Here is a 43,048-nt window from a genome sequence, read left to right as displayed (position 1 = left end):
GCGCCCCCACTTCCCACCCCCCACCTCCGCTCTCAAGCCGGGCGGCGGTCCCGGGGCAGGTGGCTAACCAAGAATTCCATCTGGTCGGCAAGGATATTGCGGTTAGAAAGAATGAGGTGCTCGACCCAGCTGGGCCGGTAAGGCACGGCCAACAGCGGCATGTGCGCCTGCTGCGGGGTGCGGTTGCTCTTGCGCAGGTTGCAGGCCAGGCAGGCGCTGACCACGTTCTCCCACTCGTCGGCGCCCTTCTTGGAGAGGGGCACCACGTGGTCGCGGGTGAGTTCGTGGCGGGTGTACTGGTGGCCGCAGTACAGGCAGATGTGCCGGTCGCGGGCGAAGAGGGCGGTGTTGGTGAGGGCCGGCGCCGGGTCGATGGCGTGGTCGCGGCAATGGCCGGTGCTGGCCACGATGGGGTGCAGCTGCAGGCTGCTGCGCTCGCCCGAGGCCCGGCTGATGCCGCCGCGGACGGTGACGCAGGGGTCGCCCAGGGTCCAGGCCACCACCCCCCTTACGTAGAGGCAGACGGCGTCCTGCCAGCTGATCCAGTCGAGGATCCGGCCGGAAGCATCGAGCGAGAGGACCCGCGTGGCGTGCAGGGCAGCCACCTTGGGCAGATCCTCCTGGAGTACTTCCATCGTCATCTAGTCTCGTCCTTCACCTTCGCGAAAGAGCGTTCCAGCAAGCCGAACTCCGTCCTGGCCCGAGCATAGCCCATAATTACGACAGAAAAGCACACGCCGGTATGGATCTTGCGGGGCTTTTCCCGGCCCCCGCCGCTGATATAGTGGGGGTTCGATTGCAAGCCCGCAGGGTTTGGAAGGGGGGCCGGGGTGGCTTCCCAGGCCTGGCGGGTACACGAGGGAAAGAAAGTGGCAGAAGTGCTTTTCTACGAGCGTCCGGTTGCGCTCAACCGTACCGCCCACCGCGACCTTCGCCTGAAGGCCGTCAACAACATCAATTTCGCGGCGAAGGTCCACTCCGTGCCGCTCACCGGCGTGGAGTTCGCCCCGGCCGCGCGTGATTTCCCCATCCTCTTCGCTGGCAACAGCATGGAAGACGCGGGCCCGATGGCCCTCCTCGGCCTGCGCCAGGGCGAGAACCTGCTCATCGGCGAGAGCGGCTTCTGGGAGCAGGGCCTGTACATCCCGGCCTTCGTCCGCCGTTACCCGTTCGTGCTGGCCGAGAAGCCGGCCGGCGCCGAGGGCGACGATTTCACCGTGTTCCTCGACGAGGCCTACGAGGGCTTCAACGAGACCGAGGGCGAGCGCCTCTTCAACGAAGACGGCACCGACGCCCCGGCCCTCACCAACGCGGTGAACTTCCTGGGCGAGTTCCAGGACCACGTGGCCCGCACGCAGTGGTTCATGGGCAAGCTGCGCGAGCACGACCTGCTCGAGCCGCGCACCATCACCCTGCAGAAGGAAGGCCGCGGCATCAACCTCAACGGCCTCTTCGTCATCAACGAAGAAAAGCTGCGCAAGCTCGACGAGAAGGTCGCCGGTGAGTTCCTGCGCGAAGGCGCCTTCGGCTGGATCTACGCCCACCTGGTGTCGCTGGCGAACATCGACCGCATGGCCGCCCGCCTCGACGCGCGCGAGAAGGGCGAAGACGGCGCGAAGCCCAACGCCTGATCGCCTGCCAAAGGCGCTGTCGAAGAAAAGGCCGCCCACGGGGCGGCCTTTTTTGTTCATGTAGGAGCCCACCCTGTGGGCGACAGCTTATCGCGAAGCGCTGTCGCCCACAGGGTGGGCTCCTACATGGGTTATTAGCGAACGGGCCGCGCCATGCGCACCAGGTCGGTATCGAAGCCGTGCTTCGCATACAGCTCCCGCGCCCGCTCGTTGCCGGGGAACACCGCCAGGGTGACGAACTGGCAGCGGTGGTCCTTCGCCCAGCCGTAGGCGTGGTCGAGCAGCACCTTGCCCACGCCGGAACCCTCGTAGCGCTCGTGCACCGCGATATCCGAGATATGGCAGTTGTCGCGGTGGGTGAAGAAATCCTTGGTCTTCTGCAGGTGGATGAAACCCACCGCGTCGCCCTCGTCGTTCTCGGCGATGAAGATGTAGCTGTTGGATGGCTGCTCGTCGAGGTGGCGCACCAGGTCGGCCTCGATGCCTTTCAGGCAATCGGTCTTGGTGCGGCCATTGGGCAGCGGGAAGTGGATGAACCGGTGGACCAGGCCAAGGATGAAATCATCGTCGTCGCTCTCGGCGAGACGAATGAGAAACGCTGGATCGCTCATCGGGTCGGGAACCGTGGTTGGCGTAGGAGGTCCGGGCACCTTCTGTTCTACACCCGAACCGGGACCGGGAAAAGTCCCCGCACCCGCCTGTAGGAGCTCACCCCTGTGAGCGACCGCTTTTCGCGAGCCCTTGGGGACTGGCGCGAGGAGCTGTCGCCCACAGGGTGGGCTCCTACGGTTACAGAACTTCGGGCAGCGTTTCCACGCCGGCCTCGATCGCCGCCTTGTGCAGGTGGATGCGCGGCAGCACGCGGGCGTAGTAGAAGTTGGCCGTGTCGCGCTTGGCCTGCTTGCCCTCCCCGGTGAGCAGGCGCGAGCCCTCGGCCGCGGCCACGCTGCGGGCCAGGAAGTAGGCCAGGGTGATGTAGCCGGCGTAGTAGAGGTAATCCACGGCCGCCGCGCCCAGTTCTTCCGGGTTGGCCTGGGCCTTCGCGGCGATGGCCTGCGTGAGTTCGCCCCACGCCTTGGCGGCGGTGGCCAGCGGCAGGATGTAGGCCTTCACCGCGTCGTTGGCCGCGTTGGCCTGGCAGAACGCGGCCACCTCGCCCAGGAACAGCTTCAGGCCCGCGCCCTGCAGCTGCATGATCTTGCGGCCGAGCAGGTCGAGCGCCTGGATCTGGGTGGTGCCCTCGTACAGTGTGATGATGCGGGCATCGCGGACGAACTGCTCCATGCCGTGCTCGGCGATGAAGCCGTGGCCGCCGAAGATCTGCAGGGCTTCCTTGGTGCACTCCTGCGCCGCCTCGGTGAGCAGGCCCTTGGCGATGGGGATGAGGAAGGAAAGCAGTTCGCCGGCTTGCTTGCGCTCGGCCGCGTCGGGGCTGCGCGCCTCGATGTCGCTCTGCAGCGCCGCATAGGCGGCGAGCACGCGGCCGCCCTCGACGAACGCGCGCTGGGTGAGCAGCATGCGGCGCACATCGGGGTGCACGGTGAGCGGGTCGGCGGGCTTTTCCGGCAGTTTCGCGCCTGAAAGCGCACGCATCTGCAGGCGCTCGCGCGCGTAGTTCAGGCTGTTCTGCAGGGCGCGCTCGCTGACGGCCAGGCCCTGGATGCCCACGGCAAGGCGCGCCGCGTTCATCATGGTGAACATGGCCATGAGGCCCTTGTGCGCGGGGCCGATGAGCCAGCCCTGGGCGCCGTCGAAGTTCATGACGCAGGTGGCCGAGCCCTTGATGCCCATCTTGTGCTCGATGGCGCCGGCGGCCGCGCCGTTGCGCTCGCCCAGCGAGCCGTCGGCACCCACCTTGAACTTGGGCACCACCAGCATCGAGATGCCGCGGCTGCCGGCGGGCGCATCGGGCAGGCGGGCCAGCACCAGGTGCACGATGTTCTCGGCGAAATCGTGCTCGCCCGCGCTGATGAAGATCTTGGTGCCGGTGACGCTGTAGCTGCCGTCGCCGTTCGGTTCGGCGCGAGTCTTCAGCAGGCCGAGGTCGGAACCGGCCTGCGGCTCGGTGAGGCACATGGTGCCTGTCCAGCGGCCTTCGACGAGCGGCTTCAGGAAGGTCTCCTGCTGCCAGGCGTCGCCGTGGTGTTCCAGCGCATCGGTGGCGCCGTGCGAGAGCAGCGGGTAGATGCCCCAGGCCAGGTTGGCCGAGTCGATCATCTCCTTCACCAGCGCACCGAGCACGGCGGGCAGCGCCTGGCCGCCCCACTTCTCGTCGGCGGTAAGGCCGGCCCAGCCACCCTCGGCGTACTGGCGGTAGGCCTCCTTGAAGCCCTTCGGCGTGGTGACCGAGGCGGTGGCCTTGTCATACACACAGCCCTCGGCGTCGCCGGAGGCGTTGAGCGGGGCCAGCACCTGCTCGTTGAAGCGGGCGGCCTCGTCGAGCACGGCGTCGAACAGCTCGCGGGTGTGCGCCTCGCCACCCTCGAGGCGGCCGAGCACGGCGTCGGCGCCGAGCACGTCGTAGAGCGCGAAGCGCATGTCGTTGAGCGGGGCTTTGTAGATCGTCATCGGGGATCCTGGCGAATACGGCTGGGCGGGGTTCAGGGCGAGCGGTAGGTGTCGGGGATGCCGGGCACGGGCGACAACCAGCTCTTGCCATGCACCGGGAAGGTGCGCGGCTTGTCTTCTTTTTCGGGCGTGGCCGTGACGCGGCCCTCGATGCCGTAGGGCAGGGCGCCGCCGCTGCCCTTGGCGGCGAGCGCGGCCAGGGCCTTCGCCATCTCGGGCGTGGGCAGGATATCGACGGTGGCCACGTCGGCCGCGAACGAGGGGATGTCCTGGCCGATGTTGGCGTCGAGCAGCACGCCGCCCAGGTCGCCCACCTGCAAGGTGCCCTGCAGGCGGTCGAACGACATGCCGCCGTAGCTGTTGTTGCGCACGCGCAGCGTCACGTGCCATGGGCCACCCGGTTTGGCGGTGACCTCCTGCAGGCTCACGGCCGGCGGGAACACGCTTTTCTTGGTGGGGCCGCACGCGGCGAGGAGGGCGAGGCACGCAAGCGTGGCCACGCGGACGATCGGTAGGCGTCGCATCAAGGTCATTCCCTGGTCACCGGGCTTCGAACACTTGTTCGATGGTAGCGCCGGGCGGGGCGCCTGCGCGAGACGGCGTTTGAAACGCGGTTCCCAAGCGCGGCCGTAGCAGGCATCATCCGGCATTGCCTTCCATGACGACTATTTGCCCATGACCCGACGCATCGTCGCGCGCCGCTCCCCCATCCACGGCAATGGCGTGTTCGCCACCGCACCCATCAAGGCAGGCGACGACGTCGTCGAATACAAGGGCGACCGCATCACCCACGCCCAGGCCGACAAGCGCTATGGCGATGGCGGCGAGACGGGCCACACCTTCCTGTTCACCCTCAACGACAGCTGGATCGTCGACGGCAACAGCCACGGCAACACGGCGCGCTGGATCAACCACGGCTGCGACCCGAACTGCCAGGCGGTGATCATCGAGGATGTGCCGGGCAAGGATTCGAAGAGCGACAAAGTGATGATCGAGGCCATCCGCGACATCGCCCCGGGCGAAGAACTCACCTACGACTACGGCATCACGCTCGACATGCCGCACACTGCCCGCCTGAAGAAGATCTGGGCCTGCCGCTGCGGCTCGCCCAAGTGCATCGGCACCATGCTGAAGCCCAAGCGCAAGGCGGCCTGAGGGCCGGTCTTCACGTTTGCATAGGGGCGCCCACACCTGCGCGACGCGCCCCTGATGCCCCGCTGCCGATCCTGCAGGCTCATTCCCCGCAGGAGACACCCATGGCAAACCAGCCGCTTGAAGGCCGCCGCATCGCGGTCCTCGCCACCGACGGTTTCGAACAATCCGAACTGACCGAACCCAAGCGCCTGCTCGAAGAAGCCGGCGCAAGGGTCGATGTGATCTCGCCGGGCGACGCGAAGCAGATCAAGGGGTGGGACAAGAAAGACTGGGGCAAGTCCGTGCCCGTCGATGTCGCGCTCGACAAGGCCGACGCCAGCCAGTACGACGCGCTGGTGCTGCCCGGTGGCGTCATCAACCCCGATCACCTGCGCACCGATGAGAAAGCCATCGGCCTGGTGAAGACGTTCGGCGAGGCCGGCAAGCCGGTGGCTGCGATCTGCCATGGCCCGTGGACGCTGATCAACGCCGGGCTGGTGAAGGGCAAGAAGGTCACCTCGTGGCCGTCGCTGAAAACCGACCTTGGCAACGCCGGCGCGCACTGGGAAGACAGCCAGGTGGTGAAGGACGGCAACCTCATCACGAGCCGCAAGCCCGACGACATCCCGGCGTTCACCGAAACGCTGATCAAGGCCCTCGCGGCATAACGATGGATGTAGGAGCCCACCCTGTGGGCGACAGCGTCTCGCGAAACACAACATGCCGCGAAACGCTGTCGCCCACAGGGTGGGCTCCTACCCATGCGATCGCCGTCCCCATCCGACCGTCAGTCGTCTTCCACCTTCGGCTTCCACATCTCAGCCAGCTTTTTCTGCACGCCGGGCGGCACGGGGTCGTAGTGGCTGAATTCCATCGCGTAGCGCCCCTGGCCACCGGTCATCGCCTTGAGCTGGGCGGGGAATTCCGCCAGTTCCGCCAGCGGCACGCGCGCCCGGATCATCGTCTCGCCGCCGCGTAGCGAATCGGTGCCCATGATCTGGGCACGCCGCGAGGCGAGGCCGCCAGTCACGTCGCCAACCGAGGTATCCGGGATGGCGACTTCCAGGTCGACGATGGGTTCGAGCACGATGGGCCGGGCCTTCGCCACCGCGTCGAGGAAGGCCTTCTTGCCGGCGCTGATGAACGCCACCTCCTTGGAATCGACGGGGTGGTGCTTGCCGTCGTACACGGCGACACGCACATCCTGCATCGGGTAGCCCGCGACGGCGCCGCCCTCCATCGCCTGGCGGATGCCTTTCTCGATCGCCGGCATGAACTGGTTCGGCACCGTGCCGCCCTTGGTTTCATCGACGAACACGAAGCCCGCGCCACGGCCCAGCGGCTCGATGCGCAGGAACACTTCGCCGAACTGCCCGGCGCCACCGGTCTGCTTCTTGTGCCGGTGGTGCCCATCGGCCTTGCCGCCGATGGTCTCGCGGTAGGCGATGCGTGGCGGGTGCGTTACCACGTCCACGTCGTAGCGCGCCTTCATTCGTTCCAGCATCAGTTTCAGGTGCAGGTCCGACAGGCCGCGCACCACCGTCTGGTTCACCTCGGCATGGTGCTCGACGACGAAGCACGGGTCTTCCTCGGCGAGCCGTGCCAGCGCCTGCGCCAGTTTCTGCTCGTGGCCCTTGCGCGCGGGTTCCACCGCCAGGCCGAACATGGGCGATGGGTAGGCCGCGGCGTGCAGGTGGATGTGGCCTTCGTCCGCGGCATCGTGCAGCACGGCATCGAAGTGGATATCGTCCACCTTCGCCACGGCGCAGATATCCCCCGGCAGGGCTTCCTCCACTTCCACGTGCTCCTTGCCCTTCAGCCGGAACAGGTGCGCCACCTTGAACGGCTTGCGGCCATCGTCGACCAGCAGCTGTGCATCCTTGCGCACGGTGCCCTGCCATACGCGGAACACGCCAAGCTTGCCGACGAAGGGGTCATTGACGATCTTGAACACGTCGGCCACGACATGCTTGCCGGCATCGGCGTTGACGTCGAAGCGGATGCCCTGGTCGTCCTCGAACGGCGGCGGGTTGGTTTCGGTGGGGCAGGGCAGGATCCGCTCGATGAGTTCCAGCAGCTCCGTGACGCCCACGCCGTCGCGCGCGCTGGTGAACACGATGGGCACGAGGTGGCCATCGCGCAGGCAGTGCTCGAGCGCATCGTGCAGCTCGTCGGCGCTGAGCGAGCCTTCGCCGCCGTCGAGGTAGTGCTCCATCACGCCGTTGTCGATTTCCACCACCTGGTCGATGAGCTGCTGGTGCGCCTCGCCGCAGGATGAGAAATCCGTCTCGCCCTGGTCGTGGAAGAACGCATCGCGCACCGCGTGCCCCTGCGCGGCGGGCAGGTTCACGGGCAGGCACTCGTTGCCGAACTCCGCGCGTATCGCCTCCACCAACGCGGGAAGGTCCACGCCATCGGCGTCTATGCGGTTCACGATGACAAGGCGCGCCAGGCCACGCTCCTTTGCGTGCGCCATCATGCTGCGCGTGCCGTGCTCGATGCCGTTGGCCGCGTTGACGACGATGGCCACGGTATCGGTGGCGGCGAGCGCCGCCAGGGCGGGGCCGCGGAAATCCGCGTAGCCGGGGGTATCGACGAGGTGGATGCGGTAGCCGTTGCGCTCGATGGAGGCGATGGAGGCATCGATCGAATGCCCCCGGGCGCGTTCCATCGGGTCGTTGTCAGAGACAGTACTGCCTTTTTCCACGCTGCCCATGCTGTTGAGGACGCCGCCGGCGTGGAGCATGGCTTCGAACAAGGTGGTCTTGCCGGCCCCGGCGTGGCCGGCGAGTGACAGGCTGCGGATGCGTTCCGTGGATGGCGACACGATGCGACCCTCCGTAAGGATGGCGGTCCCCCCGTCCTCCCAGCCTTCTCCGATCCGGGGCCGGAATCAAGTGGTATGGGAATCTTCTGATCGCATGGGTGTCTGAAGGCGCAGGCTTAGGGCGCGGTCAGGCTGGCGCGCTAAGCTGTATGGCTTTCCCGACGGCCCGACAGGGGATCCCCCGCAGCGTGCAATACCCAGGCAAGGCGCCACCGCCGCACGTCGAACCGCACCGGCTCACGCCGGCGGCGGGCGGGCGCCATGGGCTGCATCCCATCGACCCGGCCACGATCCTGGCGCTGCGCGCCATCCGCCACCGGCCGCGCCCGCGCGACCGCGTGCGCGCCACGCTGGCGATCGTCGGCACGATCATCCTGCACGTACTTATCCTCGCGCTGGTGGCCTACGAAATGCAGCCGCAGCCGCTGGTGGGCTATGCGCAGCCCGACGACAAGGCCGACGTGCTCGAGGTGCGCTTCATCGAGCCCGCTGCCACGCCGCCGCCCCAGGCCAACGTGCCGCCCCCGCCGCCCGTCAGCGAGCCGCCGCCGAAAGTGCGCTCGCCCGAGGCCACCCGCCCCGAGCCCCCAAAGCCGAAGAAGCCACCGAAGGACGAGCCGCCTGCCGAAAACGAGGCAACGCCCGCGCCGGCCGCCGCCGCGCCGCAGCTCTATGGCAAGGACGGCAGCATCAACGTGGGCAGCGCGCCCGCGCCGCGCGGCAACGCACCGACCCAGGCCGACTTCGTCGCGCGCAAGCCGACGGACGATGCGGGCGTCATGACACACAAGGGCCCGGTCACGTACAAGGAAACGCGCTTCGAGAAGGATTGGGTGCCGCCCAACGAAACCGCGCTGCAGGCGGGCGTGCGCAAGACGCTCGAGAACACCACGCTGAAGAAAGAAGTGAACATTGGCGGCCAGCGCATCAACTGCGCCACCGTGCTGTTCGTCCTCCCCGTGGGTTGCCGCCCCAACGACCCGCCGAAGCCGCCACCGAAGTCCGCCGATGGCCGCCTCAACATGGCGCCGGCCAAGCCCATCGCCGATGGCCCCGACGTGGTGCCGCCCCCCAGCGAGGCCGAATGCATCGCCGCGTTCCGCGCCGACAAGCCACTGCCGCAAGGCTGCCCAAGCGACGTGCCGCTGAAGGCAATCGAGCTGGACAAGCAGGAACAGGAGCGGCGCACGGGTAAGTGAAGGCATCGCCGCACGCCGCGATTGTGCGCCGTGCGCGCAGCATGGACACTAGCGCCCGATGCCTACCCACTACACACCGGACAGCGACCGCGAGGACGCCGACCCTTCGCTGCCCTTGGGCCCGCGCCAGGCGGCCATGGGCGCGCTGGTCTATCGCCGGCAGCTGCGCCAGAAGCCGAGCCCGAGCGGGCGGCGCATCGCGGGCTGGGTGGGCACCATCATCATCCACCTGCTGTTCTTCTTCGGCATGGTGCTCGGCCCGGCGTACGAGGTGCTGCCGCCGCCGCCGGAACCGGATAACCCCGATGCCTTGCAGGTGCGCCTGATCGACAAGCCGCCCGCGCCCGTGCCGCCCGTGCGTGGCACACCGTCGAAGGCCCCTGTCGCGAAGGCGAAGAAGGCCACCACCAAGGCCGTTGCCAGCCGTGCGTCGCGCGGCTCGCACGCGGCGGCCGTCGCGGCGGCCAACAAGGCCGCGCCGGCCATCGCCACGCCCGCCGCACCGCCGCCGCCCACCCCGCCCGCGCCGAAGCCCAAGGCGCCGCCGCCGAGCGTGCAGGCCGTGGCGGAAAAACCGCTGGTGCAGCCCACCGCGCCGCCGAAGCAACCCGAGTTGCAGCAGGTGCCGTTGCCCACGCCCGCGCCGCCGGACCTTGCCATGGATACGCCGAAGCCGCAGGTGACGCCGCCGCGCTTCCAGCCCGAACCCGTGCGCAAGGCACAGGCCGAGGGCACCGAGGCCATGCCACCGCCCGCGTCGCTGGCGCTGCCGCCCATTCCGGCATCCCAGCCCACCACGATGCCGACGCCGCCGCAGATCACCGCCGAAAAGACCACGCCGGTGCCCACCACCACGATGACGCTGGCCACGGTGCCGCGCCCCGAAGTTCAGGAAAGTTCGGCGCCACCGACCCCGCAGGAAACGCCGTTGCCGGCCATCGCGCAGGAACCCGCCGCGCCACCCGCGCCGCAGGTCACGCCCGATGTATCGCGCCCGGTGCCGCCGAAGATCGCCGTCGACACCGTGCGCGCGCCCGCCGTCGAGGCCGAGGCGGAGCTCGCGGCCGTGCCGCTGCCCGACGCCGCCGCGAAACCGACCGTGTCCGCGCCCGTGGCCGATGTCGCACGGCCCGCGGTGCAGGCGCCCGCCGTGGCACCAGGCGAACTGCAGCGCCCGGTCGCTGGCGCCGACACCACGCCCGCGCCGCCTGGCGAGGCCCCGGGCGACAATGCCGCGGGCGAGGCCACGGCGCAGGCGCAGAACGAACAGGGCAAGGCGGCCAGCGACCGTCGCAGCGCGCCGAGCGAGGGTGAACCGGGTGCGCCATCGGCGGCGGGCGAGGCGACGGCGGCGAGCGCGGGCACGAACACGCCCGGTGCCGCGGCCGATACCGGCAAGCCCGGCGCCGCGAAGGGCACGGACGAAGGCGAACGTCTTACGGGTGCCAATGGCACCTCCCAGCGCACCGATGGCGTGGCGGGTGGCCAGGGTGACAAGGCCGGCCAGGTCGGCGCGTACGTCGAGCTCAAGCCGCGCGGCAACGTCGTGCCGCAGAACGGCGCGCGCGTGCACATCGATTACAAGGCCACGCGCTTCGACGACGCGTGGACGCCGAAGGGCGAGAGCTCGGTGGATACGGCCCTGCGCCACGGCGTCGAAGCGGCCACGGTGAAGTTCACCATCCCGCTGCCGCGCGGCGTGCGCATCAATTGCACGGCCGGGCCGGGTGCTTCGGGCGGCGCGATGAAGCAGGCCATTTCACTGCTTACGCTGGGCTGCGGCGGCGACCCGCCGCCCAAGCCCTCCGAGCCCGACAAGCTGGTGAGGAACCAGACCCTGCCGTCGAAGCCGCCGGCCGAGAACCTGCCGCCCGCGAACGCCAGCACCGTGGCCGCCACGGGGCAGCCCATCGACAACACCGCGTTCTGCACCACCGCGCGCATCGCCGGTGGCCCGCCGCCGCCCGGCTGCGAGCCCAGCATCAAGATCAACGTGCAGGCTGCGCCACAAGCGAGCGGATCATGGGTGCCGGCGAGCGACACATTCAAATGACGCCCTCGCCCTGTGGGAGCGCGCTTGCGCGCGATTCCCTCAACGAACCTCGGTCCGCGCCACCATGTCATGCAACCCACGCCGCCGCGCATCCACGAACGACGGCAGCAGGATGACAGCCCACCCCACCAGCGGTGCCAGCAACGCCACCTGCAACGACGCGACGCCGTAGAGCAGCAGCAACAACACCGGCAGCCCGGCTACAACGAGCCGCACCAGGCCCTGCACCGCACCCACGGCCGCGCCATCGCGCGACACCACGCGGATCTTCCACGGCCGCATGCCCAGCGTCTGCCCGCCACGCGTCCATGAGAAAAAGAAATACGCACCCACGACCACCGCCTGCAGCGGCTGGTACCACCACGCCACGAGGTGCCCCTTCGCATCGGCGACCTGGCCGCCCGTGGCCATCTGCGCGATGAGACCCACCACCATCACGATGGCCACCACGGCCAGCACGTCGTACACGATGGCCGCGAAGCGGCGCCAGGCAGGGGCGGGTAGGGGCATTGTGCTCATCGGGCCATTATGATCGGGCCATGACGGAAAGCCACGCCGAAACGAACGCCGCCGATGCGCGCCTCATCGATCGCTTCATCGAGCGCGTGTGGTCCGAGGATGGCCTGGCCGAGCGCACGCTTGAAGCATACCGGCGTGATCTCAGCCAGCTCTCGCGCTGGCTAGAGGCACGTGGCCATGGCCTGGCCACCGCCACGCGCGAGGATATCTCCGCTTACCACGGCAGCCAGCCGGTGTCGGTGCGCAGCATGGCGCGGCGGCAAAGCGCGTTCCGCCGCTTCTACGCGCACCTGGCGCGCGACGAGGGCGCACGCGAGGACCCCACGCTGCTGATGCAGCGACCGAAGATGCCGCGCGGCCTGCCCAAGGCGCTTGCCGAACGCGAGATCGAGGCGCTCATCGTGGCCCCCGACAGCGCCACGCCGCTCGGCCAGCGCGACCGCGCCATGCTCGAATTGATGTACTCATCGGGCCTGCGCGTATCGGAACTGGTCGACCTGCCGCTGGCGGGGCTCAACCCTCGGCAAGGCGTGCTGCGCGTCACCGGCAAGGGCGGCAAGGACCGCCTGGTGCCCGTGGGCGAGGAGGCGCTGGCGCATGTCGAGCGCTACCTCGCCGAGGCGCGCCCGCTCCTCGCGAAGGGGCACGGGCAGCCACTGGCCCTGTTCCTCACCCGGCGCGGCGACGCCATGACCCGCCAGCAGTTCTGGACCCTGGTGAAGCGCTACGCCATGCAGGTGGGCATCCCCGCCAAGCGCGTCTCGCCACATGTGCTGCGGCATTCGTTCGCCACGCACCTGCTCAACCACGGTGCCGACCTGCGCGCCCTGCAGATGCTGCTGGGGCACAGCGCGCTCAGCACCACGCAGATCTACACGCTGGTGGCGAAGGAAGGCCTGAAGCGCCTTCACGCCCAGCATCACCCGCGCGGTTAACCTCGCCCGTGCCACAATCGGGGGAACCGATCGCGCGCCATGCGTTCCAAGCGGGCTCGCGGAATCCCCCGGTATCCATGGAGCCGTACCGATGTTGAAGAAGATCCTCCCGGCATTACTGGCCGGCACGTTCGCCCTCTCGGCCGCCGCCGCGACCCCGCCCGCCGCCGACGAGACCAAGGCCGTCCGCGCCGCCGTCGAGGCCCTGGGCCCCGATATCAAGGTCGATAGCGTCGAAGCCGCGCCCATGCCCGGCTTCTACCAGGTGGTGGCGTCCGGGCGCATGGTGTATGTCAGCGCCGACGGCCGCTACATGCTCAACGGCAACCTCATCGACCTGAAGAGCAAGACCGATGTCTCCGCCGCCGCGTGGGCCGCCACGCGCAAGGCCGCGCTGGCCAAGGTGCCGGCGTCGCAGCGCCTCGTGTTCTCGCCGCCGAACCCCAAGCACACCGTCACCGTGTTCACCGACGTCGACTGCGGCTTCTGCCGCCAGCTGCACGCGCACATCGACGAGTACAACAAGCAGGGCATCGCGGTGGAATACGTGTTCTGGCCGCGCGAAGGCGTCAAGACCACGGGCGGCAACGACACCCCGTCGTACACCAAGGCCGTCTCGGTGTGGTGCGCCTCCGACCGCAAGAACGCCTTCAACCAGGCCATGAAGGGCGCCGACGTCAAGGCCGCCACCTGCACCAACCCGGTGAAGGATGAGTTCGAGCTGGGCGAGCGCCTGGGCGTCAACGGCACCCCCACGGTGGTGACCGAGAACGGCGACGTGGTGGGGGGGTACCTCACGCCGGCGCAGTTGCTCAAGGCGGTCAATGCGCCTGCGGGGACTGTTGGGGGCGGTTGAGGGGCCATCGCGCGCTAGCGCGCTCCCACATGGCTGGGGCGGGTGGTGGGGGCGGCCGGATGCTGTCCCGCAACATCATGTAGAATAGGCGTTTTCCTCCAGCGCCTTTTCCCCCCGCATGATCGCACTCGACGGGCAGAGCGCCCTCTCGCCGTTTCGCCTCGAACGCCTCAATGCCCACCTGGAGTCCTTGCACCACGGGACCCGCGTGCAGGCAGCCTGGTTCGTGTATTTCGTGGATGCCGCGCAGGCCCCTGAAGGCGACGCCCGCGCGCGCCTCCTGGCCGTGCTCGAGGCCAAGGCCGGCCAGCCGGAAACCGCCACCTTCTGGGTGGTTCCGCGCCTGGGCACCATCTCCCCCTGGTCCAGCAAGGCCACCGATATCCTCCACGGCGCCGGTTTCGACGTGCGCCGGGTGGAGCGCGGCGTGGCCTGGCAGGTCACCGGCATGCCGGCCGAGACGGCCCCCAGCTACGCCCAGGTGATGACGGCCTTCTGCGACCCGATGGTGCAGAGCCCGCTCGATTCGCTCGACCATGCCGGTGGCCTGTTCCTCGCCGGCACCCCGGGCGACCTGGGCCGCGTCGAGCTCGGCGGCGATGCCCTCGCCGCGCTGGCCACCGCCAACAAGGATCTCGGCCTGGCCCTGGCCGACGACGAGATCGACTACCTTGCCGAGCGGTACGGCGAGATGGGCCGCGCGCCCACCGACGCCGAGCTGATGATGTTCGCGCAGGCCAACTCCGAGCACTGCCGCCACAAGGTGTTCAACGCCACGTGGACCCTCGACGGCCAGGCGCAGGACGCCTCGCTGTTCGGCATGATCAAGAACACGCACAAGCATTCGCCGAAGTTCACGCTCAGCGCCTACAAGGACAACGCGGCGGTGATCGAAGGCTACGAGGGCAACCGCCTGTTCGTGAGCCCGGAAGACGGCGTGTTCCGCACGGTGAAGGAACCCGCGCCGTACGCCATCAAGGTCGAGACGCACAACCACCCCACGGCCATCGCACCGTGGCCGGGCGCCGCGACGGGCTCGGGCGGCGAGATCCGCGACGAGGGCGCCACGGGCCGCGGCGGCAAGCCGAAGGCCGGCCTCACCGGTTTCTCGGTCTCGCACCTGCGCATCCCCGGCACGCCGCGCCCGTGGGAAACCCCGCGCCCGCTGCCGCCGCGCATGGCCAGCGCGTTCGAGATCATGCGCGATGGCCCGCTGGGTGCCGCCGCGTTCAACAACGAGTTCGGCCGCCCCGCGCTCGGCGGCTACTTCCGCACGTTCGAACTGGAAACGGGTGACAAGGGCGTCCGCCGCGGCTACGACAAGCCCATCATGATCGCCGGTGGCCTCGCCGCCATCCGCGATGGCCACGTACAGAAGCGCGACGTGCGCCCGGGCGACAAGGTCATCGTGCTCGGTGGCCCCGCCATGCTCATCGGCCTGGGCGGCGGCGCCGCCTCGTCGGTGTCGTCGGGCACGTCCAGCGCGGAACTCGATTTCGCCTCCGTGCAGCGCGATAACCCCGAGATGGAGCGCCGCGCGCAGCAGGTCATCGACGCGTGCTGGGCCATGGGCGAGAAGAACCCCATCGTCAGCATCCACGACGTCGGCGCGGGTGGCCTTTCCAACGCCATCCCCGAGATCCTCAACGACGCCGGCGTGGGCGGCATCATCGACCTGTCGAAGGTGCCCTGCGACGACCCGACGCTCTCGCCCATGCAGGTGTGGAGCAACGAATCGCAGGAGCGCTACGTCCTCGCCATCGGGCCGGACGATATCGCGCAGTTCGAAGCCTGGTGCACGCGCGAGCGCTGCCCGTTCGCGGTGGTGGGCGAAGCCACGGCCGATCCGCGCCTCATCGTGCGCGATCCGCGCCGCGACCTCACCGTCATCGACCTGGGCATGGACGTGCTGTTCGGCAAGCCGCCGCGAATGCACCGCGACGCGCATCGCGTGAAGCCGCGCGTCGACCTGGTGGCCGATCTCAGCGGCATCGGCATGGACGAGGCGCTCAACCGCGTCCTGCGCCTGCCGGTCGTCGGCAGCAAGAACTTCCTGATCACCATCGGCGACCGCACCGTCGGCGGCCTCAACGCGCGCGACCAGATGGTCGGGCCGTGGCAGGTGCCCGTGGCCGATGTCGCGGTGACCATGACCGACTTCGACGGCTACGTGGGCGAGGCCATGGCCATGGCCGAGCGCGCCCCGGTGGCGTTGCTCAACAGCGCCGACGCCGCGCGCATGGCGGTGGGCGAAGCCATCACCAACATGGCCGCCGCGCCGCTCAAGCTCGAAGAAATGCGCCTGTCCGCCAACTGGATGGCCGCCGTGAACCACCCGGGCGAAGACGCCGCGCTGTTCGACGCCGTGCGCGCCGTCGGCATGGAGCTCTGCCCCGAACTCGATATCGCCATCCCGGTGGGCAAGGATTCCTTGCACATGCAGACGGTATGGAACGACGAGAACGGCAAGAAGCAGAAGACCGTCTCGCCGGTGTCGCTGGTCATCACCGGCTTCGCCCGCGTCGACGACGTGCGCCGCGTGCTCACGCCGCAGCTGAAGCTCGACCGCGGCGACACCGACCTGTGGCTCATCGACCTCGGCGTGGGCCGCGACCGCCTCGGCGGCTCGGCGCTCACCCAGGTGTTCAACCGCGGCGGCGGGGTGCCGCCTGACCTGGACGACCCGAAGCGCCTGCGCGCCATGTTCGAGCTGGTGCAGGAAGCGAACCGCTCGGGCCTGCTGCTGGCCTACCACGATCGCTCCGACGGCGGCGCCATCGTCACCCTGCTCGAGATGGCCTTCGCCGGCCATTGCGGCCTCGACATCCGCCTCGACGGCTGGGCAGAGGCCACGCTGCGCGCGCTCTTCAACGAGGAGCTGGGCGCCGTGGTGCAGGTGGCCAGCGCCAACCGCGAGGCGTTCGAGCAGCTGCTGGTGAAACACAACCTCGCCGGCATGACCCACCACGTGGGCCGCCCGAAGGAAAAACTCGGCATCAAGCTGCATCTGAACGGCGAGACGCCGTTCAAGTGGAACTGGACCGAGCTGTTCCGCGCGTGGAATGAAACCAGCCACGCCATGCAGCGCCTGCGCGATAACCCGGCCAGCGCCGACCAGGAAAGCGAGTGGCGCCTCGACGATGCCGACGAGGGCCTCTCGCCGAAGCTCACGTTCGATATCGCCGACGACGTGGCCGCGCCGTACATCGCCACGGGCGTGCGCCCGCGCGTGGCCATCCTGCGCGAGCAGGGCGTCAACGGCCAGGTCGAGATGGCCGCCGCGTTCACCCGCGCCGGCTTCGACGCGGTCGACGTGCACATGACCGACCTCGCCACCGGCCGCCACCACCTGAAGGATTTCCGCGGCCTGGCGGCCTGCGGTGGTTTCTCGTACGGCGACGTGCTTGGCGCCGGCCGTGGCTGGGCCACGTCCATCCTGTACAACGACGCGCTGCGCGAGCAGTTCGCGCGCTTCTTCGAGGACGGCAGCAAGTTCGCGCTGGGCGTGTGCAATGGCTGCCAGATGATGTCGCAGCTGAAGGACATCATCCCCGATGCGAAGCACTGGCCGCAGTTCCTGCGCAACCAGTCGGAGCAGTACGAGGCGCGCCTGGCCACCATCGAAATCCTCGACTCGGGCAGCATCTTCTTCCGTGGCATGGCCGGTTCGCGCCTGCCCGTGGCCGTGGCGCATGGCGAGGGCCGCGTGCACTTCCCCATGGTGTGCAGCCCGTCGAAGAGCCACGCCGCCGCGCGGTTCGTCGATAACCGCGGCAAGCCCACCGAGCATTATCCCCTGAACCCGAACGGCTCGCCGGGCGGCCTCACCGCGTTCACCGCCGCCGATGGCCGCGTCATGATCATGATGCCGCACCCCGAGCGCGTGTTCCGTACGGCCCAGCTCAGCTGGCACCCCGAGCCGTGGGGCGAGGATTCGCCGTGGATGCGGATGTTCCGTAACGCGCGCACGTGGGTCGGCTAACCGCGTGAAGCCCGCCGACCTCACCAGCATCATCATCGTGCTGGCCGATAGCGGGCCGCTCACCCGCGAGTGCGTCGAGCGCGCGCTCGCGAGCGACCGGCCCGTCGAGGTCATCCTCGTCGACAACGGGTCCGAAGACGGCACCCCCGAGCAGCTCGATCGCTCGTACGCCACGGACGACCGCGTCCGTGTCGTGTACAACCGTGCCAACCTCGGCTTCGGCCCGGCCGTGAACCGTGGCGCCACGCACGCGCGTGGCCGCCTGCTGCTCGTGCTGAACCCCGATTGCCTCGTCGAGCCCACCACCATCTCGCGCATGGCGGCGCACGTGGGGCCGCACACGGGCATCGTCGGTGCGCTGGTGCAGGACGCCGACGGCCATGTCGACCCGGCCTCGCGCCGCCGCGACCCGCTGCTGGGCCGTGTCATCGCCACCAAGCTGGGCCGTGGCAGCGGCGGCATCGATATCGGTGGCCCGCTGCCCAGTGGCGCGGAGCCGGTCGAGATCGTTTCCGGCGCCATCATCCTCATGCCCCGGGGCGCGTTCGATACGCTGGGCGGTTTCGACGAAACCTTCTTCCTGCATTGCGAAGACATGGACCTGTGCCGCCGGGCCCGCGACATGGGCTACCAGGTGCTCCTCGCCGGCGACGTGCGCGTGCTGCACGGCAAGGGCGGCTCCAGCCGCCACCGTCCCGTGTTCGTCAGCCGGCACAAGCATCGCAGCATGTACCTGTGGTTCCGCCGCCACGACCCGGCCGCGAAGAACCCGCTGCTGCGCGGCATGGTGTGGCTCGGCACCTGGGCGCATTTCCTGCTGAAGATCCCCGGCCAGCTGCTGCGGAAAAAACGCCGATGAGCACCGAGGGGAAGGGGAGTGGCCTGGCGACGCTGGGCCTGCTGGCGGTGACCGCCATCTGGGGCTCCACCTTCGTCATGATCAAGGACGTGGTCGGCCGCATGCTGCCGATCGACTTCCTGGCCGTGCGCTTCGTCATCGCCGCCGTGGCCATGCTGGTGCTGTTCGCCGTGCCCGTGCGCCGCCTGGGCCGCCGGCAGGCATGGCGTGGCCTGGCGCTGGGCGTGCTCTATGGCGTGGCGCAGTGGCTGCAGACCGAAGGCATCGCGCTGACCTCGCCCAGTGTCAGCGGCTTCGTCACCGGCATGTATGTCGTGTTCACCCCGTTCCTCGCGCTGGCGCTGTTCCGGCAGCGCTTCCCGGCCACCACGTGGGTGGCATCGGCGCTCGCCGTGGTCGGCCTGGGCGTGCTGGCGCTCAATGGCTTCACCGTCGACCTGGGCGTGCTGCTGACGCTTGCCTCGGCGCTGCTCTACGCGCTGCACATCGTAGGGCTGGGCCACTGGTCGAAGCCGGGCGATGCCTTCGGCATGTCGGCCATCCAGATGCTCGGCATCGCGGTGGTCTGCGTGCTCGCCACCTTGCCGCACCACGGGCCGGCGCTGCCACCCGACGGCAAGGCGTGGGTGGCCATCGTCTACATGGCCCTGGTGGCGGGTGCGCTGGCCATGCTGGTGCAGACCTGGGCCCAGGCGCACATGCCCGCGACGCGCGCCGCCATCGTCATGACGACGGAGCCGGTGTTCGCCGCGGGCTTCGCCGTGGCACTGGGCGTGGATGCGCTCACCCCACGCATGGTCGGCGGCGGCGCACTGGTGCTGGCCGCCATGTACATGGTGGAACTGGCGCCGCGCCTCCGGCGCAAGAAACCCGCCGAGGCCCTGCACCACGAGGCAGGCTAAAGCGCTACCCCTGTAGGAGCGCACTTGTGCGCGACGCTCTTAGCGACACGCAACAGGGCCTCGCGTGTCGCTAGAAGCTTTCGCTCACAGGGTGAGCTCCTACACGAGGGCTTGCCGCGGTTATTTGGTGGCAGCCTTGTCCGTGCTGAACTTGTAGGTCATGACGTTCTTGTACGTCTGGCCGGGGTCGAGGCGGGCGGAGCCGAAATCCGGCTGGTTCGGCGTATCGGGGAAGATCTGCGGCTCGAGCGCGAAGGCATCGCCCTGGCGGTAGACGTGGCCCGACTTGCCCGAGGTGGTGGCGTCGAGGAAGTTGCCCGAATAGAACTGCAGACCCGGCTGGGCCGACCACAGCGACAGCACGCGGCCGCTCTTCGGATCGGTGACGCGGGCCACCTCGCGCGGCTGCGCGGCTTCTTTCTTCGAGATGACGAAGTTGTGGTCGTAGCCACGGCCGAACACGAGCTGCTGTTCCTTCGCGTCGCGGATGTCGCGGCCGATGGGTTTTGCCTTGCGGAAATCGAAGTCGGTGCCGGCCACGTTGCGGATCTCGCCCGTGGGGATGGCGGTGGCATCGGTGGGCAAGTAGGCATCGCCCGCGATCATCAGCTTGTGTTCCATCACGCTGCCGGAGCCTTCGCCACCGAGGTTCCAGTAGGTGTGGTTGGTGATGTTGACGATGGTGGGTTTATCCGTCGTCGCCGTGTATTCGATGGTCAGCGCGTTCTTGTCGTCGAGCGTGTACTTCGCCGTGGCCGTGAGCTTGCCCGGGTAGCCCTGGTCGCCATCGGGGCTGACGTAGGTCATGGTGACGCTGGGCGTGGCGCCCGACTCCACCTTGTCGACCGACCACACCACCTTGTCGAAGCCCAGCTTGCCGCCATGCAGCGAGTTCGGGCCGTCGTTGACGGGCACGGTGTAGTCCTTGCCATCGAGCTTGAACTTGCCCTTGGCGATGCGGTTGGCGTAGCGGCCCACCGTGTCGCCGAAATACTGCGGCTTGTCGAAAGTGCCCTTCAGGTCGGGGTAGCCCAGCACGATGTCACCGGGCTTGCCGGTGCGGTCGGGCACGTCGAGGGCATAGAGCGCGGCGCCCAGCGAGATGATCTTCGCCGTCATGCCCTTGCCGTTGGTGAGCGTCACGACCGTGACGTCCTTGCCATCCGGCGTGTTGCCGAACGAGGCTTTCGTGGCGTCGCCGGCGAAGGCCGGGGCGGCCGCGCCGAAGAGGGTGGCCGCAACGGCCACGGCGAGAAGCTTGCGCATCGTCCACTCCCATGTAGGTCTCCGCAAGACGAAAGCACATTTGTACGACAATACACAAGCTGCGTTGCGTCAACGCCTTTCGGGCGAACGTGGCTACGATGGGGCGGCTCTTCACGCGGGAAGGGGCGCGATGGCACCTAAAATGGCAAATGCACGCAGCCTGCACGGCCGCGTGGTGGAGGAAATCGGCGCTGCGATCGTCGGCGGCACGTTGCGCCCGGGCGATGCGTTGCCGGGCGAAGCGCAGCTCGCCGTGCAGATGTCGGTCAGCCGCACCATCCTGCGCGAGGCGCTGAAGGTGCTTGCCGCCAAGGGGCTCATCGAGACGCGGCAGAAGACCGGCATGCGCGTCCGCGATGCCCGCCACTGGAACCACCTCGACCCCGATGTGCTCGCGTGGCGCTGCGAGTCGATGCCCACGGAGGATTTCGTCGGCAAGCTTGTGGAGATGCGCGAGATCATCGAGCCGGCCGCGTGCATGGCCGCGGCGCGGCGCCGTGACAGCGACCAGCTTCAGGCCATCGGCGAGGCGCTCGATGCCATGGAGGCCGCCGACGACCTCGAGGCCTGGGCGGAGGCCGACCTGCGGTTCCACGAGGCGGTGCTGGCAGCGACGAACAACGAGCTGCTGAGCTCGCTGTTCAGCGTCATCGAAACGGCCGTGGCCACGTTCTTCGTCATGTCGGCGCGCACGGCCACGAACTTCAAGTATTCGCTGCCGTACCACCAGGCGGTGTACGAAGCGATCCGTCGCCGGCGTCCAAACGAAGCCGCCAACGCCATGCGCGCGATGATCGAGGATTCGCGCGCCAACATGCGCAAGGGCCGCGTCGCCGCAAAATAGAGTTGCTTGAACACTTTTTTTCTAACAGCAACGGCCGCCCGTGCCTCGGTACCTTGCCTCCTGCCGCTCCCGGAAGAACTGCCCGTAGCTCGGTACCGGCCGTTCCGGGTGGTGCTCGCGCAGGTGCTTCACGTACACGTCGTAATCGGGCACCCCGCAGCAGAGGCGGGCGGTTTGCACCGCCCACTTCCACAGCGAGCGCGGCGACGCAGGGGTGAAGGTCTCCATCGCCATGCGCCTCTTACGGGGCCACGCTGTTGAGCGCCACGTAGGGCTCTTCATGCGCGGTGGGGTGGTTGGCGCGCCATGCGCGGGCGATGGCACGCAGCGAGAAGAACAGCATGGTGAGCACCAGCAGCATGAACAAACCGGTGAGCACCATGTCGACGCGGTTGTTGGTGATGATGCGCTGCATCTCGTCCACCGACTTGGCCGGGGCGATGACCTTGCCCGCGGCCGCGGCGTCCGCGTACTTGTTGGCGGCGGCCGTGAAGCTGATCTTGGCGTCGAACAGCTTCTGCCAGCCGGCGGTGAGCGTGCAGATAACCAGCCACGCGGCCGGGATGGCGGGCACCAGTACGTAGCGTTCGCGCTTCAGCTTCACGGTGACGACGGTGGCCAGCATCAGCGCGATGGCGGCAAGCATCTGGTTGGCGATGCCGAACAGCGGCCACAGCGTGTTGATGCCGCCCAGCGGATCGACCGCGCCCTGGTACAGGAAGTAACCCCACAGGCCCACGCAGATGACCGTGGCGATGACGTTGCCGAGCCACGAATCGGTTTTCTTCAGCGGGGCGTAGGCCATGCCGGCCAGCTCCTGGATCATGAAGCGGCCGACGCGGGTGCCGGCATCGACGGTGGTGAGGATGAACAATGCTTCGAACAGGATGGCGTAGTGGTACCAAAGCGCCATCATGCCCTCGCCCGGCATGATGCCGTGGAGGAGCTGGGCCATGCCCACCGCCAGGGTCGGGGCGCCACCGGCGCGGCCGAGGATGGTGCTCTCGCCGATGTTCTTCGCGGTATCGCTGAGCTCGGCCGGGGTGACGACGAAGCCCCACTGGCTGATGGCCGCGGCGGCATCCTGCACGGTGGTGCCGACCAGGGCGCCCGGGCTGTTCATGGCGAAGTACACGCCCGGGTGCAGCGAGGCCGCGGCGATCAGCGCCATGATGGCGACGAAGGCCTCCATCAGCATGCCGCCGTAGCCGACCATGCGGGCTTCGCCTTCATTGGCCAGCAGCTTCGGCGTGGTGCCTGAGGCGATGATCGAATGCCAGCCCGAAACGGCGCCGCAGGCGATGGTGATGAACAGGAACGGGAACAGGTTGCCCTGGAACACCGGGCCGGTGCCGTCGATGAACTGGGTGACCGCCGGCATCTGCAGGGTCGGCGCGGCCAGGAAAATGGCCAGGGCGAGTAGGGCGATGGTGCCGATCTTCAGGAACGTCGACAGGTAGTCGCGCGGCGCCAGCAGCAGCCACACGGGCAGCACGGAGGCGAAGAAGCCATAGCCGATCAGCCACCAGGCCAGCGCCTTGGCGTCGAAGTCGAACAGCGCGGCGAGGGCCGGCGTGTCGTTCACCGTCTTGCCGTACCAGATCGACGCCAGCAGCAGGATGAGGCCGATGATCGATACCTCGAGGATCTTGCCGGGGCGGATATAGCGCAGGTACACGCCCATGAGCAGCGCGATGGGGATCGTGGCGGCCACCGTGAACGTGCCCCACGGGCTGTGGGTCAGCGCCTTCACGACGACCAGGGCCAGCACCGCCAGCACGATCATCATGAGCACCAGCACGCCGACCATGGCGATGACGCCGGGCACTTCGCCCAGTTCCTCGCGCAGCATGTGGCCCAGCGAGCGGCCGTCGCGGCGCAGCGACAGGCCCAGGATCATGAAATCCTGCACCGCGCCGGCGAACACCACGCCCACCAGGATCCACAGCATGCCGGGCAGGTAGCCCATCTGCGCGGCCAGTACCGGGCCCACGAGCGGGCCGGCGCCGGCGATGGCGGCGAAGTGGTGGCCGAACACCACCCACTTGTCAGTGGGCACGTAGTCGAGGCCGTCGTTGCGGAGCACCGACGGGGTGGCACGGCTCGGATCGAGCTGCAGCACCTTGTTGGCGATGAGGCGGCTGTAGAAGCGGTAGCCGATGAGGAAGACGGCGATGGAGGCGGTGACCAGCCATATCGCATTGATGGGCTCGCCGCGGCGCAAGGCCACGACGCCGAGACACCATGCGCCGACGATGGCGATGGCCGCCCACAGGATTTTCCCCGCGGGACTGGGTTTGGGAATGGCGCTTTGCATGTGTTCTGAGCTCCCCTTGCGGATGGCCACAAGGGTCGCCCCCGAACTCTTGGGGGTCAATGATTCTGGGGGTTTGCGCGTATTAGCCATTGGTCGAATGGCCACGCGTGGGCACGCATGCTGCGCCGCCGCGAACGGGGGCTTGAGCCGAGGGGCGCATGCCGCCATGCTGGGGTCATCCCCACACCCGCGGCCCGCCGATGATCCGTGACATCCTGAAGATGGGCGACGAGCGCCTGCTGCGCATCGCGCCGCCGGTGCCCGACGACATGATCGGCTCGGCCGCGCTCGACGCCCTCATCACCGACATGTTCGACACCATGCACCACGCCGGCGGCGTGGGCCTGGCCGCGCCACAGATCGGCGTCGACCTGCAGCTGGTCATCTTCGGCTTCGACAGCAGCGAGCGTTACCCCGACGCCCCGCCGGTGCCACAGACCATCCTTCTCAATCCGGTGATCACGCCTCTTTCTCAAGACATGGAAGAGGGCTGGGAGGGGTGCCTGTCGGTGCCCGGGCTGCGCGGGGCGGTGAACCGCTACTCGCTCATCCGCTACCAGGGCGTCGACCCGAAGGGCCAGCCGATCGACCGTACGGCGGAAGGCTTCCACGCACGGGTGGTGCAGCACGAGTGCGACCACCTCATCGGGCGGCTCTACCCCTCGCGCATCACCGACTTCTCGAAGTTCGGGTTCACCGAGGTGCTGTTCCCCGGCATGGATATCGGCGACGACTGATCGCGGGTAGGAGCCCACTCCGTGGGCGACCCTGCTTGCCCCGGGCAAGAACGCCATGGGCCTTCGCGAGGCGCTGTCGCCCACGGGGGTGGGCTCCTACGAGCGATGCCCTCGTTATTCAGCCTCGGCCAGCGCCTCGACGATGATGAGCAGCGCCTTGCGCCGCTCCTTGGGCAGGCGGCTGACCAGGCCCACGAGGCGCAGCTGCTCGCGCGAATCGGCACGGTAGAGGGCCGGGCTTTCCTTGACGCCGGTGGCGCCGCTGGGCGAGCCGCGGCCGGTGGCGAGCCATTCGAAATTGACGCCGAAGCGCACGGCCATGTCGATCTGGCGCTCGAGCTCGGGCAAGCCCAGGTCGCTTAGCCATTTCCGCGCCGTTTCCCGGCTGACATCGAACAGATCGGCCAGTTGGGTGATACGGCCGCGGCCTTTCTTCACGCCGGCCATGTCCAGCGCGACATGCAGGCGTTGAGAAAAACCTCGGTTGGTGAGTGGCATAACAACTCCGGAGGAACGCTTTCGCGGCGCAAAGACCCGGTATTGTTGATAGGCCGGAGGCAGAGCGTAAGCCCTAGACAGTTGCCAAGTCGTGCAATTTACGACTGTCCTTTTTTCTCAAAGCACTGTCTGAAACGAGTTAATCAATTTTCTCATTTCATCCGCCGTCCGATGGGCTGCGTCGGCAAAGTCGGGACCACTGCTAGCGTAGAGGATGGCGCGGGACGATGAAATCATCAGGCCCGTGCCGCCAGGTGTCTGACCATGCTTCATAACCGCTGCGACGTCACCGCCCTGCGCGCCGATGCCGGGAACCAGCAAGGGCATATTACCCACAACGGCGCGGACGCGACCTAGTTCTTCTGGCCAGGTGGCGCCGGTGACCAGGGCGCAGTTGCCATGGCCGTTCCAGTCGCGGGCGATGGTCTGGGCCACGCGGATGTACAGCGGCTCGCCGCCACAGTCGAGCGCCTGGAAATCCGCGCCGCCGGGGTTGGAGGTGCGGCACAACAGGATGACGCCCTTGTCGGCGTGGGCGAGGAATGGATCGATTGAATCCTTGCCGAGGTACGGGTTGAGCGTCACCGCGTCGGCGTCGTAGCGCCCGAACGCTTCCACGCTGTAGTGCTTGGCAGTGGAGCCGATGTCGCCGCGCTTGGCATCCAGGATGACCGGGATGCCGGGGTGCCGGTCGTGGATGTGCCGGATGAGCCGCTCGAGCGCCCCCTCGGCCCGCTGGGCGGCGAAGTGCGCGATCTGCGGCTTGAAGGCGCATACCAGGCCCGCCGTGGCGTCCACGATATCGCGGCAGAAGGTGAAGATGCCTTCCTCGCCCGAAAGGCCGGCGGGCAGCCGGCCCGGCTCGGGGTCCAGGCCCACGCAGACGAGGGACTGGTTGCGATGCCAGGCTTTGGAAAGGGTGTGGATGAAGGACATGCTGCGCTCCGGGCTGGCGTGGCGGCTTGCGGGTGAAGAGTGAAGCGTCAATCGTCAGGAACAGCTTGCGAAGCCACTGACGCTTCGCGATTGACGCTTCACGTTTGCCGCCGTCAGACGAGCTTCTTGTACTTCACGCGCTTCGGGCCGGCGTCGTCGCCGAGGCGGCGTTTCTTGTCGGCTTCGTACTCGTTGTAGTTGCCGGGGAAGAACTCGACGTGCGAGTCGCCTTCGAACGCGATGATGTGCGTGGCGATGCGGTCGAGGAACCAGCGGTCATGCGAGATGACCACGGCGCAGCCCGGGAACTCGAGGAGGGCATCTTCGAGCGCGCGCAGCGTTTCGACGTCCAGGTCGTTCGACGGTTCGTCGAGCAGCAGCACGTTGCCACCCTGCAGCAGGGTCTTGGCCATGTGCAGGCGGCCACGCTCACCACCGGAAAGCTGGCCCACGATCTTCTGCTGGTCGGTGCCCTTGAAGTTGAAGCGGCCGATGTACTGGCGCGACTGGATCTCGAAGCTCCCGATGGTGAGGATGTCGGACCCGCCGGATACCTCCTGCCACACGTTGTTGTTCGGATCGAGCGCGTCGCGGCTTTGGTCCACGTAGGCGAGCTTGACCGTGTGGCCGAGCTTCACCTCGCCCGAATCCGGGGTTTCCTTGCCCATGATCATCTTCATGAGCGTGGACTTGCCCGCGCCGTTGGGGCCGATGACGCCGACGATGGCGCCGCCCGGGATCTTGAAGGAGAGATCCTCGATGAGCATGCGGTCGCCGAACGACTTGGTGACGTTCTTGAACTCGATCACTTCCTGGCCCAGGCGCTCGCCCGGCGGGATGAAGATCTCGTTGGTTTCGTTGCGGCGCTGGTACTCGACCGAGTTGAGTTCCTCGAAGCGGTTGAGGCGCGCCTTGCCCTTCGACTGGCGGCCCTTGGCGGCCGAACGAACCCACTCCAGTTCCTTCTGGATGGCCTTCTGGCGCGACTTCTCCTGGTTGGCTTCCTGCTTCAGGCGCTCGTCCTTCTGCTCCAGCCACTCGGTGTAGTTGCCCTTCCAGGGGATGCCGCGGCCGCGGTCGAGCTCGAGGATCCACTCGGCGGCGTTGTCGAGGAAGTAGCGATCATGCGTGACCGCCACGACGGTGCCGGGGTAGTCGTGCAGGAAGGTTTCGAGCCAGTCGACCGACTCGGCGTCGAGGTGGTTGGTGGGCTCGTCGAGCAGCAGCATGTCGGGCTTGGACAGCAGCAGGCGGCACAGCGCCACGCGGCGCTTCTCGCCACCGGACAGGGGGCCGATCTTCGCGTCCCAGGGCGGCAGGCGCAGGGCATCGGCCGCGACCTCGAGCTGGCGCTCGAGCGCGTGGAAATCGTTGGCGGCGAGGATGCCCTCGAGCTTTTCCTGCTCCTTGGCCAGCGCGTCGAAATCGGCGCCTTCCTCGGCGTAGGCGGAATAGACCTCCTCGAGGCGCTTCTGCGCGTCGAGCACCTCGGAGACGCCTTCTTCGACGGCCTCGCGGACGGTCTTCTCCGGGTCGAGGTCGGGCTCCTGCGCCAGGTAGCCGATCTTGGTGCCGGGGTTGGCGCGGGCCTCGCCCTGGAAGTCCTTGTCGACGCCAGCCATGATCTTCAGCACCGTGGACTTGCCCGCGCCATTCAGGCCCAGCAGGCCGATCTTGGCGCCGGGGAAGAACGACAGCGAGATGTCCTTGATGATCTGGCGCTTCGGGGGGACGATCTTGCTGACCCCGTTCATGGTGAAGATGTATTGCATGGACGCTCCGTCGGAAGGCCTGGCCCCGGCGCGCGCAGGGCGCCGCTGGGCAAATCCCGATTATACCGGGTCGCACCGGGTGCCGGCGCCCGCGTCTTCACGTCGCGGGCGCCGGGCCGGCCCGGAGCCTACTTGCGGCGACCGATATAGTCCCGGATGTTCTGGTCATTGGCCTTGGTGTAGACCCGGCACGCCACCTTGAACAGCACCATGGGGCCCATGTTCGTGACGCAGTTCCAGCGGTCTTCGGCCGCCTCGTGGGTGGCGCCGAGCAGGTGCCCCACCTCGTGGGCGAACACATGCCGATGCCCGTGGTTGCTGATGAGCGCCGCCCCCGATTGCTCGATCGCCAGGCCGAAGGTGCCTGCGCCCCAGCTGGCGGCTGGCTTGCCCACCAGCAGCACGTAGCGGGTAAGGGGCGTGACGGGTTCGCCTCGTGCTTTCACGTCGTCGCGTGCCGCTTTGGCGAGTTCCAGTATCCGGTCCTCGCGGCTGCCCTGGTGGTACGCGAGGTTGGTGACGCCGGGTACGCGGGCGCGCAGCGAGACGCGAATAGGCACGCCGGGGCGCACGGTTTTCTCCATGTCGCGGATCCACCAGGCGGCGTACCAGCTGAGGACCTTGGCGTGGTCGTTTTCGCCGGCGTCGTCATGGATGTACAGCCAGACGTGGAGGGCCCGCGACCCGTCGCCAGGGGCGAACAGTTCTTCCTCCTCCTCCCCGTCGCCCGGGCGCGTGATCAGGTCGTCCAGGCCCGCCCAGTCAATGGGGATCGAATCCGCGAAGCGGCGGTGGCGCGCGCCCCGGCCGGCGGCCGGTGCCGGCGGGGTGTCGTCCATCGTGAGCGCGATGCGGTCGCCGGCGCGTACCAGCGTGGCGCCGCGGCCGTCCACCTCGGCGAGGTACACCGTGCCGGTGGTGCCATCGGGCAGGTCGATGACGGTCTCCAGCCGCTCCAGGACGGTGACCAGGGCGGGCGCCTGGTCGCCTTGCGTCACCCAGGCGTCGAAGGGCAGGCCGGCGTCGGCGCGCGCGTCGAAAGCCGCCGTCGACGTGGCGTGCTGGGCGACGGCGGCAGGTGACAGCGTGGCCAGGCCCAGGCAAAGCGCTAATGACAGGGTCTTGAATTTCATGGAGATCCTTTCCAGATGAGACGCGGGAATGCGCCCGGGGCCTAACGTAGCGGAGGCCATCATCGCGGGGCTGTAGTCCTTTTCTGACGGGGCCGTAGGCCTATTCGGAGTTCGCATCGGGAAAACCCGCAGGCTGGCTGCAAACCCCCATGTCAGCTAAACTTTTCGCCTTCCCCGCCCCCCTTTCCACGAGGTCGAGATGTTCCCGAAGGATGCAACGATCGCCGGCTACGACGATGAGCTGGCCCAGGCCATCGCCAACGAATCGCGCCGCCAGGAAGATCACGTCGAACTGATCGCCTCCGAGAACTACGCCAGCCCGCGCGTGATGGAAGCCCAGGGTTCCACGCTCACCAACAAGTACGCCGAGGGTTACCCGGGCAAGCGTTACTACGGTGGCTGCGAGTACGTCGACGTGGCCGAGAAGCTCGCCATCGACCGCCTCAAGAAGCTGTTCGGCGCCGATTACGCCAACGTGCAGCCGCACTCCGGCTCGCAGGCCAACCAGGCCGTGTACTTCGCGCTGCTGAACCCGGGCGACACCATCCTGGGCATGAGCCTGGCCCACGGCGGCCACCTCACCCACGGCGCCAAGGTCAACCTCTCGGGCAAGCTGTTCAACGCGGTGCAGTACGGCATCGACCCCGATACCGGCCTCGTCAACTACGACGAGATCGAAAAGCTCGCGGTGGAGCACAAGCCCAAAATGATCGTCGCCGGCTTCTCGGCGTACTCGCAGGTGCTCGACTGGGCGAAGTTCCGTGCCATCGCCGACAAGGTGGGCGCCTACCTGTTCGTCGACATGGCGCACATCGCCGGCCTCGTCGCCGCGGGCGTGTACCCGAACCCGGTGCCGCACGCGCACGTCGTCACCTCCACCACGCACAAGACCCTGCGCGGCCCGCGCGGCGGCATCATCGTGGCGAAGGGCCTGGGCGAGGACCTGGAAAAGAAGCTGCAGTCCATCGTGTTCCCGGGTATCCAGGGCGGCCCGCTCATGCACGTCATCGCCGCCAAGGCCGTGGCGTTCAAGGAGGCGCTCGAGCCGGCCTTCACCGCCTACCAGACGCAGGTGGTGGCCAACGCCAAGGCCATGGCCAGGACGCTCATCGAGCGCGGCTACAAGGTCGTGTCGGGCGGCACCGAGAACCACCTCATGCTCATCGACCTGATCGGCCGCGACGCCACCGGCAAGGACGCGGAAGCGGCGCTTGGCAAGGCGCACATCACCGTGAACAAGAACGCGGTGCCGAACGACCCGCGCTCGCCCTTCATCACCTCGGGCCTGCGCGTCGGTACCCCGGCCATCACCACCCGCGGCTACAAGGAAGCCGATACGGTGGAACTGGCCCACTGGATCTGCGACGTGCTCGACGCGCCCAACGATGACGCCGTCATCGCCGCGGTGCGCGAGAAGGTCACGGCCCAGTGCAAGAAGTTCCCGGTCTACGGCTGATCGATGCACTGCCCGTTCTGCCAGCATGAAGACACCCGCGTCATCGATTCCCGGCTCACCGAGGACGGTGGCACGGTGCGTCGGCGGCGTGAATGCCCGCAGTGTGGCGAGCGTTTCAATACGTTCGAAACGGCCGAACTGAAGCTCCCGGCGGTGGTCAAGTCAGGCGATCGCCGCGAGCCGTTCGACGAGCACAAGCTGCGGGTCAGCTTCGAGCGCGCGCTGCAGAAGCGGCCCGTCGGCAGCGATGCCGTCGATGCCGCCGTGCACGCGGTGAAGAACGACCTGCGCCGCAGCGGCGAACGCGAGGTGCCGTCGCGCCAGGTGGGCGAGCTGGTGATGCGCGAGCTCAAGGCGCTCGACCAGGTGGCTTACGTGCGGTTCGCCTCGGTGTACCGGCGCTTCGAGGATGTCCACGCGTTCCGCGAGGAGATCGAGAAACTCGAGCGCGATCTGCCCTCGCTCGAGGGCCTGCAGCTACCCCTGCTCGAAGCGGCCCGTCGCGGGCGCAAGCCCTGATGACCCGCCCGTTCTTCCCGGCCATGGACCATGGGCACATGGCCCATGCGCTGCGCCTCGCCGCGCGTGGCATGCACACCACCCAGCCCAACCCGCGCGTTGGCTGCGTCATCGCACGCGGCGAGACCGTGCTGGGCACCGGCTGGCACCCGAAGGCGGGTGAGCCGCACGCCGAGGTCTTCGCGCTGCGCGAAGCCGGCGAGGCCGCCCGTGGCGCCACGGCCTACGTCACGCTGGAACCCTGCGCGCACCACGGCCGCACGCCGCCGTGCGCGGATGCGCTCATCGCCGCTGGCGTGGGGCGTGTCGTCATCGCCCACGAGGATCCCTTCCCCCAGGTGGCCGGCAAGGGCATCGAGAAAATCCGCGCCGCCGGCATCGGCGTGCAGGTGGGCCTCATGCGCGATGCCGCGCACGAACTCAACATCGGCTTCTTCAGCCGCATCCAGCGCGGCCGCCCGTGGGTGCGCGTCAAGCTGGCCATGAGCCTCGACGGCCGCACGGCGCTCGCCAACGGGTCGTCGAAGTGGATCACCGGCGAAGCCGCGCGCAACGACGTGCAGCGCTGGCGCGCCCGCGCGTCCGCCATCCTTTCCGGCAGCGGCACCGTGCTCGCCGACGACCCGCGCCTTACCGTGCGGCTGCCGGGCGATGAACCCTTCGTGCCGCCGCTGCGCGCCATCCTCGATACCCACCTGCGCACACCGGCCGGTTTCCATGTGCTTGATGGCAGCGCGCCCACGGTGCTGCTGCATGCCGAAGGCGCCGCTGTGCCGCCGCACCTGCAAACGGTGCGGCGCGCCGCGATCCGCGCCGGGGACGGCAAGGGCCTCGACCTGCGCGCCGCGCTGCACTGGCTGGCGCAGCACGACGTGAACGAGGTGCATGTCGAGGCCGGCCCGGTGCTGTGCGGCGCCTTGCTTGCCGAAGGCCTTGCCGACGAGTTGCTTGTCTACATCGCGCCCGTGCTGCTGGGCAGCAGCGCGCGCCCCATGCTGCAGCTGCCGCCGCTCGACGACATGGCGTCGCGCTGGAAGCTCGATACGATCGACCGCCGCCAGGTCGGCGACGACACCCGCCTGCTGATGCGGCCCGCCGCATGAACCACGTGCGCTGGGGCATCATCGGTTGCGGCGCGGTCACCGAGGTGAAGAGCGGGCCCGCGTTCGCGAAGGTGCCAGGCTCGTCGCTCGTCGCCGTCATGCGGCGCGATGGCGAAAAGGCGCGCGACTACGCGCAGCGCCACGCCGTGCCGCGCTGGTACGACGATGCCAGTGCGCTCATCGACGATGACGGCGTCGATGCCGTGTACATCGCCACGCCACCATCCAGCCATCGCGCGTACGCCCTGCAGGCCATCGCCGCCGGCAAGCCGGTCTACATCGAAAAGCCCATGGCGATGAACCACGGCGAGTGCCTGGATATCGTCGAGGCGGGCAGGGCGGCGAACGTGCCCGTCTTCGTGGCGTACTACCGCCGCGCGCTGCCGCGCTTCACCACGGTGGCGAAGCTGCTGGCCGACGGCACCATCGGCACGCCACGCTTCGCCAGCGTCGTGCTGCACCACCCGTTCGAGAAGGCCTACCAGGACAAGGCGAACCTGCCCTGGCGCGTGCAGCCCGAGGTGTCGGGCGGCGGCATCTTCGTCGACCTGGCCAGCCACACGCTGGATATCCTGGATTTCCTCCTCGGCCCCATCGTCGAGGCACGCGGCCTGTCGCGGAACCAGCTCGGCGCCTACCCGGCGGAGGATGCCGTGGCGCTGGCCTTCGCCTTCGGCAGCGGCGTGGTCGGCACGGGCCTGTGGAACTTCGGCGCCGACCGGCGCGAGGATCGCATCGAACTCGTCGGCGACCGCGGCCGCCTCACCTTCGCCACCTTCGGCGACGGGCCCATCCGCGTGGAAACCGATGGCCGGGTGGACAACCTTCTGGTCGAGAACCCGGCACACATCCAGCAGCCACTCATCACCACGATGGTGGGGCAGCTGTTGGGGGAGGGCACATGCCCGTCCACCGGCGAAACCGCCGCCCGCACAAGCTGGGTGATGGACCAGGCGCTTCTGTAGGAGCCCACTCCGTGGGCGACATCTCCCGCCTCACCGCGGCAGGTCGTGTGGCGCGTCGCGAAACGATGTTGCCCACACGTGGGCTCCTACGAAGGGGTTGCGGCTCGTTTGGCAGGCCTCATGTTATGCTCCGCACGATAGTCACGCGTCTTCAGGGCGGGGTGTAACTCCCCACCGGCGGTAGGTTTCGGTAACGAAACAAGCCCGCGAGCGCTCCCGGCACCCGCCGGGAGGTCAGCAGATCCGGTCAGAGTCCGGAGCCGACGGTCATAGTCCGGATGAAAGAAGACGGCACCATGCGCTCCCTCGCGGGGGCGCGTGTGCCATGCGCCTTGGGACGTTTTTCGCCAACCTAGCGGGAAACGCCACATGTTCACCGGCATCATCCAGGCCGTCGGCCGCATCCAGCGCCTCGAGCCACGCGGCGGCGACGTCCGCCTCGTCGTCGACACCACCACCCTCGACATGGCCGATGTCGCCCTGGGCGACAGCATCGCGGTGGCCGGCGTCTGCCTCACGGCCGTCGCCTTCGATGCCACGAGCTTCGCGGCCGATGTCTCCAACGAAACGCTGGCCATGACCTCGCTGGGCAAGCACAAGGCCGGCGATGCGGTGAACCTCGAGAAGGCGCTGCGCCTGGCCGACCGCCTCGGCGGCCACCTCGTCTCCGGCCACGTCGATGGCGTGGGCAAGGTCGTCGCGGTGGTGCCCGATGGCCGCTCGCTGCGCTGGACCTTCGAGGTGCCGCGCGACCTGGCCCGTTACATCGCCCACAAGGGCTCGGTGTGCATCGACGGCACCAGCCTCACGGTGAACGAGGTGGACGGCACGCGGTTCGGCGTGAACCTCATCCCGCACACGGTGGAACACACCACGTTCGCGGCGCGCCGCCCCGGCGACGCGGTGAACATCGAGGTGGATGTCGTCGCCCGCTACGTGGAGCGGCTGCTCGCCAGCGGCGGCGCCCCGCGCCTGGACGAAACCTTCCTGAAACAGCACGGCTTTGCCTGACGGGCCCACCACCATGGCATTCAGCACCATCCCCGAGATCCTCGACGAGCTGCGCAACGGCCGCATGGTCATCATCCTCGACGACGAGGACCGCGAGAACGAAGGCGACATCGTCATGGCCGCCGAAAAAGTGCGGCCGGAAGACGTGAACTTCATGGTCCGCGAGGCACGCGGCCTCATGTGCCTGACGCTCACCGAGCAGCGCACGCGCCAGCTGGGCCTGAAGCCCATGGTCACAGACAACAACTCGCCGTACCACACCAATTTCACCGTCTCGATCGAGGCGGCCGAAGGCGTCACCACCGGCATCTCCGCGCACGACCGCGCGCGCACCGTGCAGGTGGCCGTGGCGAAGGACGCGAAGCCGGCGGATATCACCATGCCGGGCCATGTGTTCCCGCTGACGGCGCAGGCCGGTGGCGTGCTCTCGCGCGCGGGCCATACGGAAGCTGGTTGCGACCTCGCCGCCATGGCCGGCCTCGAGCCCGCCGCCGTCATCATCGAAGTGCTGCACGACGATGGCTCCATGGCCCGCCGCCCCGAGCTCGAAGCGTTCGCGGCGAAGCACGGCCTGAAGATCGGCACCATCGCCGACCTCATCCGCTACCGCCTCGAAACCGAGAAGACCGTCGAGCGCGTGTTCGAGGAGGACGTCGACACCGAGTTCGGCCCGTTCCGTCTTGTCGCGTACCGCGACGCGATCCGCAGCGGCCTGCATTTCGCGCTGTCGCGCGGCGCCATCGATGACGGTGGGCCGGTGCTGACGCGCGTGCACGTGCGCAACACGCTTTCCGACGTGCTGCACCTGAAGCGCGACGACCTGGGGCAGACGGTCACCGAAGCCCTGCGCCGTATCGCCGACGAGGAGCGCGGCGTGCTGCTGGTGCTGTCCGGCGAAGACACGCCCGATGCGCTGCTGGCCCGCCTGCGCGGTGATGCCCAGCCCATGCCGGCCCCGAAGGATGACCAGGAGTGGCGCCAGCTGGGCCTGGGTGCGCAGGTGCTCGCCGACCTGGGCGTGAAGCGGCTGCGCGTCATGGGCACGCCACGCCGGTTCGTGGGCATTTCTGGCTTCGGCCTTGAAGTGGTCGAGCAGGCCAGCTAAACCTGACCCATGGCAGCCCACTACGATATCCAGCTGATCGCCCCCGCCGGCTACCCGCACAACCCCGATGCGATGCGCATTGGCATCGAGCGACTCGAGGCGGCGGGGCACCGCGTGCATGGCCGCGAGGTGCTCCAGCGGCGCGAGTTGCGCTTCGCCGGCAGCGACGCCCAGCGTGCCGCCGACCTCAATGCCCTTGCCGACGCGTCGAAGCCGCTGCCCGACGTGGTGCTCGCCATCCGTGGCGGGTATGGCGCGCATCCGCTGCTGCCTTTGCTCGATTACGACGGCCTGCGCGCACGGCTCGGCGGTGCGCCCGTGGCCCTCGTGGGGCACAGCGATTTCACCGCCCTGCAATGCGCGCTGCTCGCCCGCAGCGGCGTGGTGACGCTGGGTGGCCCCATGCTCGGCCCCGACTTCGGCGCCCCCGAGCTCGACCCGCTCACGTGGCGCCAGTTCTGGGCCGCGCTGGCGGCCGACGAGGCAGTGGCCACGTGGGAGAGCCCGGAATCGGCCGACCTGGCCGTGGAAGGCACGGTGTGGGGCGGCAACCTGGCCATGCTGGGCAGCCTGGTCGGGTCGGCGTATTTCCCGTCGATCGAGGGCGGCATCCTCTTCATCGAGGATATCGCCGAGCCCCCGTACCGCGTCGAACGCATGCTCTACCACCTGCTGCACGCAGGGGTGCTCGGCCGGCAGAAGGCCGTGCTGGTGGGCGATTTCACCAGCTGCCGCGTGGCCGAATACGACAACGGCTATGACCTGGGCGTGGCGTTCGAGCGCGTCGCCGCGGCCTCGGGCATCCCCTTCGTGCGGGGCCTGCCCTTTGGCCACGGCCCCACCAAGTTCACCCTGCCGTTCGGTACCCCCGGGCGGCTGCGCGTGGCCGGCGGCCAGGCCAGCCTGGCCTTCAGCGGCCACCCGCGCCCCAAAACCCCGTAAAATACCCGGCCGCACGGCGGCCCCACGCCCCATAAGGACCCCCATGAAGATCATCGAAGGCGATTTCGCCACCCCCAAGGGCCGTTTCGCCATCGTCGCCGGCCGCTTCAACGCGTTCGTGGTCGAACCGCTGGTGGAAGGCGCGCGCGATACGCTGGTGCGCCACGGCGTGAAGGACGACGCGATCGACCTCATCCGCGTGCCCGGCGCGTGGGAAATCGCCCAGGCCGCGCACAAGGTGGCCGCCTCGGGCAAGTACGCCGCCGTGATCGGCCTCGGTGCCGTCATCCGCGGTTCCACCCCGCATTTCGATTACGTGGCCGGCGAAGCCGCCAAGGGCCTCGGGCAGGCCGCCTACGCCTCGGGCGTGCCGGTCTCCTTCGGCGTGCTCACCACCGACAGCATCGAGCAGGCCATCGAGCGTGCCGGTACCAAGGCGGGCAACAAGGGCGCCGACGCGGCCATGGTCGCGATCGAAATGTCCAACCTCTATGCGAAACTCGGCAAATGAATAACACCCCTCCGCACGGCATCGACCTCGCCGCGCGCTCGCGCGCCCGCCGCCGTGCCCTGCAGGCCCTCTATGCCTGGCAGGTGGGCGGCGCCCGCATGGGCAGCGTCATCGAGCAGTTCCGCCACGAGCAGGACATGCAGGTCGCCGACCAGGAATACTTCGAAGACCTGCTCCGCGGCGTCGAGCAGCACGTCAAGGAACTGGACGAGGGCATCAAGCCGTTCGTCGACCGCGACGTGGCCCAGATCGACCCGATCGAGCGCGCCGCGCTGCGCATGGGTGCCTACGAGCTGAAATACCGCCCCGACGTGCCCTACCGCGTGGTCATCAACGAGGCGGTGGAAGCCACCAAGCGCTTCGGTGCCGACCACGGCCACAGCTACGTGAATGGCGTGCTCGACAAACTGGCCACGCACTGGCGTACGGCCGAGAAGCGCTGACCGGTCCGGGGCCGGCATGGAATTCGACCTCATCGAACGCATCCGCCGGCACACCGATGTCGCCCGCGATGACGTGGCGCTCGGCATCGGCGACGACGCCGCCGTGGTCGCCGTGCCCGCGGGTCGCGAGCTGGCCATCGCCGTCGACACCCTCGTCGAGGGCGTGCACTTCCCGAAGGGCACGGCCGCCGCCGACATCGGCTGGAAGGCGCTTGCGGTGAACCTCTCCGACCTCGCCGCCATGGGCGCCACGCCCGCGTGGGCGTTGCTGGCGCTGACCCTGCCCGCGGCGGAGGAACCCTTCATCGATGGCCTCGCCCGCGGCTTCGCCGAGCTGGCCACGCCGTACCGCCTCGCCCTCATCGGCGGCGACACCACGCGTGGCCCGCTCACCATCACGGTCACCGTGCACGGCTTCACCACGCCCGGCCAGGCGCTGCTGCGCTCCGGCGCGCGCGTGGGCGACGCGGTGATGGTCACCGGCACGCTGGGCGATGCCGCCGCGGGCCTGCGCTGCCTGGCGGAAGCCGACCCGGCGCCGTATGCCGCGCTGGTCGAGCGATTGAACCGGCCGACACCGCGCGTGGCCGCCGGGCAGGCACTGCGTGGCATCGCCACGGCGTGCGTCGATGTCTCCGATGGCCTCGTCGCCGACCTCGGCCACATCTGCACGCGAAGCGGCGTGGGCGCCGAGATCGACCCGGCGCTGCTGCCGCGGTCCTCCGCCATGCTCACGCACTTCCACGACGCCGACGCCATCGATTTCGCGCTGGCCGGCGGCGACGATTACGAGCTGTGCTTCACCGTGCCCGCCGACAAGGCCAGCGAGGTCGCGGCCGATCTCGCCCGCGTGGGCTGCGGCGCCACGCGCATCGGCCGCATCGTCGAAGGCGCCGGCGTGCGCGTCCTCGATGGCGCCGGTGGAGCGCGCGTGCCGCGGCGCGCGGGCTGGAACCACTTCGCATGAGCACCAAGTACACGCTCGACCCGGCTGCACGCCGCCGCCTCATGGCCACGCCCGCCGGGTGGGTGGCTACCGGCTTCGGCTCGGGCCTCGCCCCGAAGGCACAGGGCACCGTCGGTTCGCTGGCCGCCCTCGTGCCGTGGCTGCTGCTGTGGCCCGTGCTCTCGGCGTGGGGCTGGCTGGTGGTCATCGTGCTGTCGTTCGCGCTGGGCGTGTGGGCCTGCGACGCGGCGGGCCGCACCATCGGCGTGGACGACCATCGCAGCCTGGTGTGGGATGAATTCGTCGGGCAGTGGATCGCCCTGCTGCCGCTGGTCGCCGTGCCCGGTGCCGCGTGGATACCGCTGGGCTTTGGCCTGTTCCGCCTGTTCGATGTGTGGAAACCCTGGCCTATCGGCTGGTTCGATCGACGCGTGAAAGGCGGCATGGGTGTCATGCTCGATGACGTCATCGCCGGTATCTTCGCGGGCATCGCGCTCTACGCGATCCAGCACGTCGTGCTTCACCAGTTCCGTTTCCTGCTCGTCTAGGAGCCCTCCATGGAATACCGTCGCCTCGGTACCACCGGCCTCAAGCTGTCGGCACTGTCGTATGGCGCGTGGGTCACGTTCGGCCGCCAGGTCGGCCGCTCCGCCGCGCGCGAGCTCATCGCGCTGGCGTACGACCACGGCATCAATTTCTTCGACAACGCCGAGACCTATAACGCCGGTGACGCCGAGCGCCTCATGGGCGATGTCATCGCCGACCTGCGCCTGCCGCGCGATGCGTACTGCGTATCGAGCAAGGTGTATTTCGGTGCGGTCACGGATCCGAAGCCCACGCAGCGCGGCCTCTCGCGCAAGCACGTGTTCGATGCCGCGCACCAGGCGCTCGAGCGCCTGCGCGTCGATTACCTCGACCTGTATTTCTGCCACCGGCCCGACCCCGATACGCCGGTGGCGGAAACCGTCATGGCCATGGACCTGCTCGTGCGCCAGGGCAAGGTGCTCTACTGGGGCACTAGCGAGTGGCCGGCCGAACTGATCGAAGAAGCACACCGCGTGGCGCGCGAGAACCACTTCATCGCGCCGTCGATGGAACAGCCGCAGTACAACCTGCTGCACCGCGACCGCGTCGAGAAGGACTACGCGCCGCTGTACCGCGCGCACGGCATGGGCACCACCATCTGGTCGCCGCTGGCCTCGGGCCTGCTCACGGGCAAGTACAACGACGGCGTGCCGGACGATTCACGCCTGGGCCACCCGGACTACGCGTGGCTACGCGATGCGCTGCTGGAAAACGATGGCGCGGCGCTCAAGACCGTACGCAAGCTGGCGCCGATCGCCGACGGCCTTGGTATCCCCCTGGCGCGGATGGCGCTGGCGTGGTGCCTGAAGAACCCGCACGTATCGACGGTGATCCTCGGCGCGAGCAAGCCGCGGCAGCTCGAGGAGAACCTGAAGGCGCTGGATGCCGTGCCGCTGCTCACTGATGACGTGATGGCGACGATCGACGCCGCGCTGTAAGCAAGAGCATCGCGCGCAAGCGCGCTCCCACAGTGCAGTAGGAGCCCACACCCGTGGGCGAGAGCTTTTCGCGAAGAGCTGTCGCCCACGGGTGTGGGCTCCTACGACGGCGCATCAAACGTCGCCGTAGAGGGCCTGCAACATCGCGATGGCAGCAAGCCCCGCGGTCTCGGTACGCAAGATGCGCGGCCCCAGCTTCAACCCCGTGAACCCGGCACCGGCCAGCGCCGCGCGGTCGCGCTCGCCAAAGCCGCCTTCCGGCCCTATAGCGATGAGCGCGGCCCCGGCAAGGCCCAGCTCCGCGGGCCGCTTCGTGCCTTCGGGCAACAAGGCCAGCCGCATCGGCCCACCTTCACCCAGCGCACCCAGCCACGCGTTCAGCGCGATGGCGGGCTCGATCACCGGCACCACCGCGCGCCCCGACTGCTCGCACGCGCTGGCGGCCACGGCGCGCCAGTGCAGCAGGCGCTTCTCCGCGCGGGCGGCATCCAGTTTCACCTCGGAGCGCTCGGTGATGAGCGGCACGATGCGCGCGATGCCGAGTTCGGTGGCCTTCTGCACGATCAGGTCCATCTTCTCGCCGCGCGCCACGCCCTGGGCCAGCGTGAGCCCGAGCGGGGATTCATTGGCCAGCGCGCGGCCTTCGCCCACCAGCGCCACGACCTCGCGCTTGCCGACACCGCTCAGCGTGGCATCGAATTCCATGGGTGCATCGCCTGCGAACAGCACGACAGGGTCGCCCGGCTGCATGCGCAGCACGCGGGCGACGTGCTCGCCGGCCTGCGTGGGCAGGGTGATCTGCTGGCCGGTGGCCAGCGGCTGGTCGACGTGGATGCGGATGGTGCGCATGCGGGGGCCTGTGTCACGGAACCGCCATTGTACCGGCCTGCGCGGGCGGCTATCGTCGACGCCAACGCCCTGGGAGCACCTGCATGCCCATCGCCTGGTATTTCGACTTCGTCTCGCCGTTCTGCTGGCTGCAATGGCCCGCCATCCGCGAGCTGGCCGCCAGCCGCGAGGTCGCCCTGCGGCCCATGTTGTTCGGCGCGCTGCTCAAGCAGATGAACCACCTCGGGCCCGCCGAGATCCCGTGCAAACGCGAATTCACCTATCGCTACGCCCTGTGGCGCGCGCGGCAGGCCCACATGCCGCTGCGCTTCCCGCCAAGCCACCCGTTCAACCCGCTGCCTGCGCTGCGCCTGTGCGTGGCGGCGGGCAACACGGTGGAAGCGGTGGGTGCCATCTACGAATGGATCTGGGCCCACGGCCGCGCGGCGGATACGCCCGAGGCGCTGGCGCCACTCGCGGCCTCGTTCGGCATCACCGACGTGCGCGCGGCACTGGGCACGCCGCAGGTGAAGGAAACCCTGCAGGCGAATTTTGAACACGCCATGCGCGACAAACTGTTCGGCGTGCCCACGCTGGTCATCGATGGCGAGCTGTTCTGGGGCGCCGATGCCCACGACTTCGCCATGGCCTACCTCGACGACCCCGGCATGTTCGCCGAGGGCGAGATGGCCCGCCTGGGCGCGTTGCCCGTGGGCCTGTCGCGGATCTAGGCCACGGCCTTCGCGATACCGGCGATGGCCGTATCGACCATGAAATCGATCTCGTCCTCGCGGATCACATAGGGCGGCATGAAATAGACGATGTTGCCCAGCGGCCGCAGCAGCGCGCCGTTCTCCAGCCCATGGCGGTACACGCGCATGCCGCGGCGGTCGCCGGCGGGGAAGGGCGTGCGGGTGGCCTTGTCGGCCACCAGCTCGATGGCGGCGATCATGCCTGTCTGGCGCACGTCGGCCACATGCGGGTGGTCGCGCAGCGGCGCGATGCGCGCCGCCATGTGCGCGGCGAGCTCGCGGTTGCGTTCGAGCACCGGGTCGTCGCGGAAGATCGCCAGCGTGGCCGTCGCGGCGCGGCATGCCAGCGGGTTGCCCGTGTAGCTGTGCGAATGCAGGAAGGCCTTGCCCGCCGCGTATTCGGCGTAGAACGCCTGGTACACGTCCTGCGTGGTGACCACGGCCGACAGCGGCAGGAAGCCGCCGGTGAGGCCCTTCGACAGGCACATGAAATCGGGCGATACGCCAGCCTGCTCGCATGCGAACAGCGTGCCCGTGCGGCCGAAGCCCACGGCGATCTCGTCGGCGATGAAGTGCACGTTGAATTCGTCGCACAACGCGCGCAGGCCCGTGAGGTACGACGGGTGGTACATGCGCATGCCACCGGCGCACTGCACGAGTGGCTCGACGATGACGGCGCAGGTTTCATGCGCATGGCGCTCGAGGATCGCGCGCATCTCGCCGAGGCGGCGCGTGGCGGTTTCCCCGGGCGTTTCGCCGGGTTCGCCTTCGTAGGCATCGGGCGAGGGCGCCAGCGTCGGCGTGAGCAGCAACGGGGCGTACGTCTTGCGGTACAGGGCCACGTCGCTGACCGAGAGCGCCCCCAGCGTCTCGCCGTGGTAGCTGCCGGTGAGCGCGATGAAACGGGTTTTCTCGCCGTGGCCGCGGTTGAGCCAGTAGTGGAAGCTCATCTTCAGCGCCACCTCGATGGCGGCCGAACCGTTATCGGCCAGGAACACGCGCTCGAGGCCGGGCGGCGTGATGCGCACCAGTTCCTCGGCCAGCTCCACGGCCGGTTCATGGGTGAAGCCGGCGAAGATGACGTGTTCGAGGCGGTCGAGCTGGTCCTTCAGGGCGCCGGCGATGCGTGGCTCCGCATGGCCGAACAGGTTGGTCCACCACGAACTCACGGCATCGAGGTAGCGCTGGCCATCGGTGCCGACCAGCCATGCCCCTTCGCCACGCGCGACAGGTACCATGGGGAGGGTTTCGTGGTCGTGCATCTGGGTGCACGGGTGCCAGAGGACGGAGAGGTCGCGGGCTACAAAGGCGTCGGTCATCCGCCCATCATCGCCCCGCCGCGCCGTGTCCTCAAGTTTCGCCAAGAGGTACTGGAGTGAAGTGGTTCCGCCGGATCGGCCTGCTTGTCCTGGTGCTGGTGCTCGCCACCGGCCTTTTCTACTGGTTCCTGCCGGCAAGCGTGGCGGTGCCGTTCGTCGTGCAGCGAGCCCGTGGCGTGGTGCTGGACGATCTCTCGGGCACCGTGTGGAACGGCCGCGCCGGGCGCGTCATGACCCAGGAGGGGCTTGAACTCGGCGCCGCCACCTGGACCCTCGGCCGCGACGTGATCCTCGGCCGCACCCACCTCGACATCCACCTCGATGGCCGCGCGGGCCGCTTCGACGGCCACATGGATCGCACCGAGGCCGACCGCGTGCAGTGGCGCGACGTCGATTTCCGCCTCGATGCCGCGGCGCTCGCCAGCCCGGGGCTGCCCCGCGAGCTGGTGCCGGTGGGCGTGGTCGAGGGCAAGGTTCCCCAGGCCGACCTGCAAGGCAACTGGCCGGTCACGCTCGACGCCGACGTGGCCTGGCGCGCCGCCGCCGTCAAAACCCCCGAGGGCCACGTCACCCTGGGTGGCATCGCCTTCAAGGCGTCGTCGGCCGGTGGCGTGCTGCATGCCACGCTGAAAGACGATGGCGAAGGCTCGCTGGCCG

General features: G+C 68.6%; 41 protein-coding genes and 1 riboswitch (1 of these 42 only partly in view). Of the genes, 26 read left to right on the top strand and 15 right to left on the bottom strand.

Going from position 1 to position 43,048, the window contains the following annotated elements:
* Positions 1–32: 32 nt before the first annotated feature.
* A complete protein-coding gene (locus VI08_RS16070) occupies positions 33–641 on the bottom strand; it encodes an HNH endonuclease (protein WP_045830618.1) in 609 nt (202 codons plus the stop codon).
* A 228-nt stretch (positions 642–869) separates the two neighbouring features.
* Here VI08_RS16070 and VI08_RS16065 point away from each other — a divergent pair, with 228 nt between their 5' ends.
* A complete protein-coding gene (locus VI08_RS16065) occupies positions 870–1,631 on the top strand; it encodes a SapC family protein (protein WP_045830617.1) in 762 nt (253 codons plus the stop codon).
* A gap of 134 nt (positions 1,632–1,765) precedes the next feature.
* Here VI08_RS16065 and VI08_RS16060 read toward each other — a convergent pair whose 3' ends face one another.
* The 3 genes from VI08_RS16060 to VI08_RS16050 all read right to left on the bottom strand — a co-directional run bounded on the left by VI08_RS16060 (position 1,766) and on the right by VI08_RS16050 (position 4,723).
* Positions 1,766–2,242, bottom strand: coding sequence for a GNAT family N-acetyltransferase (locus VI08_RS16060; RefSeq protein WP_045830616.1), 477 nt, complete (start codon positions 2,240–2,242; stop codon positions 1,766–1,768).
* A 178-nt stretch (positions 2,243–2,420) separates the two neighbouring features.
* On the bottom strand, positions 2,421–4,199 hold the full coding sequence (locus VI08_RS16055; RefSeq protein ID WP_045830615.1) for an acyl-CoA dehydrogenase C-terminal domain-containing protein: 1,779 nt from the start codon (positions 4,197–4,199) through the stop codon (positions 2,421–2,423).
* A 32-nt stretch (positions 4,200–4,231) separates the two neighbouring features.
* On the bottom strand, positions 4,232–4,723 hold the full coding sequence (locus VI08_RS16050; protein ID WP_045830634.1) for a hypothetical protein: 492 nt from the start codon (positions 4,721–4,723) through the stop codon (positions 4,232–4,234).
* Between the two features lie 151 nt (positions 4,724–4,874).
* On the opposite strand from VI08_RS16050, the gene VI08_RS16045 reads away from it, so the two are divergent.
* Complete coding sequence (locus tag VI08_RS16045) at positions 4,875–5,354, top strand: SET domain-containing protein (RefSeq protein WP_045830614.1); 480 nt, start codon at positions 4,875–4,877, stop codon at positions 5,352–5,354.
* A 101-nt stretch (positions 5,355–5,455) separates the two neighbouring features.
* Positions 5,456–6,001: a type 1 glutamine amidotransferase domain-containing protein gene (locus VI08_RS16040; protein ID WP_045830613.1), complete on the top strand. Its 546-nt coding sequence runs from the start codon at positions 5,456–5,458 to the stop codon at positions 5,999–6,001.
* A 119-nt stretch (positions 6,002–6,120) separates the two neighbouring features.
* Here VI08_RS16040 and fusA read toward each other — a convergent pair whose 3' ends face one another.
* Complete coding sequence (gene fusA, locus VI08_RS16035) at positions 6,121–8,160, bottom strand: elongation factor G (protein WP_045830612.1); 2,040 nt, start codon at positions 8,158–8,160, stop codon at positions 6,121–6,123.
* Between the two features lie 188 nt (positions 8,161–8,348).
* On the opposite strand from fusA, the gene VI08_RS22405 reads away from it, so the two are divergent.
* Complete coding sequence (locus tag VI08_RS22405) at positions 8,349–9,359, top strand: hypothetical protein (RefSeq protein ID WP_052698011.1); 1,011 nt, start codon at positions 8,349–8,351, stop codon at positions 9,357–9,359.
* Between the two features lie 58 nt (positions 9,360–9,417).
* Complete coding sequence (locus tag VI08_RS16025; RefSeq protein ID WP_045830611.1) at positions 9,418–11,412, top strand: hypothetical protein; 1,995 nt, start codon at positions 9,418–9,420, stop codon at positions 11,410–11,412.
* Between the two features lie 39 nt (positions 11,413–11,451).
* On the opposite strand, the gene VI08_RS16020 is transcribed toward VI08_RS16025, so the two are convergent.
* Positions 11,452–11,931, bottom strand: a complete 480-nt coding sequence (locus tag VI08_RS16020; RefSeq protein WP_045830610.1) for an RDD family protein — start codon at positions 11,929–11,931, stop codon at positions 11,452–11,454.
* Positions 11,932–11,951: 20 nt separating this feature from the next.
* Between VI08_RS16020 and xerD the strand changes: the two genes are divergently transcribed.
* From xerD to VI08_RS15995, 5 genes are all read left to right on the top strand, one after another.
* Positions 11,952–12,866, top strand: a complete 915-nt coding sequence (gene xerD, locus VI08_RS16015; protein WP_045830609.1) for a site-specific tyrosine recombinase XerD — start codon at positions 11,952–11,954, stop codon at positions 12,864–12,866.
* A gap of 91 nt (positions 12,867–12,957) precedes the next feature.
* Positions 12,958–13,722 carry a DsbC family protein gene (locus VI08_RS16010; protein WP_045830608.1) on the top strand — a complete coding sequence of 255 codons (765 nt, stop codon included), beginning with the start codon at positions 12,958–12,960 and terminating at the stop codon, positions 13,720–13,722.
* Between the two features lie 118 nt (positions 13,723–13,840).
* Positions 13,841–17,704, top strand: a complete 3,864-nt coding sequence (gene purL / locus VI08_RS16005; protein ID WP_045830607.1) for a phosphoribosylformylglycinamidine synthase — start codon at positions 13,841–13,843, stop codon at positions 17,702–17,704.
* A 4-nt stretch (positions 17,705–17,708) separates the two neighbouring features.
* Entirely contained in the window at positions 17,709–18,563 is an 855-nt protein-coding gene (locus tag VI08_RS16000) for a glycosyltransferase family 2 protein (RefSeq protein WP_045830606.1), read from the top strand.
* Entirely contained in the window at positions 18,560–19,465 is a 906-nt protein-coding gene (locus tag VI08_RS15995; RefSeq protein WP_045830605.1) for a DMT family transporter, read from the top strand. Before VI08_RS16000 ends, VI08_RS15995 begins: the two co-directional genes overlap by 4 nt.
* A 120-nt stretch (positions 19,466–19,585) precedes the next feature.
* On the opposite strand, the gene VI08_RS15990 is transcribed toward VI08_RS15995, so the two are convergent.
* Positions 19,586–20,731 (bottom strand): aldose epimerase family protein, encoded by a 1,146-nt coding sequence (locus VI08_RS15990; protein WP_045830604.1) that lies wholly within the window; start codon positions 20,729–20,731, stop codon positions 19,586–19,588.
* 142 nt (positions 20,732–20,873) lie between these two features.
* On the opposite strand from VI08_RS15990, the gene VI08_RS15985 reads away from it, so the two are divergent.
* Entirely contained in the window at positions 20,874–21,575 is a 702-nt protein-coding gene (locus VI08_RS15985) for a FadR/GntR family transcriptional regulator (RefSeq protein ID WP_232309568.1), read from the top strand.
* A gap of 21 nt (positions 21,576–21,596) precedes the next feature.
* Here VI08_RS15985 and VI08_RS15980 read toward each other — a convergent pair whose 3' ends face one another.
* Complete coding sequence (locus VI08_RS15980; protein ID WP_045830632.1) at positions 21,597–21,803, bottom strand: YbdD/YjiX family protein; 207 nt, start codon at positions 21,801–21,803, stop codon at positions 21,597–21,599.
* A 13-nt stretch (positions 21,804–21,816) separates the two neighbouring features.
* Positions 21,817–23,892 (bottom strand): carbon starvation CstA family protein, encoded by a 2,076-nt coding sequence (locus tag VI08_RS15975; RefSeq protein ID WP_045830602.1) that lies wholly within the window; start codon positions 23,890–23,892, stop codon positions 21,817–21,819.
* Between the two features lie 200 nt (positions 23,893–24,092).
* On the opposite strand from VI08_RS15975, the gene def reads away from it, so the two are divergent.
* Positions 24,093–24,629, top strand: a complete 537-nt coding sequence (def, locus tag VI08_RS15970; protein ID WP_045830601.1) for a peptide deformylase — start codon at positions 24,093–24,095, stop codon at positions 24,627–24,629.
* Positions 24,630–24,743: 114 nt separating this feature from the next.
* Here def and VI08_RS15965 read toward each other — a convergent pair whose 3' ends face one another.
* The 4 genes from VI08_RS15965 to VI08_RS21030 all read right to left on the bottom strand — a co-directional run bounded on the left by VI08_RS15965 (position 24,744) and on the right by VI08_RS21030 (position 28,968).
* Positions 24,744–25,127: a helix-turn-helix domain-containing protein gene (locus VI08_RS15965; RefSeq protein ID WP_045830600.1), complete on the bottom strand. Its 384-nt coding sequence runs from the start codon at positions 25,125–25,127 to the stop codon at positions 24,744–24,746.
* Positions 25,128–25,244: 117 nt separating this feature from the next.
* Complete coding sequence (gene pyrF / locus VI08_RS15960) at positions 25,245–26,063, bottom strand: orotidine-5'-phosphate decarboxylase (RefSeq protein ID WP_045830599.1); 819 nt, start codon at positions 26,061–26,063, stop codon at positions 25,245–25,247.
* A 113-nt stretch (positions 26,064–26,176) separates the two neighbouring features.
* Positions 26,177–27,835 (bottom strand): energy-dependent translational throttle protein EttA, encoded by a 1,659-nt coding sequence (gene ettA, locus VI08_RS15955; protein ID WP_045830598.1) that lies wholly within the window; start codon positions 27,833–27,835, stop codon positions 26,177–26,179.
* 128 nt (positions 27,836–27,963) lie between these two features.
* Positions 27,964–28,968 carry a hypothetical protein gene (locus VI08_RS21030; RefSeq protein ID WP_052698010.1) on the bottom strand — a complete coding sequence of 335 codons (1,005 nt, stop codon included), beginning with the start codon at positions 28,966–28,968 and terminating at the stop codon, positions 27,964–27,966.
* A gap of 199 nt (positions 28,969–29,167) precedes the next feature.
* Between VI08_RS21030 and glyA the strand changes: the two genes are divergently transcribed.
* The 12 genes from glyA (at position 29,168) to VI08_RS15890 (ending at position 39,492) form a co-directional block, all read left to right on the top strand.
* Positions 29,168–30,424 (top strand): serine hydroxymethyltransferase, encoded by a 1,257-nt coding sequence (glyA, locus tag VI08_RS15945; RefSeq protein ID WP_045830597.1) that lies wholly within the window; start codon positions 29,168–29,170, stop codon positions 30,422–30,424.
* Positions 30,425–30,427: 3 nt separating this feature from the next.
* Positions 30,428–30,943, top strand: a complete 516-nt coding sequence (nrdR, locus tag VI08_RS15940) for a transcriptional regulator NrdR (protein ID WP_045830596.1) — start codon at positions 30,428–30,430, stop codon at positions 30,941–30,943.
* 38 nt (positions 30,944–30,981) lie between these two features.
* Entirely contained in the window at positions 30,982–32,046 is a 1,065-nt protein-coding gene (gene ribD / locus VI08_RS15935; RefSeq protein WP_052698012.1) for a bifunctional diaminohydroxyphosphoribosylaminopyrimidine deaminase/5-amino-6-(5-phosphoribosylamino)uracil reductase RibD, read from the top strand.
* The gene (locus tag VI08_RS15930; protein WP_045830594.1) at positions 32,043–33,011 is read left to right on the top strand and encodes a Gfo/Idh/MocA family protein; all 969 of its coding nucleotides are present in this window, start codon (positions 32,043–32,045) and stop codon (positions 33,009–33,011) included. Before ribD ends, VI08_RS15930 begins: the two co-directional genes overlap by 4 nt.
* 143 nt (positions 33,012–33,154) lie before the next feature.
* Positions 33,155–33,305, top strand: a riboswitch (FMN riboswitch).
* Positions 33,306–33,380: 75 nt separating this feature from the next.
* Positions 33,381–34,022, top strand: coding sequence for a riboflavin synthase (locus VI08_RS15925; RefSeq protein ID WP_045830593.1), 642 nt, complete (start codon positions 33,381–33,383; stop codon positions 34,020–34,022).
* A gap of 13 nt (positions 34,023–34,035) precedes the next feature.
* Positions 34,036–35,127, top strand: coding sequence for a bifunctional 3,4-dihydroxy-2-butanone-4-phosphate synthase/GTP cyclohydrolase II (ribBA, locus tag VI08_RS15920; RefSeq protein ID WP_045830592.1), 1,092 nt, complete (start codon positions 34,036–34,038; stop codon positions 35,125–35,127).
* A 9-nt stretch (positions 35,128–35,136) separates the two neighbouring features.
* A complete protein-coding gene (ldcA, locus tag VI08_RS15915) occupies positions 35,137–36,069 on the top strand; it encodes a muramoyltetrapeptide carboxypeptidase (RefSeq protein WP_045830591.1) in 933 nt (310 codons plus the stop codon).
* A 43-nt stretch (positions 36,070–36,112) separates the two neighbouring features.
* Positions 36,113–36,580: a 6,7-dimethyl-8-ribityllumazine synthase gene (gene ribH / locus VI08_RS15910; protein WP_045830590.1), complete on the top strand. Its 468-nt coding sequence runs from the start codon at positions 36,113–36,115 to the stop codon at positions 36,578–36,580.
* The gene (gene nusB, locus VI08_RS15905) at positions 36,577–37,023 is read left to right on the top strand and encodes a transcription antitermination factor NusB (RefSeq protein WP_045830589.1); all 447 of its coding nucleotides are present in this window, start codon (positions 36,577–36,579) and stop codon (positions 37,021–37,023) included. The genes ribH and nusB overlap by 4 nt, the downstream gene beginning before the upstream one ends.
* Before the next feature lie 16 nt (positions 37,024–37,039).
* Positions 37,040–37,990, top strand: a complete 951-nt coding sequence (thiL, locus tag VI08_RS15900; RefSeq protein WP_045830588.1) for a thiamine-phosphate kinase — start codon at positions 37,040–37,042, stop codon at positions 37,988–37,990.
* Positions 37,987–38,517, top strand: a complete 531-nt coding sequence (locus VI08_RS15895) for a phosphatidylglycerophosphatase A family protein (RefSeq protein ID WP_045830587.1) — start codon at positions 37,987–37,989, stop codon at positions 38,515–38,517. Before thiL ends, VI08_RS15895 begins: the two co-directional genes overlap by 4 nt.
* A gap of 9 nt (positions 38,518–38,526) precedes the next feature.
* On the top strand, positions 38,527–39,492 hold the full coding sequence (locus VI08_RS15890; protein WP_045830586.1) for a potassium channel beta subunit family protein: 966 nt from the start codon (positions 38,527–38,529) through the stop codon (positions 39,490–39,492).
* Positions 39,493–39,606: 114 nt separating this feature from the next.
* Here the strand turns inward: VI08_RS15890 and VI08_RS15885 are convergent, their stop codons facing one another.
* Positions 39,607–40,341, bottom strand: coding sequence for a 16S rRNA (uracil(1498)-N(3))-methyltransferase (locus VI08_RS15885; RefSeq protein WP_045830585.1), 735 nt, complete (start codon positions 40,339–40,341; stop codon positions 39,607–39,609).
* Positions 40,342–40,424: 83 nt separating this feature from the next.
* Between VI08_RS15885 and VI08_RS15880 the strand changes: the two genes are divergently transcribed.
* Positions 40,425–41,051, top strand: a complete 627-nt coding sequence (locus tag VI08_RS15880; protein ID WP_045830584.1) for a 2-hydroxychromene-2-carboxylate isomerase — start codon at positions 40,425–40,427, stop codon at positions 41,049–41,051.
* On the opposite strand, the gene VI08_RS15875 is transcribed toward VI08_RS15880, so the two are convergent.
* Positions 41,048–42,391 (bottom strand): adenosylmethionine--8-amino-7-oxononanoate transaminase, encoded by a 1,344-nt coding sequence (locus tag VI08_RS15875; RefSeq protein WP_045830583.1) that lies wholly within the window; start codon positions 42,389–42,391, stop codon positions 41,048–41,050. The two genes, VI08_RS15880 and VI08_RS15875, sit on opposite strands and share 4 nt — an antisense overlap.
* 56 nt (positions 42,392–42,447) lie before the next feature.
* Here VI08_RS15875 and gspN point away from each other — a divergent pair, with 56 nt between their 5' ends.
* Positions 42,448–43,048: the 5' portion of a type II secretion system protein N gene (gspN, locus tag VI08_RS15870; RefSeq protein ID WP_052698009.1), read on the top strand. It continues 173 nt past the right edge of the window; 601 of the gene's 774 nt are visible here — the first part of the coding sequence; the start codon lies at positions 42,448–42,450; its stop codon lies off the right edge, out of view.

Origin of the sequence: Luteibacter yeojuensis, from assembly GCF_000964085.1 — a bacterium.
Classification (GTDB): domain Bacteria; phylum Pseudomonadota; class Gammaproteobacteria; order Xanthomonadales; family Rhodanobacteraceae; genus Luteibacter; species Luteibacter yeojuensis_A.
Note: the sequence above shows the minus strand (reverse complement) of the source record. Positions and strands in the feature narration are given on the sequence as shown.

What these genes read in the sequence shown, in the direction of transcription:
- VI08_RS16070 (WP_045830618.1), bottom strand. Translation starts at nt 641, where the DNA reads ATGACGATGGAAGTACTCCAGGAGGATCTGCCCAAGGTGGCTGCCCTG.
- VI08_RS16060 (WP_045830616.1), bottom strand. Translation starts at nt 2,242, where the DNA reads ATGAGCGATCCAGCGTTTCTCATTCGTCTCGCCGAGAGCGACGACGAT.
- VI08_RS16055 (WP_045830615.1), bottom strand. Translation starts at nt 4,199, where the DNA reads ATGACGATCTACAAAGCCCCGCTCAACGACATGCGCTTCGCGCTCTAC.
- VI08_RS16050 (WP_045830634.1), bottom strand. Translation starts at nt 4,723, where the DNA reads ATGCGACGCCTACCGATCGTCCGCGTGGCCACGCTTGCGTGCCTCGCC.
- VI08_RS16045 (WP_045830614.1), top strand. Translation starts at nt 4,875, where the DNA reads ATGACCCGACGCATCGTCGCGCGCCGCTCCCCCATCCACGGCAATGGC.
- VI08_RS16040 (WP_045830613.1), top strand. Translation starts at nt 5,456, where the DNA reads ATGGCAAACCAGCCGCTTGAAGGCCGCCGCATCGCGGTCCTCGCCACC.
- VI08_RS16025 (WP_045830611.1), top strand. Translation starts at nt 9,418, where the DNA reads ATGCCTACCCACTACACACCGGACAGCGACCGCGAGGACGCCGACCCT.
- VI08_RS16020 (WP_045830610.1), bottom strand. Translation starts at nt 11,931, where the DNA reads ATGAGCACAATGCCCCTACCCGCCCCTGCCTGGCGCCGCTTCGCGGCC.
- xerD (WP_045830609.1), top strand. Translation starts at nt 11,952, where the DNA reads ATGACGGAAAGCCACGCCGAAACGAACGCCGCCGATGCGCGCCTCATC.
- VI08_RS16010 (WP_045830608.1), top strand. Translation starts at nt 12,958, where the DNA reads ATGTTGAAGAAGATCCTCCCGGCATTACTGGCCGGCACGTTCGCCCTC.
- purL (WP_045830607.1), top strand. Translation starts at nt 13,841, where the DNA reads ATGATCGCACTCGACGGGCAGAGCGCCCTCTCGCCGTTTCGCCTCGAA.
- VI08_RS15995 (WP_045830605.1), top strand. Translation starts at nt 18,560, where the DNA reads ATGAGCACCGAGGGGAAGGGGAGTGGCCTGGCGACGCTGGGCCTGCTG.
- VI08_RS15990 (WP_045830604.1), bottom strand. Translation starts at nt 20,731, where the DNA reads ATGCGCAAGCTTCTCGCCGTGGCCGTTGCGGCCACCCTCTTCGGCGCG.
- VI08_RS15985 (WP_232309568.1), top strand. Translation starts at nt 20,874, where the DNA reads ATGGCAAATGCACGCAGCCTGCACGGCCGCGTGGTGGAGGAAATCGGC.
- VI08_RS15980 (WP_045830632.1), bottom strand. Translation starts at nt 21,803, where the DNA reads ATGGAGACCTTCACCCCTGCGTCGCCGCGCTCGCTGTGGAAGTGGGCG.
- VI08_RS15975 (WP_045830602.1), bottom strand. Translation starts at nt 23,892, where the DNA reads ATGCAAAGCGCCATTCCCAAACCCAGTCCCGCGGGGAAAATCCTGTGG.
- def (WP_045830601.1), top strand. Translation starts at nt 24,093, where the DNA reads ATGATCCGTGACATCCTGAAGATGGGCGACGAGCGCCTGCTGCGCATC.
- VI08_RS15965 (WP_045830600.1), bottom strand. Translation starts at nt 25,127, where the DNA reads ATGCCACTCACCAACCGAGGTTTTTCTCAACGCCTGCATGTCGCGCTG.
- pyrF (WP_045830599.1), bottom strand. Translation starts at nt 26,063, where the DNA reads ATGTCCTTCATCCACACCCTTTCCAAAGCCTGGCATCGCAACCAGTCC.
- ettA (WP_045830598.1), bottom strand. Translation starts at nt 27,835, where the DNA reads ATGCAATACATCTTCACCATGAACGGGGTCAGCAAGATCGTCCCCCCG.
- VI08_RS21030 (WP_052698010.1), bottom strand. Translation starts at nt 28,968, where the DNA reads ATGAAATTCAAGACCCTGTCATTAGCGCTTTGCCTGGGCCTGGCCACG.
- glyA (WP_045830597.1), top strand. Translation starts at nt 29,168, where the DNA reads ATGTTCCCGAAGGATGCAACGATCGCCGGCTACGACGATGAGCTGGCC.
- nrdR (WP_045830596.1), top strand. Translation starts at nt 30,428, where the DNA reads ATGCACTGCCCGTTCTGCCAGCATGAAGACACCCGCGTCATCGATTCC.
- ribD (WP_052698012.1), top strand. Translation starts at nt 30,982, where the DNA reads ATGGCCCATGCGCTGCGCCTCGCCGCGCGTGGCATGCACACCACCCAG.
- VI08_RS15930 (WP_045830594.1), top strand. Translation starts at nt 32,043, where the DNA reads ATGAACCACGTGCGCTGGGGCATCATCGGTTGCGGCGCGGTCACCGAG.
- VI08_RS15925 (WP_045830593.1), top strand. Translation starts at nt 33,381, where the DNA reads ATGTTCACCGGCATCATCCAGGCCGTCGGCCGCATCCAGCGCCTCGAG.
- ribBA (WP_045830592.1), top strand. Translation starts at nt 34,036, where the DNA reads ATGGCATTCAGCACCATCCCCGAGATCCTCGACGAGCTGCGCAACGGC.
- ldcA (WP_045830591.1), top strand. Translation starts at nt 35,137, where the DNA reads ATGGCAGCCCACTACGATATCCAGCTGATCGCCCCCGCCGGCTACCCG.
- ribH (WP_045830590.1), top strand. Translation starts at nt 36,113, where the DNA reads ATGAAGATCATCGAAGGCGATTTCGCCACCCCCAAGGGCCGTTTCGCC.
- nusB (WP_045830589.1), top strand. Translation starts at nt 36,577, where the DNA reads ATGAATAACACCCCTCCGCACGGCATCGACCTCGCCGCGCGCTCGCGC.
- thiL (WP_045830588.1), top strand. Translation starts at nt 37,040, where the DNA reads ATGGAATTCGACCTCATCGAACGCATCCGCCGGCACACCGATGTCGCC.
- VI08_RS15895 (WP_045830587.1), top strand. Translation starts at nt 37,987, where the DNA reads ATGAGCACCAAGTACACGCTCGACCCGGCTGCACGCCGCCGCCTCATG.
- VI08_RS15890 (WP_045830586.1), top strand. Translation starts at nt 38,527, where the DNA reads ATGGAATACCGTCGCCTCGGTACCACCGGCCTCAAGCTGTCGGCACTG.
- VI08_RS15885 (WP_045830585.1), bottom strand. Translation starts at nt 40,341, where the DNA reads ATGCGCACCATCCGCATCCACGTCGACCAGCCGCTGGCCACCGGCCAG.
- VI08_RS15880 (WP_045830584.1), top strand. Translation starts at nt 40,425, where the DNA reads ATGCCCATCGCCTGGTATTTCGACTTCGTCTCGCCGTTCTGCTGGCTG.
- VI08_RS15875 (WP_045830583.1), bottom strand. Translation starts at nt 42,391, where the DNA reads ATGACCGACGCCTTTGTAGCCCGCGACCTCTCCGTCCTCTGGCACCCG.